The sequence below is a fragment of the Microbacterium trichothecenolyticum genome, from assembly GCF_041938625.1.
GTDB lineage: Bacteria > Actinomycetota > Actinomycetes > Actinomycetales > Microbacteriaceae > Microbacterium > Microbacterium trichothecenolyticum_D.
The window spans coordinates 969,524-1,027,194 of the sequence record NZ_CP169427.1; the positions used below are offsets into that span (position 1 = coordinate 969,524).

A 57,671-nucleotide genomic window follows, 5' to 3' on the forward strand; every position below is an offset into this window, starting at 1 on the left:
GACCATATAGAAGAGGAACAGGTCGTACAGGAACCAGAGGTGCTCGACCGGGTCGTACAGCGGCAGGAGCAGGTCCCACGGGGTGACGACGTGCGTGGTGACGCCGCCGACGACACCTTCACGGATGCCGAAGCCATAGAGGAGTGCGAGCGCGATGATCGACCACACGATGTAGGGCCAGAGTACGCGGCGCACCTTGCCGGTGACGTAGGCGCGCGGCCCGCGGCGGAGCGATCCGGCGACGAGCAGGCCCGACAGGAACACCATGAGCGGCATGCGCACGGGGGAGAAGATCGTGTTGAGCACCCACGCGATCTCGGGTGCGCCGAGCGGGGAGGAGCTCGCGAACAGGATGGCGTGGTTGAACACCACGAGGATGATCGACGTCCCGCGGAGGACGTCCATCCACTCGATGCGCGACTTCTCGACCGCTGCCATCTGGTGCCTTACGCGCCGGCCGCTCAGGTTCTCCGGCGCCGGCTCAGCGCGATCCCGCCGACGATGGCTGCCGCGGCGGCGATGGTCGCGGCGACCGTCCAGCCGACGGCTGCGCCGGTCGAGGCGAGCGCACCGTCGGCAGCGGCTGACGTGGGGGTCGCCGCTGCCGACGGCACTGGCGTCGCCGTGGCCGTCGGCACAGGGGTCGTCGGAGAGGGAGTCGGCGACGCCGTCGGGGTGGGAGTGGGGGTCGGTGTGGGTGTGGGGGTGGGCGTCGGAGTTGGCGTGGGGGTCGGAGTCGGGGTCGGGGTCGGAGTCGGGGTCGGGGTCGGAGTCGGGGTCGGGGTGGGCCCGCAGCCGATGACGGTGACGAGCGGGCTCGGGTAGGTGATGAGTCCGGTGGTCCACGAGGGCTCAGCATCGCCACGCGCGGCGTAGCCATAGGCGATCGCCGACGTGTCGTGGAGGTCCTCGCAGGGGTGTCCGGTGATGGTCACCTCGTGGGTGCGCACCTCGCCCGGCTCAAAGCGGGTCGGCCCAAAGGTGTAGACCCTGCCGTCGGGGCCGTTGACGCGCGCGGTGCCCCAGGCGGGAACCGAGGACGCGTTGCGGGTGGACACCAAGATCTCCGCCACCTTGGGCGAGGTGAACTCTATGACGACGCTGACGTCGCCGACCACGGCGCTGCCCTCCGCCGACGCCGCGACGGCGGCGAGTGCCCCGCCGCCGAGGCCGAGGGTGATCGCGGCCGCCAGGATTGTGATTCTTCTGCCTCTGTACATGTGCTGCCCCAAGCCCAAAGAGAACGCCCGGGGCCGTTTCCCTTCCGGCTCCGGGCGGCAGTGCCCCATCTGGGTGCCACGCTACGGTGATTCGACCTGCGGGGGGTTACCTCCGCGTTTCGTGTCGGTTAAGCCCGGTGTTCAGGCGTTTGGGGTGCCGGGGTGTCGCCGTAGTAGTGCCGGACGGACTCGCGGGAGTCGATGACGAGGAGCACGTAGAGGGTAACGGCCGCAGTGGCGACGAGGGCGAAGAGCGCGACGGCGACGGTGGTGAGGACTCGGATCACGGTGGGGGCGGGGCTCCGGCGACGAGGGGGGAGGGTGATGGCGTTCGTCAAGCTTAGGCTTCCGGCGGACGCTTGCGTGGCGCCGTGCAGGTGATCGGATGAGTGGATGCTGCGTCGCGGCGCCCCCGGTCGCGTCCTGCCTGCGCGGGTGGTGGTGTGGGGCGCGCGGTCGGTGGTGTGGGCGCGCGTGTGGGCGGCCCGGAGCGTTGTCGGGCGCCGCGCTGTCACGCGCCGCGGTCACGGGTCATGCGCCGCGGTCACGGGTCGCGCGTCGGCGTCACGGTCACGCGCCGGCGTCCGAATCCCGTGCCCGGCGTCGGCATCCCGCGCCGGCGCCGCGCCGATCAGGCGACGAGGTCGAACCGCGCCCGGCCGCCGAGTCGGGGTGTGCGATCAGGGTCGACGTGCGCGGGCGGCAGGAACCACACCTTCGCGCGTGTTCCCTTCCCTTCGATCCGAATGTCCCACCCGTTGTCGTGGATCCGGTGGTGGCAGGCTTCGCAGAGCAGCACCCCATTGTCGATGTCGGTGGGCCCGGCGTCTCTCGCCCACCATCTGATGTGGTGGGCCTTCGTGTGGGAGGGCGGGGCACCGCACTTGGCGCAGCCGCCGTCGCGTTCGACGAGAACGAGCTTCTGCGCTGTCGTGTAGAGGCGCTGGATGCGACCCCAGTCGAGAATCTCGCTGTCGGCTCCGAGAACGCAGGAGATGATTCCGCCGCCGGCAGCCATGCGCCGTGCGGTTGTGATGGAGACCGGGGCAGCGATGCCGTCGATGGTCGCGTACCCGGTGCCGGTGACGAGGTCTTCGTGGTCGATCCGCACCACGACCGTCGCGCCCCCGAGGGGGAGGTCCTTGTTCGCGCACCCGAGGGCGTGCTCGGCCAGGCGGGTCAGGGCGTCGGCCTGCATCTGCGGAACGCTGCGGCGCGCAGCATCCGTTCCGCCCTGCGCGGCATCGCGTTCGGCGCGAAGTTCTGCCCCGACCATCGTCTCGATCGCGAGCTTGACCGGAGCACCGTGCTCGGGATCGAGCCTGCCGTTGATGACGACCATGCCCCGGCGGTCTTCGTAGATGTGCAGCGCCCGCTCGGCTCGCAGTTCTTCTTCGCGGGCTTCGACGCCGGCCGGGTCGAGCTGGGCTTCGGCGCGCGTGATCAGTCGGGCGAGCTGATCGGATGCGAGCCCGGGCGCCTTCTCGACGAGCCGCTTCTCCATCTCGCCGGTAGCCTCACGCCCCGCGCGCAGCACGACCTTGTCGAGCATCGTGATGATCGCGCTCGCCGCAGCCGCTCCGATACGGCCGGCTGCGAGCGCGGCCGCCACGTGCGGGTGGCGCGCCGGCGCCGCCTCACCGCTCAATGTCATGCGGGGTGCCGTGGCCTCCCCGACCTTGACCAGCCGCGCCGCTTCGCCGGCACTCGTTCCGCCAACGGTGGCGATCAGCGCGGTCGGATTGCGGAACCCCTGCTGCTTGGCGAGCCCATCAGGCCCGAGCTCGGGCCGCGACTGCCGCGCGATCTCGGCGGCAACCCGTGCCCGCGCCGCGTCGAGAAGTCGTTGGCTGTCGGCGAGCTGTTCGTTGAGACGAATCAGCGCCCCCGGTGCCAGCGCTTCAATCGCTTCCTCGGCCCACAGCACCCGCGCGGAGTCGACCGCCGCAGCGAGGGGAGCGAGGTGATCGGTCATGGGTTCAGATTACCGCATGGAGGGTGATTTGTCGAACAAAATAACGAACATTCCTTGAGAATACCGCTCAAGGGATGAAGAGTATCAAGCAGCGCCTCGAATATTTGTTCGTAGACTCCAGATCAGAGGACGGCCTCGTAAGACGCGGTGAAGTGCTCGTCGGGCACGATCCAGCGCTCGCCGCCGGCGCCCTCGACGATCCAATCCCCGGCCGCCGCCATCGCGGTCCCCTCGAGCGTCTCGATACGCTCCGCCGTCTCGGCGCGGTGCGCGTGCACGATGCCGGTGCGACGCCAGCGTCCGTCGCCCGCGGCCTGGTAGCTCGCGGCGAACTCGGCGGGGCGCACCGACCACGTCCGCTCGCCGTCGCTGACCCGCCAGTCGCCGGCCTGCGCCTCCATGACGCTTCCGGATTGCGTGGTCCAGTGCCACGGCGTGCCCACCCGCTCAGCGGTGACCTCGCCGCGGCGACGGTAGCGCCCGCTCCTCGGCGCTCCTGCACCCGCGCCGACCCCGTTCCCCGGAGCCGCCGCCCCAGTCTCCGCCCCTGCCCCCGCGCCCACCCCGCCCCCCGCGCCCACCCCGGCCCCCGCGCCCACCCCGGCCCCCGCGCCCACCCCAACCCCTGCCCCCGCGCCCACCCCGCCTCCCGCGCCCGCCCCCGTCCCCTGCGGGCGCGACACGTACCCCAGCGCCCGAAGGAGTTCGAGCGCATCCCGCACCGAGCTCCGCGTCTGCGCCTTCCCGTCTTCGTCGAGCGCCGCCCACGGTACGAGCATCGGGTGCGTGCGCCGCACGTCGTCGCGGCGCACGCCCGGCCGCCACCCGGCGGCGACGAGCGCAGCCCGCCACGACTCGTGCTCGCGTTCGACCATGGCGTCGAACTGCTCCGGCGACGGGGTGACGTCCTCCGGGTCGGCGCCCGACGGCAGCCGCCCCCACGTCCTGCCGACGGCGACCGCGGAGGCAAGCGTCGTCCGCACCAGGCGGATGTTGCTCTCCTTGTAGAAGTCGGGCAGTCCCTCATCCCAGGGCCGCCGGGCCGGAATGGCGGGATCCTCGCCGTGATCGGCGAGGAAGTTCGCATGGGCGACGCGGGCGGCGCGCTCCCAGCGATCGATGACGCGCGCTTCCCCGAAGCTCAGCGCGAACGGGTACAGGCGTTCCATCACCGGCGAGCTCGGAAGTGTGCTGCCTTCCTTCACACAGGCGTAGACCGCCCAGTCCGGGTGCGCCGCGGCCAGCTCCGCCGCGCGGACTTCCCGCCGGTCACCCGGGCCCCCGATCGGCGCCATCATGAACGCGGGCGATCGCGCGCCGGCGAGCGCTGCGGCGAACTCCTCGACCACGTCCTCGCAGGTGTGTGCGCGGACCTCCGCGCCGACGTTGCCGAAGGCGCGCTGGTGGAGCTGGTACTGCCGGCGCAGGGTCGCAGCATCCGTCCCCACGATCACGATCTGCGGCGGCGGCACACCCGCGACACGGCTGGCCTCGCGTTCGCGCGCGCGTTGCGCGACCTCGGCCGCGATCGCCAGCACGAGGTCGGGGTCGCCGTGTACAGCCACCCTGTCGTGGCCGTCGTCCATCCACCGCGCGACCAGTCGCTCTGCCGTCGCCTCGAACACGCTGAGGGCGTCGAGCGCCCAGCCGGGCCGGTCGACGTTCTGACGCCGCCAGTATTCGGCGACCCAGACATCGTCGATGCGCACGAGGGCGCGGATGTCGTGAGGAGGGGCGGATGCTGCGGCCAAGTGTTCTGCGAGATGCTCGAAGCGGCTGAGATTCACGCCTGCTTCCGGCCCCAGCAGGTAGAGCGCCGTCAGGGCGACGCGTCCGCGCCGGAGCGAGAAGGCCCGGAGGGCCGCGTCGACAGGGTCGGGCCAGCGCAGCAGCACGATTCCCTGCTGGCGATGCGCGGGAGTCGGCGGATCGCTCGCGTCGGCGCGCACCACGACCAGCGTGCGGTGCCCCACTCGATCGCGGATGCGGGTGGCGGCGGGCAGCGTCACGTCGAGGGGGCCGTCGAGCACGATGCGCGACCGAGACCGCCGCATGCGCATCACGTCGAGCTGCGATCGGAACAGCACGGATGCCGCAGCGACGAAGCCGAGACCCACCGTGGCGACGGCGAGGTAGCGGGCGACGAGGAGTGCGAGCGGGGCCTCGGCCGGGCAGCCGGCCGTGGTGCCGAACGGGTCGCCGGCGTTTCCCACGAAGACGGCGAACCCCCAGCTGAGGGGCGTCCAGAACGGTACGCCGTCGCCGGTGCAGGGGAGGTAGGCCGTGAACCCCAGGCCCACCGCGACGGCGCCCATCAGCACGAGGGCGGCGAGCGGGCGCGCGGATTGCCGCGGTCGCCTGCCCACGAGGATGAACGCGGCGAGCAGTCCGCCCCACACGATGGCCAGCGTGACGATCTGCCACGACTGCGGATCCCAGAACTCGGCGAGCGGCGGCGGGAGCGGCTGATCGGGGCGCAGCGCGGCGATGGCCAGCAGCACGGCGAGAACGGTGCATGCTGCCGCCGACAGGACGATCCCCACCCATCGCGCCGTCGGCCACCACGACACCTCGCTCATGCCGGCTCCGCTTCACGCTCCGCCGTGGCCGGCGCCCCGGTGGCCGGCGATCCCGCTCCCACCGAACCCGCCCCCGCCCCCACCGACCCGGCCCCCTCGAGGTCGCCGTTGCCGATCGCGGTGAGCAGCGCCGCGGCGTACGCCCAGTCCCAGCGTCGGCGCGCTCCGTAGGCCGTCCACCCCTGTCCCGGCCGATGGGTCACGATGGTCGTCGCCGAGGGCACGGGCTGGTCGAGCAGCTGCCGGAACAGCGGCCACTGTCCGGCGCTCGCGAGGAATCCTCGCCACCGTGCTTCGCGAGTGGCCCGCGGCCACGGCGAGATCACCAGGATCACCGGTGGCGCCTCGGACCGCGAGGCGAGGTGTGCGATCTCCCACTCGAGTCCCGCGCGCACTTCGCTCGGGGTCGCCGACAGCACCACGGCGCGTGCGCCGCCGATCCACTTCTCGACCTCGTCGCGCCACTGGTCGCCGTCGAACGACATCTTCGCCGCGCCGAGATCTTGCATCCGGCGCTTCGTGCCCGAGATGGCGATGACGGGGCCCCATCCGCTCAGCTGCTCAGCCAGCACCTCCTCGAATCGAGGGCGGCCGAACGGCGAGAACACCTCGAGGAATCCGCGTCGCCCCAGTGACTCGTCGATGCGCAGCCGGTCCTCGTCGAACCCGCGCAGGTAGAGGAAGTACGGGCGATCGTCGTGCGCGAGGGTGTCGGTGAGGGAGCGGCGGGCGAGGCGCCGCCCGACCCGGTCGAGCAGGTACGCCAGGAAGATCGGGATCGCCACCATGACGAAGAAGAGCACCACGATCAGCCCAGTGCGCTGCAGGTCCTGCAGCCACAGCAGAGCGAGGGGCAGCAGCCGCGCGGCGCCCTCGGCCTGCGCGAGCAGCTCCTCGATCGTCGCCCGGAACGTCGCCGCGGTCTGCTGCCCGTTGAACCACATGAAGAGCACGGCCAGCAGATACAGCATGAGGGTCGACGCCGCGATCAGGGCGGCGAGGCCGCGCAGCAGCATCCCCACCAGTCCCTGCAGCGAGGGACGTCCGCGGCGGCGGGGCGGCCGAATGAGTCGGTGGGGCCGCCACACCAGGTCGAGCAGTGCGCCGACGGCGACGAAGACCAGTACCGGTGCGACGAAGAGGCCGAGCAGCTGCACGACGAACTGGCCACTGTACAGCCCGAGCACCGCCACCACGACCGCGGCGACGGTGCCGACCACGACGAGGATGATGCGGCGCACGGTGCGTCCGGTGCGGGCCCGGCGGATCAGCCGGTCGACCGACACGTAGGCGGCGGTCGCCGCCGGCTCGGTCGCCGGGTCGGCCTCGCGCTGGCGTCGCCGGGCGATCACGCGACGGGGGATGAGGATCACCAGATAGGTCGCGATGGGCACCCCCACCAGCACCACCACCGCCCAGAGGGCCTTGTTCCAGTCGGTCAGGGGCTGTACGGCCCCCGGCATCGCCGCCGTGATGGTGTGCAGGTATGCGGCGGTGCGCTCTGCGCACCGCGCTTCGTCGGCGTCGGCGCAGGATTGCTCGACCTGGATGTAGTGCGGTCCTTGGATCCACCACCGGAGGATGCGTGACCCGTTCGCCTCCTGCAGTCGCGTGACGCCGTCGTATCCCGCGATGTACACCAGGTTCAGTCCGGCGCTGTCGGTCACGCGCCAGTAGTCGGCCGAGAGCTCCTGGGCACGGGTCACCGTCGTGCAGTCGACCCAGAACACCTTGACCGTCTCGCCGGCCGGGTTCGCGAATTGCGTGGCTATGCCGTCGCCGCACCGGGCGTCAGCGGCGCCCTGCACGGTGGTATCGGCAGGGAGCGAGAACCGCAGCATCCACGGTCCGTCCTCGTCGGCCGGCGTGAAGTCGCGCAGCGGGTCGTCGGCGATCCGCTCCGGCAGCGCGGTCGCGCTCACCGGGGTCGGCGTCAGTGCCGCGAGGGCGCGCGCGTCCCGCGCGCTCGTGTCTTCGCAGGCGGCGTCGCCGGCTTCGCACGTGCGGCCCACGCCGATGACGTGCGTGCCCTGCGCCCACATCCGGAACAGCATCGGCGCGGTCTCGGGCGAGACGAATAGCGTGGTGAGCTCGAGCCCCTCGCCGAGAGCCGGGGACACCTCGGGGGCAGGCCGCAGGCTGTAGTCCGACCATTCGGTGCTGACGCGCTCGACCGCTCCGGCCGGCGTGCCGCACTCCATCCAGAACACGCGCACCGTGCCGCCCGACGCGAGCGGCAGGTCGCGTGACGCCCCGCTCTCGCAGCCCGCGAGCGACTCTTCGGTGAAGTCGATGGAGGGAATCCCGGATGCTGCGCCGTCGGCGTCCGGCGGAACCCACGCGGCCAGCGCTTCTTCGACGTCGTCGGTCGCGGCGTGGGCCATCGGGGCGCCGACGCCGAGCGCGGCGACCGACACGATCGTCGCGAGGAGCACCCGGATCCCACGTCGCATCCCGTCCCCCCAGTGGACTTGAGCGCGATGCTAGCAGCGGGCACCGGACTTCGACATGGGTCGGCGTCGCGGCGCGCGACGCCGACGCGTCCGACACGGGGGAGTCGGCACGTCTCCGACGTCGAACGACAGAACGGCCCCTCACACCTGGAGGGTGAGAGGGGCGTCCACCCGTCATTCGGAACGGGAGCAGGGGCTCTCGGCCCGGGGGAGGGAGGATCGAGAGCATGCGGCAACGTGCCTCACGGCAGGTCCCTGGAGTTGTTCGGAGAGGTGGCGGCTTCGGATTGCACCCGCTGCGGGCCGCACGCGGCAGGATGACCGTATGACCGAGAGAATCGTCGTGGGTGTGACGGATGCTGCGGCCAGCCGCCGTGCGGTGGATTGGGCGGCGCAGCGCGCGGCGCAGATGGGCGCGGTGCTCGTCCTGATCGCCGTGACGAAGGACGCGGAAGATTCCGAGGCGGTGTCGGCGGGCGACATCCTTCTCGAGGCCGAAACGGCGCGGCTGTCTGTCGCCATCGCCGACGCGGATCTCGTGGTCGAGGCGCACGCTGAGCATGGCGACGCCGTCGATGTGATGGTCGAGGCTTCGCGCGACGCTGCACTGCTGGTGCTCGGCGACCCGCACCCCGGGCATCACTGGGGCGATCACGGCCGCCGCATCTCGACCGCGGCGCACTGCGCGGTGGCGGTGGTGCCCGACGTCGACGTCGAGGGTCGTTCCGGTGTCGTGGTGGGCATCGATGGCTCCGAGGTGACTGAGGCGGCGGTCGCGTTCGCCGCCGCGGAGGCGGTGCGCCGTGGCGAGCGACTGGTCGCGGTCGCGGCGTGGTCTCCGGTGCTGGTCGGCGATGGCGTCATGTCCGGCGTTCCGGGGTTCGACTACGTCGAGCCGATAGACCTGCAGGAGCCGACCGAGCTGATGGTCGAGCGCGCCCTGGCCGCCGTGCGCGAGGCGTTCCCTGACCTCACGATCGAGACGCAGGTGCAGTCCGGCGACCCCGCCCCGCTTCTGCAGACGGTCGCGTCGAACGCAGCGCTGCTGGTGGTCGGCACGCACGGCCGCGGCCCGCTCGCCCGATTCTTCATCGGCTCGGTGAGCGACGCGGTGCTGACGCATGCTGTGACCCCGACGATCGCGGTCCGCTGACGTGAGCCGCACCCTCGTTGGGGGCGTGGGGCTGTAGCTCCGGCCGACCGCGCGCACCGGCGTGCTCGGAGCCCGGCCGTCTCGCGGCGTGAGGGACAGCATCAGAACGCCGGTGGCGGGTCGGTGCTCGGCACGAAGACGACGCGCGCGGGTGGATCTTCGCGGTACTGCGCGCCGGCCGGACTCGTCCGCTCGAGCGTGCCGCCGGGCAGCTGGCGGACGGTCCAGTCGGTGCCGTGCTTGAGGGTGTGGTGCCGTTTGCAGAAGCACCCGAGATTGCAGATCTCGGTCAGTCCGCCGAGCGCGAAGTCCTTCGTATGGTCGTGATCGCATGATCTGGCCGGTCTGCGGCAGCCGGGGAACCGGCAATGCTGGTCGCGGGCCCAGAGGAACCGCTTCTGCTGGGCGCTGGCCGGATACCGGTCGACGGCGAGAACCATGCCGGTGACGGGGTCGGTCATGACCCGATCCCACCCCGGTGCGTCGCCCGCAAGCCGCCGTGCGGTCTCTGGGTCGACCGGAGCGCGGCCGTCGAGCTCCGCGCCACCGGTCGTGACACCGGTCAGCGTGGTGACCGGAACGCTCACCTGCACGATGGCGCGGATCGCGCCGAGCCCACCCGGCGAAGCGTCGAGCGTGGGGTCGATCGCCGGCGATCCGGTGAGCAGCATGTCGACGACGAGGTCGGCGCGGATCTGGTCGATGCTGCGCTGATCGAACGCGCCGTCGTCGGCCGCAGCATCCGTCCCCGTTTCCGCTCCGCCCGACGCGCCCAACGCGCCCGACCCGCCCGACCCACTGTCGCGCCCGGCGGCGGTATTCGCCGCGTCGCGACGCGCGGCAGCGTCGACCCGCTTGATGAGCTTCGCCTGCCTGGTAGCGCGATCGTGGATGCCGTGCGCGAGCGCCGTCGATGTGAGAAGGGTGAGTTGCGACATGCCGTCGCTCAGGTCGGTGACCCAGATACGGCGCCCCTGGGCGGCGAGGTCGTGACGCTCCTGCATCGTGCGGGGGTTGTGGATGTCGGCTTGCTGCTGCGCGAAGGACCGCGTGCGAGCCGCGGTGGTGCCGTGCGCGTAGTCGAGTACGGCCTGCTCGTAGGCGGCGCGCGGGCCGGCGTCGTCGAGATCGGCGCCGGCGTCGAGGATCGCCGACGCGTGCGCGCGAGAGATATCGCCGTTGCCGAGTGCGTCGACCGTGGCCGCGAAGTCGGTGACGAGCCGGTGGGCGTCCGACATGTGCGACTGCATGGTGCGGTCGTTCATGCGCACCGCGAGGCCGAGTTCGGCGGCGAGAGACCGCAGCGGCATGTCGCGATCGCGTGACCGCATGGAGGGGATGCGGGCCTTCTGGGTCTCGGTGAGCTCGAACGCCTCGGCGAGCACGCGCAGCTTGCGGGCCTGCAAGGCCGCCTCTTCGGCGTGGATCGCGCGCAGTTCGTCGGCGAACGCGCCGGCGCGCTGCGCCTCGGCCCGATCACGTTCTGCGTCGTCCACGATGTGCCCTTCCGCCGCGCCGCGCGCGACTCTCACTCCCCGTCCGGGGAGATCATCGACCCGGCGAACCGGGGGGCACTCGATGACCTGCTGACACCATGATGACAGGGACCTCCGACATCGCTCCCCGCCCCCCGGCCACTCCGCCCGCCCCCTCGGCCGCCACCCTCCCCGCCCGCACCCGGCCACTCCGCCCGCCCCCCGCCACCCCGCCCGCCCCCTAGGCCGCCACCCTCCCCGCCCGCCCCCGGCCACTCCGCCCGCCCCCGGCCACCCCGCCCGCCCCGCCCCGCGTAACCGGCTACCGTGGACCCCGCCCGATGCCGGAAGGAATGAGATGACCGAAGCGCAGACGGTCGCGATCAGACCGTGGGAGCCCGGCGACGACGACGCCCTGCTGGCGGGCTTCGTCGACGCCTACAAAAGGCCGCCGTGGAACGACGCGTGGACCCTCGCGACGGCGTCGGTGTACCTGGGCGAGCTCCGTGGCATCCCCAGATCCGCCACCCTCGTCGCCGTGGCGGATTCCCAGTTCGTCGGCGCCACGACGTTCCACGCCCGCACCTGGCAGGACGAGTCCGAGATCTACATCGACGAGTTCTTCGTCGCCCCCGTTGCGCAACGCCGCGGTGTCGGCCGCGCGCTTATGGAGGGGATTCGCGCGTTTGCGGCCGCTGCCGGCGTCAGCGACCTGGTCCTCCTCACCGACCGCGACGTGCCGGCCTTCGACTTCTACCGCGCCCACGGGTTCCGCGAGGGCACGCGGCAGGTGTTCATGATCGGCTGACCCGCTCTCACCGGGTTGTGCCGGCGGGCGAACGAGTCGAGCTACGGATGCCGCGTCCTCGCGCGCTCCGAACGCTTGACGACGCCCCGTTGCACGGCCAATATGTGGCGAAGACCGGGTCATGGGAAGACTCGGGTGGGAGAGCGGGGGATCGCTCTTGGTTGCGCAGAACTGGGATCTTTCCGTCGAACTCGCGTCGGCGGTCGAAACCCTGCATACCGCCAGCAGCCGTGTGCCACTCAGCCTCCGCGACCATCGAGGCGCGTTCGCACACCGCGACATCACGGTGACCATTCTGGGCATGGCCGATGCCAAGGCTTTCGCACCGAGCGCCACGCAGCGGCTGATGCCGGTGGAGATTCCGCTCACCATGAGACCCGGAGCGCTGTACCGCCTGCAGCGAGTCGTGCGCAGGGCCCAGGAACGACCGAACGTCTCGAGTCTCTCGCTGTCGCAGCAGCTGCTGTCGTTGTTCGCGGAGGACGACAAGGCTCGCGCGCTTGCGCTGCAGACGGTTCTCGCGACGCGCGACCTGGGGGGCGAGCGCTTCTTCGAGACCGTCGATGACCATCTCGTCACCGCGGGCTCTTTCCAGGCCCGTCGTCCGCGCTACGGCTCACCGGATCGCCGCGCGGCGATCCATCTTGCCGGAAGCGACCTGGTGCAGTCGCCGATCGCTCGCCGTGTGCGGACGGTCGTCCGCGATCCCGTCGATAGGCGGGTCGCAATCAAGGCCCCCGCTGAGCGCCCCGGCGTCTCCACGGACAAGGGCGGGTGGATCGTTCTCGAAATCGAAGACCATGCGGTCGGCGACGCCATCCATCAGAACCAGTGGCATACCCTCGCGGTGTTCTCGGGGCAGCCGGATGCCGATTCGCTCGGCGCGAGTCCCCTCGGCGATCTGCTGCCCAGCGACGTCGACGAGGTGGATCTGGATGTGCACCTCATCGGGTGGGGCGTCGATCTCGACCCGGGGCGTCGCGTACTTCCCGTTCGTCGCGGCGAGGTGCGGTCCAAGACCGTCCGATTCGACTTCCGCCCGACGGAGCCGACGTGCCGACTCGAACTGGTCGTCACAAGGGGGCACAGCGTGTGTCTCACGGCATCCGTTGCGATCACCTGCGACGAGGTCGGCTCGACGCCGACGGTGACCTTCGCGTGGCGGAACTGGAGTGAGGTTGCACGCACTCCACCGCGGTCCATGAGCCTGATCGTTTCGCGCGACGGCGAGCAGATCCGTTGCGTGTACACCGGTGATGACGGCCCCTCGGAGACTGGCTTGCTCGGGGTGCGCACGAGCGCCCTCTCTCAGCTCTGCGACCCGCTCTTCGAGGCCGTAGATCACCTCATGAAGCTCATCAGCGATCCTTCGATCAACCCCGCCGCCGTCCCCGGCGGGGCGACATCGATCTTCGAGCTTCCGAGCACTGAGATCCCGCAAGCGCTCGTCAGCTCCACCGACGACGCCCGCAACAAGATGGCAGGCAGCGGAAAGCGACTGTTCGACAAGCTGTTCATGAACGGGGATGCCGGTGCGCAGCGCATCGGGGAGCGGCTGCGACACCGGGGCCTGGGCGAGGGCGGGCTCCGCATCCAAGTTCACGCTGACGACGATCTGCACCTTCCGTGGGGCATGTTGTATCTCGAGCCGCAGCTGGGGCTGGATGACCCCGGTCGATGGGAAGCGTTCCTGGGCACCAAGCACGTGATCGAGGAGTACCGGTCGGGCCTCCTCGGCAACGACGCCAGCACGTTTCCGTCGGCGGAGAAATTCCAACTGAGCTTCACGGGGTATCGGTCGGAGCCGCCCGATGACGTCGCAGCCGCGGCCGGCGTGCAGCGCGAGTACCTCGCCACTGCAGTCGCTAACCTCCGGAACGCCGAGTTCGAAGAGCGGCCGGGCCGGGAGGGTGCCCTCAGCTCACTGGGAGGCCAAGAGCCGGGTGACCTGGTCTATCTCTTCTGCCATGGCGAAGTCCGCGGGCCACTCGACATCGGCGGCGTCGGGTCGTCGAACGTGCGCTTTGGACCGGACGAGGAGAAGGATGCTCTGACGTTCGAGGACCTCTCCAACGCCGCCACGGGCGCCGAGTTTCTCGGCGGGCCACCTCTGATCATCCTGAATGCCTGCCAGATCGGCCGGCGGTCGCCCGTCAACGATGACGACTTCGCCTCTTACCTGGTGAGGCGAAAGGCACGCGGCGTCATCGCGGCGACCGCATATGTGCCGGTGAGCTTCGGCCGCAGTTGGGCGATGGGGTTCTTCGACAGGTTTCTAGCGGGCGCGGAGGTCGGACCGACGATCCTGGAGCTGTCTCAGGCCGCGAGGCGCGTCTGGGGCATGCCACTCGGACTTCTTTACACCGTGAACTGCGCACTCGAGACACGGATCTCGCCGGACTTCATCGGCGCGAACGAGTGACTCCCTGGAGAGGAAGGCAGACCGATGGTGCAGCGAGAGGTGCCCGGTACGACGATCACGTATGAACTCATCTCGATCGATGCGGACGGCGGAGTTCGCGATCAGAAAGAGGTGAAGGCTCTCTGTCAGCGACTGGCGCGCTCGGCCGACACCATCCGGCATGTCTATTTCCTCGTGCACGGGTGGAACAACGACCTCCGCGATTCGGAAGAGTCGTACGACCGGTGGCTCCGTGCGGTGGCCCAGGCGTTCCCCGAAGCGGAAGTGCCGTCGTCGGTTCGATTCGTCTGCCTCCATTGGCCGAGCAAGGCCTGGGGTAGTGAGACGGGCGTGGGTGCGGGACAGGTTCTCGGCGCAAGTGCGGGGCAGGCTGTCACAGCCGAGCAGGCGAAGGACACCTACGCGATGCTGCTGGGGGTGCCGGCGGATGCTCTCACCGAGATCATCGAGGCGGCAGCGCACGACTACAACAAGGCGACCCTTTCGCCTTCGCTTCGTCGCAGCTTCGAGGCGGTGCGAGACGCGATGGACCTCGACGGCATCGAGGACGGGTCGGGCGCGGGCGAGTGGGATCCCGGTGCAGCGTGGAAGGACATCTCCGAGCGGAGCCTCACCGACCTCGGCCTGGATGCCTCGGCCGGACCCGCCGCGGTGCTCGGCGGCGGAGGAGGCGGGCGCATACTCGGGTTGCTCCGTCAACTCTCCTTCTGGCGGATGAAGAAGCGAGCACGTGTCGTCGGCGAGAAGGGCGCGGCGAATGTCCTGAGTGACGTCATCCGATCAGTCCCCTCCGCCCGCGTCAGCCTGATGGGGCACAGTATGGGCGCGATCGTGGCGTGCGCCGCCGTCGACCGGTCGAGTGAGGTCTCGACCGCGAAACCCGTTCAATCGCTCTTCCTCGTCCAGGGGGCCTTCTCGATGTGGGCATTCGACGACAGCATTCCGGTTGCAGGTGGAGTTGCCGGATACTTTCGAGGAATCATCGACCAGCGGCTCGTGGCTGGCCCGATCCTCGTGACTCGATCCGAGCATGACCACGCCGTGGGCACGTACTACCCCATGGCGGCGAGACTTGCGCGATCGGTGATCCTCGCGGCGGGCGGCAAGTATGGTGCGATCGGCGCATACGGCGCGATAGGTCTGGATGGAGCGTCGCGAGACCTCGTCCTGCATCAAGGCGGCGGGGGCGACACCCTCGACGCGGGTTGCCTCTACAACGTCGAGGCGAGCAACGTGATACGCGAGCTGCGGCCCGTCGAGGGCGCACACAACGACATCGCTCGCGTCGAACTCGCGCGACTCGCCGTCGCTGCGGCGACAGCATGAGCGCGCCGGTACGCCCATGATCGCCGGTGGCAGGAGTTCCCCCTCATGGCCACCAGCCGGTTGGGTGCCGGACGAGTATGTCCATGGCGATCACGAGCACGCCTTCTACCGGGTGGGGTTCGAGCCGGGTCGCGAAAAGCCTCGCGTGCTGCTCCTCCACGAGCTTCCCGGCATCCGTTCCACGATCGAGAGTTTCGTACAACGGCTGTCGGCCCGATTCGTGGTCACGGTTCCCTCGATCGTGGGCAGAGACGGCACCGCCGACTGGGGTGAGACGTTGCGGCACATCTGCATCCGCCGCGAAGTGCATGCCATCGCAGCCGGATCAGTCTCTCGCGACGTCGAATGGCTGAAGGACTTCATCGAGAAGCATGTCGTCGAGGGTGACTCGCCGTTCGGCGTCATCGGGATGTGCTTCTCGGGCAACTTCGCGCTCGCGCTCGCGGTCGATCCAAGAGTCAAGGCGGCGGTGGTCGCCGAGCCCGTCCTCCCTCTCTGGCCACCGGCGCTCGGGTTGTCTCGGGACGACCAGCGGGCGCTGCGCGAGCGTGAGGACCTGCAGGTGCGGGGCTACCGGTTCGCCAAGGACTGCATATCGCCGGCGGTGAAGCTCATCTCCGCGCGCCGTCTTCTCGGCGCGCGGTTGCAGGTGACGACGCTGCCGGGAAGGGGGCACTCCACCCTCACCGCTGACGCGGACGAGAATGCGATCGACAGCGTCGAGGCCTTCCTGGCGGAGCGCCTCGCAGCCGCGACCGGGTGACGAGCAAGCTGACCGGGTCATACCGGGTGTGAACACCGCGCACCGGGGGAGGGTCACCTGGCCGGTACGCACACCAACGACGTCGGCAGCTGCTGACCCGCGCGTCGAGCCCCGTCCAGAACCCGCCTACGCCTCCACCCTCGCCCCCGCGAACGCCGCATCCCGCGGAGCGACCGCGATGACGATGGCCGCCTCGGTGCCGAGTGCGACAAGGCTGCCGTGCGGGTAGTACCCGAGCGCGACCGTGCCGACGAAGACGATGAGCAGCGTCAACCCGAGCAGGGTCTTCGCCCCGCTCGTCCATGCGCTGCCTGCCGAGAACGCGGCGAGCAGCCCGCTGAGTCCGATGGCGATGAGAACGAAGGCCTCGGCGCCCCACAGACAGTGCAGCGGCGCATCGACCGGGGTGTTGATGTTGCTGATGGCGGTGATCGGCGCGCCGGCGAGGATGAGCCAGGCCATCACGGTTCCGCCCCATCGCGCGCGTCGCAAGTCCGCGTAGAAGGCCGCTCCGATCGCCAGGAACGACACTGACGCGAGGGCGCCGAACACCACATAGGGGTCACCGGCCCACTCGCGTGCCGCGGCATACCCGGGAATGTCGTAGATGTCGTCGATCCACAGCCACGGCCCGGGGTTCCACACGCTGAGCGTCAGCGGCAGGGTGACCAGCGCCCACGCCGCGCCGAGCGCCGCCAGCACGATGCGCCACGGCCTCGACCGGTCGGTGACGGAGGGTCGCGCGCCGGCGTTCATGCGCTCATTGCACCACCACGAGCGAGTTGTCGAAAGGGTCCGGTGCCCTCGTCCGGAATCCTCGCCGAGAACAGCCCTCGTGCTCATCCGGAACGGATGCTGCGGATGAAGGGATGCCGCGGCCACGAGCTCGTCTGCCTTGCCCCGAACAAGAGAGGCTGGACCGCGGCATCCCGTCGCCCACCGCTGCCCCCCACGGCAACGCCCCGCTGGGGCGACTCCATGGCAGGATGCCGCACCGTCGGGGTGTGCCGCTCGCCGGAATCGTCCGGATCGGACAAACCGAGCATTTCTGTGCACCGGTCGGGTGCGACCGGTGCGCTGTCGGCGACTGCTATACAGGTCTGGTGCCCGAGGGGCCGGATGCCTGCCGGGGCGGCATCCGTCGGCACGGGCACGAGCGAAGATCATGCGGTGGGGGAGCAGATGACCAAGTCCGAGACGAGCGTGACGCCGGCGAACGATCGCGGCGACGACTCGGTGGAGCAGTTCGCCGCCGACCTGCGCCGCCTGCGGCTGCAGGCCGACAACCCCACCCTCGCGCGCCTGCAGGCCGAGACGGGCATCTCGCGCACCGTGCTGTCGGAGGCGTTCGGTGGTGCGAAGCTGCCCTCCGCGCGCACGGTCGACGGCATCGTCGGTGCGTGCGGCGAAGATCCGGGACCGTGGCTCGATCGGCGCGAGGCCCTCTTGCGGCCCACGGCCACGCCCGACGAGACCCCCACGTCTGGGCGCACGGGCATCTCGGTGCGAGGAGCGGTGCTGCTCGCGACGGGCACGTTCGTGGCCGGTGTCGCCGCGTCTGCGATCACGACCACGCTGATCCTCGGGAACGTGCCCGCCGACGGCCCGCGCATCGCCGTGTCGACCGGCGACGACCCTGCCGCGACGGCATGCGTCGACGACGCTGCCGTCGCCACCGGCGACACCCGCGCCGACAACTCGCTGCTCGAGATCGTCTGGTCAGACAACTGCCAGGCCGGATGGGGCCGCATCACGCGCTACGACGGCCTGGGTCAGGGCAACACGGTGACGATCGCGATCTACCCCGAGACGGCTCCCGACGGGCCTGACCGTCAAGAGGCGACCGAGCACGACGTGCAGGGCGCGTACACCACCCTCGTCGTGCGCCCCAGCCCTGACACGCTGCTGTGCGCCGAGGGCAGCTTCACGGTCGACGGAACGCGCATCGATCTCGGCGACCCGCTCTGCATTTGAGGTGCCGCTCGACCACATCGTTTGGGCTCCTGACCATCGACGGGTGCGTCGGCGACTTCATGGCCCTGTTCAAGAACTGCCACAAGGTGACCGTGCACGACGCGATCTGGAAGGGCAGCCTCGGCCACGGCGAGGACGGCCTCCACATCTACGGCGGCTCAAGCTACGCGATCTCTGACGTACAAATCGAGTCGGGCGACGACACGATCAGCATCACGACCGAGATCCTAGACAACGTGCCGTGGCCGACGTGCACGTCACGAACGCCACCCTCCGGTCCGCGTTCGCTTCCGAGATCAAGATCCACGCGAAGACGCACACCATCTCGGGTCTGCACTTCACGGACGTGTCGATCGACCACCCCGTCGACAACACCACATCGGCTATCCGACTGATCGACGAGTTCTCAGACCTCAGCGACGCTGGGGCGTGGGACGTACAGGTGTCGCAGTTCACGATGCGGATGAACCTGGCAGCGGCGTACGCGATCCGCGCGCAGATCGGTGGCGGCGCGGGGTGCACCGAGGGGCTCGTGCGCGACGGCGTGGTTATGGGAGGTCTTCAGTCCGGCATCCGCGTGACGAACTCGAGCACGTACATCCGGGTCCGCGGGAACCGGGTCGGCGGTGCGCAGGCGCAGGCGATCACCGAGTCGAGCGGCGCGGACAACAACACGATCGAATTGAACGACACCCGCGGTGCGACGTCGTCCGAAATCACGAAGGTCGGTGCCAACACGGTGGTCCGTCGAAACCAGGGATCCCGGACGGAGAACCAGGGGACCGGGACCATCGCGGACGGTTCGTCGTCCGTGGTGATCGCTGCACACGGAATCAGCACGACCCCGACCGTGGCAACCGCAACGGCGAAGGGAACCACACCAACCGCGCTGTCTGTGGTGATCGGTGCCGGCTCTCTCACTGTCTACCGCACCGGCACTACCGGCGCGCTGGACTTCTCCTGGAACGCAGCGGCGGAGCAGCCCCCTTATCTGCCTTCTCACGCCGGTACTCCACCAGCGCGAGAAGGCAGACGATCGCGACGACCGCGAGCTGGACACCCCGGTTACTCGACAACGGGGAGAACAGGACGTCCCACGCGGTCTTCACGGCCACAAGGGTAACGAGGGGTGCCCAGCGCCCCGTAGCGAGGAAGCCAGCCGCGAGGAAAAGCACAATCAGCGCGAGAGGGAAGATGGCGGCGAGCACGCCACCTTCAACCCAGTTGCCGAAGAATATCGAGTGGAGCGAGACGAAGCCGTCGCGGCGCACCCAGTAGCCCATGTAGTTGGACTGCTCGCCCATGCCGAGCGCCTGAGCGTACTGGACGCCCAACGAGAGAGCCTCGTTGTCGATTGCCTGCGCGCTGCCCCACCCGATCCACGGGCTGAGCCGGATCGCAGCGAGCGACAGTGGTGGCTCTGAGCGACCGCCAAGGATCGCGGGGCCGCTGTCCTCGGTCTGGCTGGCCGTTCGCATCGCGACGTCCTGTCCGAAGACGCCGGAGACGAGCGCCTGCTGGAGAGACCACGCAAGCACGACGAGCGCCACGAGGGAAACCACAATGGTTCGCCCACCATGCCGTCGCCCGACTGCCGCGCGAGCCGCGATGATGAATAGCGCCGTGAAGCACGCGAGCCCCAGCGCGCGGAAGCCGACGACGAACGACAGCGATCCGAACAGGAGCAGGGTGACACCTACCGCGCCCGGCTTCCCCCCGGCGCGGATCACGAGGTACACGGCGATGATGGCGAGCGGGGTGCCGACGCCGAACTTCCAGAATCCCTCGATTCCGAGGTTGTAGACGCGGGCGTCTGGCAGGAGCAGCAGCGCGTAGCCGAGGTAGCCGAGATAGAACCAGAACGTCAGTTGTGCGGCCTCAGCGTTGTCGCGGACGGTCACCCGGTAGGCGATGAGCGAGACAGCAAAGACGAGTGCGTGGCCGATGGCGGCGGTTGCGACGTTCGTGCCGTTGACGGCGGCGCTCAGCCATATAGCCCCAGCGCTAAGGAGGGCGGCGAAGATGAGTCTCGAGAGGAACCGTGGCCGCGGTGAGGTGCGCCTGAGCGGCACGACCAGCGCGGCGGGGATAAGCGACAGCGGGAATCCGACGCCGAGTTGAGGAAGCACCGGGACATTCGCTGTGAACCCGAGGATGCGCCGCATCCAGCCCCATCCGGGGCGCGTCTGATCGGCCGTCACGAGGTTATGTCGTCAGCCGGTGTGAGCTGGTTCGCGCGGGCGCGCGCGATGCGCTGCTTAGCCGCGCCGATGAACCACAGCGGGGTGCCGACGCAGAGGATGACGATCGAGAAGCCGTCCGGGTAGCCATTCGCGATCCACCCGAGGACGACCCACGCGAGGCCTATCGCCCCGATCGCCGCGCCGCCGAACCACAGCGCCCATCCGTCGCGACTCGCCCCGTCCGCATCACCCGCCATGGGCGCGAGTCTATCGGGGGCCGCGCTGCTCCATCTATCGCACGCATACTTCGTAACGAGGCTTGCGACATTGATGCTGGGCACCCTGCCGCGAAGGAGTAGCGTCGCGCGGGGACCTCTCCTGTGCCACCTTTGTAGAGCGAACGGTGGCGGAATCTGACGGGCGGAAGTCACCGTCGAAACCGCGGACGACCCGCGGTGCCCACGACCGCGCGGTGCGGCGGGGCAATACCGGGTGACGCAGCTCGGGAGGGCCGCCGGACGCCGGGATGGGGAGAGAAACGAAGGCAGCCTCCCGGGGTGGAGTTCACGTACGGGGCTGTCAGGAGGGTAAGCTCGCGCACAAGGTCCCCCTTACCGGGTAGGCGCTGATGCGGCCTGGAGGGGACACGTCTCACTCCACGCTGATTGTGTCCGACTATTACATCGAACCGATGACTTGGAGTTTCGTGGCAAGATCATCCGTCGGGATCGTCACCATTGTCGATCTCAAGAACTACGGAAATCGCCTTCAGAATTACGCGGTGCACCGGTTGTTCGACGACCGCGGCATCGAGCCGACGACGATCGAGCTCTCGCAGAACCCTGCCCGTTCCCGCATGCGCGACATCTATTATCGCTCTGCGAAGGACTTCAAAGACGCAGGGATCGTTCGCGGGCGCTTCCACGCGTTCGCGCAGTTCGCGCGGGAGATGACGCCCTACGTGGCCATGACTCCCGAGGCTTTCGAGGCGTCCCGACGTGACTTCGACTTCTTCGCCGTCGGCAGCGACCAGGTCTGGAATCCGAACGATCGTCGCCTTGGCGGAAGCTCGACCGGGATCCAGTGTCTCGCGTCCGTTGAGCGTGACAAGAAGATCAGCCTCGCACCGAGTTTCGGCCTTTCTCAGCTCCCGGAAGCGTGGCAAGCCAGGTACGCGGGGTGGCTTGCCGACTTCGAAAGACTTTCAGTTCGCGAAGCCGAGGGAGCATCGCTCATCCGTGACCTCACGGGCAAGGACGCAACTGTGCTGCCGGATCCCACAATGGCGGTTGACCCTGCTGACTGGCGCGCAATCGCGTCCCATCGGACGACCCCGAAGTCCCCTTACATTGTGACCCTATTTCTCGGTGGGACGACAGAGGAACGTCGTCAGCGGATTGCCCAACTTACTTCTTCAAGTCAGCTCGAACTCATAGACCTTTCCAACCCCCGCGGTCAGATTGCGCGACAGACCGGACCGCGCGAGTTCATCTCCTTGGTCGATAATGCCCGACTCGTGATGACCGACTCTTTTCACGCAAGCGTCTTTGCATTCATGCTGAACACAGCGCTGTCGATCTTCCCACGAGCGGACGGTGACGCGATGTCCTCCCGAATCACGACCTTCGCCGAGTCGTTTGGGCTGAAGGACCGGGTGCATAAGGACGAGGAAAAGCGCCTCGATCCGTCTGTGCTGGCGTTTGACTACGCCGAGGGACTCGACACATTGTCTGGTCGGAGGAGAACCTTCCTCGAGTATCTTGACTCGGAGATCGGCCGGGTAGCCAGCTGACTTCCGCATACCCAGGTGGGCTAAGCCCCGAAGAATGGAGCAAAATGGGTGCGCAGGCGGGAAGCGAACTCGCAAACCTTATTACGTCCGATCTTGTGGTGAACTCAGGGGCATACGAGGTCATCGTTGATGGTCTGAGCACCGTCCTCGATGAGCGTGGATTGCCGGCTTTGGTGGTGCCCGACCGAGGACTCACCGATGAGCAAGCTGCGCGCGTGCTAGCGGTTTCTGCCTTTGGTCGGGTAGGCGAGCCGGAGCATGTGATCGCTGAACGCCTCTTCGGAGACCAGGCAGGCGTGAGTTTCGACCCGGTCGCTGGCTACACAGTCGGCTCGTACGCCGGGGCGGTCGCGGACGAGGATGCGCGAGCCCTCAGCAGTTCTGGTGGCCTAACCACCTGGTTGCTCAAGGAACTCATCACACGACGGCTTGTGGACGGCGTGATACATCTCGCAGACAGCGATGACGAAGCATCGCCCTTGTATGCGTATCGAATTTCGCGAACGGTCGACGACGTCCAGCGTGGCGCGAAGACGCGCTACTTTCCGGGCCATCTCGGCGGTCAACTCCGTGAGATTCTGCAGGCGGGAGGGCGCTATGCAGTGGTGGGTATTCCGTCAGTCCTGTACGAGGTCAGGTTGGCAACGGTGCAAGAGCCTGCGCTCGCTGATCGCATTCCCTACTTCGTCGGCCTCATCTGCGGTCACCAGAAGAGCGCCAGGTATGCGGATAGCCTGGCCTGGCAAGTCGGCGTGGAGCCGGGAGCGGCCCGATCGATTGACTTTCGAGCCAAGCTCGATGGGCGTAAGGCGAACGCTTACGGGACACGAATCATCGGCACCGGAGCAGACGGCAGTCTCGTGGATGTTACGTTGCCCACATCCGACTTCTACGGCACTGACTGGGGTCTCGGGTTCTTTAAAGCGAACTTCTCTGACTTTTCAGACGATGTTCTGAACGAGACGGCTGACGTAGTCTTTGGCGACGCGTGGCTGCCCGAATACGTCGACGACCCTAGGGGTACCAACGTTGTCTTGAGCAGGTCGCGCGAGCTCGACGCGATTCTGCTCGCGGGCGCGCGGTCCGGCGAGCTTCACCTTGACCCCCTTCCGGTCGCTCGAGTGAGACAGTCTCAGGGCGGACTCATCCGCCATGGCAGGGAGTTGCTACCGGCCCGACTTGCGTACCTGCGCTCACGATCGGAATTCGTACCGTCAACGCGGTTCGCATCCACCGGAAAGCCGTCAATCGCCCGCCGGCATGTGCAACGGATGCGCGTTCAGATGGCACGCGCAAGTCATTCGGCGTTTCGCTCAGCAGTGGAGTCGGGCGAGTTCGCGCACTTCCCCGCGGCGATGAGGCCGCTCACCCGCGAATATGAGGCCGCATATCGTACGGCCGCTCTCATGTCCAAGATTAAGCGGCGATTCCGTTGACTCGCGTTTACGAGTTATGCATGAGAGAGGCAGCACGTGACTGACGCCACCATCGCTCGACAAGTCTGGATCGTGGCCAGATCAGTCTCTTTCAACGAAGGAGTGGGAGGCATGGAGCGTGCGGTCGCCGATCAGGCGACGGCGCTGGCCGCGCTTGGCTGGGAAGTCACAATCGTGACACCGGTGAGGCCCAGTGAGGTAGCGCCCCGGGGGATCAGCATCGAGAATGTTCCGTGGCCGTCGACCCGATCGGGGCCGGGGCGGCCACGTCTAGGCGTCAACTATTGGATCTGGGTTGCTCGCGCTCGGCGGGTGTTGCGCCGTAGATGCCCAGCTGACGCGAGCATCTACACTCATGGTGGGGCATCTGGAGTGCTCCGGGGCCTCCGTCGAGATGGTGCTGCCACGAGCGTTGCGAACCCTCACGGAATGGAAGAGTTTCACCGGGCGGGACTACTGCGCGCGGCTGCTCGGCTTATCGGGCGCCATCTAGCGCGAGGTGCGCGCTACGCCGACATAGTCATCGCCACCGACGAGGCCCTTGTTTCGCGGGTTCGGTCGAACATCGGTTGCGGGGATCATCAAGTGCGAATGATCCCAAATGCCGTAGATGTTACGCGTCTCGACAGAGTCGCTCGCGAAGGCTTCGAGAGTTCGCTGGACGCTGACCTGGTGAGCGTAGGGAGGCTGGTCCCGAACAAGGGCTACGACCTACTCCTGGAGGCCATACGCTCAATCGAACTCAGATCGGGGCGCCGGTTGAGGTGGGTCCACTTTGGTCGGGGCCACGCCAAGGGCGAGCTTGTTCGAGATGCAGCCGCTACACCGCCCGTGCAGCTGGTCGTGGTGGAAGGCGCGGACGATTCCGTCGTCCAGGCCACCATCGAGAGCGTCGGGCGGTTCGTGCAGCCCTCGCGTTACGAAGGAAGTAGCTTAACGACGCTTGAAGCGATGGCGCGCGGCGCGATTTGCGTGGGCACGCCGGTCGGGGGGATACCCGAGAAGATTATCGACGGCGAGACCGGCTTCTTGGCTGCCAGCGCGACAGTAGACGCCTTAGCCGATGCGATCGAGCGATCATTCGATGCCGACTACGCAATGGGATCGCGAGCGCGTGACCGTGTGCTTAGTACGTACGATCTCCCTGCGGTCGCGGAGCAACTCTCGGCCTGCCTTGAGGGGAGCAGTCGCCGCCGGGCTATCTTGCAGGTCGCGAGGCACATCGGCCCGGGGGCAGGCGTCGCGCAGGTCGTGCACTCGCTCGAGAAGTCGTTTGCCGGCCTCGGGGTCTCGACGAGTAGATTCACATTGCGTGACACCGGGATGCGGTGGCGGACGCAGGTGAGTGGGAATGTGCTGAAGAAAATCGCACTCCTGATCGAAGTTGTCTGGTTTTCGATCGCGGGAACTATCGCAGTGCAGCACATTCGGCGACGGTTCCCCACCCTGAGGATCCTTGTCCACGGCGATCCAATCGGCGGTGACGTGTATGTGAACCACGGGCTGCTTAAAGAGGTGATGCGCGGTCGAAGTGCGGAAAGGAAATGGCGATTCCCGCTAAATCCCATGCATTGGTTCACCCTTGCCCGTGACGAGATCCGTTATCGCGGGACGCGCCAGCGGGCAATAGTCTGCCTGACAGATGGGGACCGAGCAACGCTGGTCGATCTTTACCCCGCGGTGCAAGTTCCCATCCACGTGGTGCCGAACGGCGTCGATCTCGATGCCTATGCGTCGCTGGACGAGGAGCTGCGCGAACAAACTCGGCTGGAACTGGGACTCCGTGCTGGCGCGACGGCGCTGCTATTCGTCGGACACGAGTATGACCGAAAAGGGCTTTACATCGCGATCGACTCATTGAGTCAACTCAGTAGCGACTTCATCCTCGTTGTGGTCGGCGGATCACAGGAGATGGTCGCGAAGGGGCAGCTATACTCCGCCGCCCGTGGCGTTGATCGACGTGTCAAGTTCGTCGGGGCGACATCCGATCCGCGACCCTACTACGCGGCCACAGACATCGTCGTTCTCCCCAGCGCCTACGAGACAGGTCCGCTCGTCCTGCTTGAGGCCCTAGCCTCGGGCCGCATGGTGGTCATGACTCGCACCGGGCTTGCGCCTCAGGTGATAGTTGAGGGTCGCAATGGCGAGATCGTTGACCGTGTGCCCGCGTCAGTTGCTCGTGGAATCAACCAGTCGGCTCAGCTACTGGCTCGAGATAGAAAGGCCGTGGTCGAGGATTGCCGCCGATCAGTCGAGACTTTCGGGTGGGACGCGATCGCGATGCGCTACCTACAGGTGATCGAGGAATCCCGGTGACCGATCGGCGGTGGTGGCGCGACACTTGCGCCGCAACGGTCGAAGCAGGAGGCTCCCCACAAAGAGGGGTGGAGAGGGCACCAGTATGACGGCTGAATCACCGGAGAGTAAGGACCTAGCTACATCCGCCGCCCGAGGGGCGTCCGTCACACTCGCGGGTCAAGTCGCGAGATTGTTGATTCAGCTCGTTGGCGTCATTGTCTTGTCCAGGCTTCTATTGCCTTCTGACTTCGGAATCGTCGCGATGGTGGCCGCGTTTATCGGACTGGGCGAGATTCTCCGTGACTTTGGGCTCGGCAGCGCCGCAGTTCAGGCGCGCACGCTAACGCATCAGCAACGCGACAACCTCTTCTGGATCAACACCGCGCTGGGCCTCCTTATGGGAATCCTGATCGCGGTCGCAGCACCGTACATCGCGGAGTTTTACAGCGAGCCGCGACTCGTGGCGGTCACCCAAGTGCTGGCGGTCGGTTTGCTGCTCAATGGCATGACTGCGCAATACCGAGCGAACCTGTCTCGCCATCTCAAATTCGCCCATGTCACGATCTCGGACGTCGCGCCTGCGTTCCTGGCGCTCGTAACCGCGGCCGTACTGTCATTCATGGGATGGGGCTACTGGGCACTTGTGGGACAACAGCTCACACAAGCGCTACTGGGCTTGATTCTCGCGGCGGCATTCGGTCGATGGGTACCAGGCCTACCGCGGCGCACACCCGGGATGCGAGAGCTCATTACCTACGGTGTGAACCTCTTCGGTGTCGCCATCCTCAACTACGTCACTCGCAACGTCGACTCAGTCGTTGTCGGAGCGCGGTTCGGTGCAACAAACCTAGGCCTATACAACCGAGCGTATGAACTCGTCACACACTCGATTAACCGAATCAACATGCCGTTGACTCGGGTCGCAGTATCAGTGCTGTCGCGACTGCAGGATCAACCGGCGAGGCATGGCGACTTTCTGCTCCTGGGACAAAAGGTACTTCTGCATATCACCTTGCCGTTGCTGGGTATCGGTGCAGCGCTGGCCTACCAACTTGTGATCGTCGTACTAGGCGTCAACTGGATAGGGAGCGCTCCGATCGTCCAGATCCTTGTCGTCGGTGCGGCAGCGGATGTTGCCGGTTATGCAACTTACTGGTTTGCCTTGTCCAAAGGAAGAACAGCGGCCTATCTTCACATCAACCTCGTGACAGCGCCGGTCAAGATCAGTCTCATCCTCGTCGGGTCCATTTGGGGAACAATGGGCGTCGCGGCTGGGTTCGCAACGGGCTCAATCGTCCTGTGGATTGTGGCGCTGCTATGGCTCGGTAAGTCTGCCGCAGCGCCGAGCATGAAACTGTTTACATCCGCTCTGCGCGCACTATCTGTCAACGTAATCGCAGCTGTCGGTGCATTCTCCGCGACGCTGCTCGTTGTGCCGGGTGGAGAATGGGCGCAGATCGCTGTCGGTCTCGCGGCCTACCTGGTGCTCTGGGCGACCGGGGTCGGTTGTCTTCGGCCGGTCAGACGAGACGTCCTCGAAGTCGTCGGTGCTCGACGATACTTTCGAAACTCTTCAGAATCACGATCGTAGCCGGGCTCGCGCTGAGGTGGCCGGGTAGGCGTCGAGACCCCCCGAGGCTGATGGTTCCGCACGTCTACGGATCCGCGAATGCATGCTCGGACCTGGATCGTGTCACTTCGGCCGCATTTCGGGGGTTGAGGCTCGTTGAGCCTTGATGTTCCGGGGGTGTTGGTGCGTGGGTTACGCACTAACGGCGGCTGTCTAGACTGCTTCGGTGGGCCTGTTCGTGCGGAAGGTGCGCACCGGGTCGGGAGCGACGGCGGTGCAGATCGCGCGCACGAGGCGGGGTGTACAGACCATTCTCGAGAACCTCGGGTCCGCTCACGACGACGCGCAGCTGGCCGCGTTGGTCGCGATCGCGCGGGAGCGGATCGCGGAGATGAACGGGCAGGAGCAGCTCGATCTCGACGCGTTGGCGCCGGCGTCGCCGCCGCAGTCTTCGGGACCGATCGTGACCGGGTCGAGGTCGCGGGTGCTGTGGGAGGTCCTCGAGGACGCGTATAAGCGTCTCGGGTTCGACGCTGTCGGGAACGACACGTTCAAGAAGCTGGTCCTCGCCCGCGTCGTCGAGCCGACCAGCAAGGCCGACACGTTACGGGTGTGGGACGAGCTCGGCGTCCCGGCCGCCCCGTCGCTGTCGACGGTGTGGCGGACGCTCGCCCGCAGTGTCGAGCAGGACTGGCGGTCGAAGATCGCCGCCGCCGCGTACGCGCATGCGACCGCGGACGGTCCACTGACCGTCGTGCTCTACGACGTCACCACCCTCTACTTCGAGGCGGAGCGTGAAGACACGCTCCGCAAGGTCGGGATGAGCAAGGAACGGCGCGTGGACCCGCAGATCCTCGTCGGCCTCCTCGTGGACCAGGGCGGGTTCCCGCTCGAGGTGCACGAGTTCGCCGGCAACAAGGGCGAGACCCTCACCCTCCTCCCCGTCCTGGATCAGTTCCGTGAACGTCACTCCGCGACCGAGGTGGTGGTCGTCGCCGACGCGGGCATGCTGTCGGCAGCGAACCTGAACAAGCTGGAAGACGCCGGGTTCGGGTTCATCGTCGGCTCCCGCACCTCCAGCGCGCCTTACGACCTTGCTGAGCACTACGCGACCGTGGGGAACATCGTGATCGACGGGCAGACGATCGAGACCACCCGCACCATGGGGTCGGGGGTGAATGCGCGCGAGCGGCGGGTGGTGTGGCAGTACTCCCACAAGCGGAAGATCCGCGACAACATCACGCTGAACAAGCAGATCGAACGCGCCGAGCAGATCGCCGCCGGCACCCGCCCGGCCAAGAAGGACCGATTCGTGACCCTCGGCGCCAAGCCCGGCGTGAACTGGGCGAGAGTCGAGAAGGCCCGCGAGTACATCGGCCTGAAGGGCTACGTCACCAACCTCAGCACCATCACGGTCACCGCAAACGAGATCGTGGCGGCGTATCACGACCTGTTCCAGGTCGAGACGACGTTCCGGATGGCCAAGACCGACCTCCGCGCCCGGCCCATGTTCGCGTCGACCGCGGACTCGATCCACGCCCACCTCACTGTCGTGTTCACCGCTCTCGCGATCAGCCGGCACCTCTACAAGACCACCGGCGTCACCGTCCGCCGCATCGTCCGCGCGCTCCGGCCACTACGCGACGTCACCATCAGCATCGACGGACACGAACTCACCGCGCCAACACCACCCCAAGGAGAAGCGGCCGAGATCCTCGCCAAGCTCTACCCGTGAGCGTCACGCACTAAATTGACATGATCCAGGTCGGAGCCGGCGGATTCAGGGTCCGCCTACACCCTTGAGTTGGGAGAGCCACTTTCGAGCCTGACCATCGAGCTATCTCCTGGATCCGACGGCGAACCTTCAGACGATACGTATCGGCGACGGGCTATGAGATCTTCTGCTGTCTGCCTTGCAACCTCGCCGCGGTGTGACCAGCTGTTTGCACGAGCGATCGCGATGCGTCGGTCCTGCTGGTCGGGGGAAACGGCCGTGGAGTTTACGGCGTCGACGAACTCCTTAGTCGTTGTCGTCGTCAGTACGTCGCCGTCGCGAGGGACCACCGCGGGGATGGCGGTAGTGACGACGGGCAAACCCGCGGCGAGATACTCGTACGTCTTCAAGGGGTTGACACCGCGCGTGTAGTCATTGATGACGTATGGGATCAGCCCCACGCTGCACCGCCAGTACAGCGCGCCCAGTTCAGCCAGCGAAAGCAATCCGTGGTACGTCGCTCCTGCGTTGACCAGATCTTGAACTAGCGCCGCCGCATCGCCGCCACCTTCGGAGATGGGGCCTGCGAGGTGAATGTGCCATCCGGCGTTCTGCAATTCACGAAGGCACGTGAAGTCGACCTTGGTTGCACTGAGATTTCCCGCGAAGACTGCCGACCGCGGGATTCGGTTGTCTTTGGCGGGGCGAGTGGACTCGATCGTCACGACATCCGCGACGTTCAACCACGAATGAACTTCTTGGAAGCCGACCCTGCGCAAGTGCTCGACAACGACCTCACTGCTACCAGCAGCTGGCACTCCATCGCTCGCAAGTCGCGATTCTTCGGCTGCAATCAGTTCCTTGGAAATACCAGGGACATCTCCTAGCAGATCTACACAGTGGTAAAACGACGCGCTTGCGGATGTCTCCAGCGAGTAAGTCGCAGGGGTATACGCCCACAGAATCGTTGTGCCGGCGGAATCTCGCCACTCACGCAGCTGACGGTTCAACAACTTGCGGTTCAACGTCCGCACCCAGCCGACGTGGAGCGGGACGACAAATGGGCTAAGCACCTCTAGATTGGGCGGGATTGGGCGGCTCGCTGCCCGCGGAGCCTCGGATCCACGCGTTCTAGACGAGATAATTCGCCCGAGTCGCTGAACGATCCTCCGAAGGTCGCGGGGCCGTAGCTCCGGGCGTCGAAGACCCATGGACTCCACAAATGTCACGCGGTTCGAGCGGGCGAGTTCCTGGGCCATGTAGTGCTGATTGGTGGCGATTGCCGAGTCCCACTCTGCAGTGCCCAGCACGAGAATCCAGGGGAAGGCTTCTGATGGCTTCTGCGCGACGATCTCAGTCACGTGTGGGTCTCCAGCCAGGTGTTCAGGTTCGTGTGGAAAGTCGCGCGTGAGAACTCTGATGCTCGCGCTGCGATGCGTCCCGGATCGAGCGCTCCGACGGCATCGACAGCCTGGCGGAGCGTCGTGAGATCTGCCCAGTCATGTACCGTGACGCCGGTTGCGCCGTCGATGACAGACTCGGCCACGCCGCCGGTCGGCCCAGAAATGACGGGCGTGCCGACTGCCATAGCCTCGACAGGCATGATTCCGAAGTCTTCAACAGCAGCGAACACGTACGCTCTCGCGCGCTGATACAAGGCATAGAGCATCTCATCCGAAGGGTTGTCGACGAATATCGCTTCCGCTCCGACGGTGGTCGCATATGTTGCCAGCGCCGCGCGCTCCGGCCCTCGACCTGCTAGGACGACCGGTACATCGGCAGCAGCGGCGACGTCAATCGCGAGGTCCAGCCTCTTGTAGCTCACGAAGCGGGAAGCGCCGAGGATGAACGTCTCGGGGAGGTTGCCGAGCGCTTCGGCTTCATGGTCGGTGAGCCGCATCGCCCAGTCATTGATCGATTGAATTGTCTCGACGTCTACCGGAGGATAGATCACCTCGGCGTCCCGGTTCCAGGCCATTCGGATGCGTTCTCTAGTGAACCGGCTGTTGGCAGCGATGGACGTAGCCTCTTGCGCCCTGCGTCTATCAATCGGCTTGAAGGCCGCGGACGCGGCGCGAGCGAGCGGCCTTTTGCCGCGTTGGTCTAGCTCCGGTACCCAGATGTATCGTGCCGGCGTGTGTGCGTACACCAGCTTCGGCGGCTGCGTCGCGCCTCGCAGCTTTGCGTGGTGCGCGAAAAGATGACTGCTTACCAGCATCCACTCGTAGCGTTGTCTCGCGCGCATTGAGCGCCAGACGATCGGCATCGTCGGGAGTGCGAGAACTTTGCTGCGACGCAGCGGCGTGGTCGCAAGCCAGCTCTCGCTCGGCTGCGCAGCGAAGCGGCCTGGGGCGTCGTTCCAAAGCACATGAAGGTCAGCGTCGGGAAACGCCTGGAGAATCTCATCGAGGACCTTCTCGGACCCGCCCAGCTTTTCTACCCACTCGTGGACAACCAGTCCCGTCATTTTCCTGCTTTCCCCTGTCGCGCGCCTTCATGACCACAGAGTGGCCTCCGAGCCGGGCACGAGTTGATCAATGGGCTGAGTCTCCAGGAGCCACAACGGCACGAGCGGTCTTGGCAAGGATTGCAAAGTCGCCGATGAGGGACCAGTTCTCGACGTAGTAGAGGTCCAAACGGACTGCTTCTTCCCAAGTCGTGGATGAACGGCCGCTAACCTGCCACAGCCCAGTAATGCCCGGGCGCGCAAGTAGACGACGTCGAGCCGCGTCGGTGTAGAGAGCCACTTCCGCGGCAATCTGTGGGCGAGGGCCCACTAGGCTCATCGTTCCCCCGATTACGTTGAAGAGCTGGGGCAACTCGTCCAGTGAGTATTTGCGGAGCACCTTACCTATCGGTGTGATGCGCGGATCGTTCTTGACCTTGAAGAGCGGTTGTTCGCTTGTACCCTGCGAACGAAGCAGCGCCTGTAGTTCTTTGTCCGCGCCGACGCGCATCGATCGGAACTTGAGCATGTGGAACGGCTCGCCTCTGCGACCAATGCGTTCCTGTCTGTACAGGACAGGCCCATCGCTAGTGACGCGCACGGCGATCGCGAGGACGGCGAGCACGGGGCTAATCAAGATCACGCCGAGCATCGCGAGCGTCAGATCGACCGACCGCTTCAGCAGTGCCTGGCCTCGCGTGAAGCGCGGTGTCTCGACATGTATCAACGGCAGCCCGGCGACCGGGCGAGTATGAATTCGCGGTCCAGCGATGTCTATGATGTTGGGCGCCAGCACGAGATGCTGCCGGCCGGCCTCTAGGGCCCACGAGATCTGCTTGACCTTCATGGTCGGAAGGTCATCGGTGCTTGTAACCGCGACCGTGTCGGCATCCGTCGCGGCGATGGCGAGTTCGACGTTGTCGACGGTGCCCATCACCGGCACCGATGTGCCGGGAATCATGTCGGCGATCCTGCCCGAAGGCACGCACGCGCCGACGACCTTGTAGCCCGCGGTTGGTGAGCGGTGGAGTTCGCGGGCGATTGCGGCAACCGAATCTTCGGAACCAACCAGGAGAACCTTTGCCGAGTACTGCCCGACCCAGCGCTGCGCTACGAGCCACTGGCGCCAGAGGGACCGTTCGAGCAGAAGGACGAAGATGCCGAGTGGGAGCGTAATCAGGAGGTAGCCTCGGGCGACGTCAACCCGGAGGAGGAAGGCGAGAATCGCGATTGCTCCGAATAAGGTGAAGCTTGCGCGAGCTACCCGAACGTACTCGGTGGGGCCGGCTCCGATGATGCGGTGGTCGCGGGAGTCGATCAGCGACAAGGCCCACATCCAGGCGATGACAAGTGCGGCCGAGAAGACCCAGTAGGACAGCTCGTTGAAACGGGCGTCCTCGCGGATGGAGACCTGAGCGTTGCCCCAGCCGAACCAAAGGAGCTGGGTGCCGTAGACGGCCCAGATGAGGACGAAGGCGTCGCTCAGCCAGAGGCGGGTGGCGTAGTTACGGCGCCACGAGGAGCGGCGGGAAGACGGCTGCTCGGATGCCGTGGGCGTTTCGACTCGCTCGTTCCTCGCTCGCTCAACGAGCGGGGGAGACGCCGGCGACGAGCCCGAGGGAGAAAACGGGTCGACGGGCGATTCAGGGGTCACCGAAGGAGCGGCTGCCCGTGCCTGGGGATGGGCTGGCGACTCCGTTGGCGCGTCGATCTGGGGATTCGACGTCACAGTGCCTTCTCGCTTTGTGGTGGATTACCCGGCCACCAGGGGAAGAGTAGCAGTAGGCGGGCGTGGGGGAATGTACAGGTCGGCACACAATTCCTTGGGGGAGGGGAACGCCATCCCATTATGAGAGACGTCTCATGATGCCCATGACAGTGTTTCGGTCTGTGGCGCGCAACCTCAAGATTCCCTCAAGGGCATATGGGGTTGGGGCGCTCAGACCGGCTGAGGTCGCTCAACGAGCAGGCAGGCCGGGGGTGGGGCTGGTGTTGATGGTGGGAGTTGGCGCGGGGTTGATCGGAGGTGCGGCGCGTTTCGACTCGCTCGTTCCTCGCTCGCTCAACGAGCGAGATTGAGGGCGGAATATGATGGCGCGAACGGGGCGGGCGTCAGCGCGGGACCCGGCGGCGGGCCGAGAAGATGACGTACGCGACGGCCAACACGGTGGCGCCGCCTAGGCCCAAGGACCAATACGGGAAGCCGGGGATGTCGGGGGTGTGGCCCGCAGCATCCATGTCCCGAATAGGAGTGGGCAGGATGCGCTCGCCTGTTACCAGGATGCGGTGGGTGTTGATGCCCAGGGGAGTGCAGGTGACGAGAGTCACGAGGTCGGCGCCGCGCTGCGGGTAGAGGGTCTCGGTCTGCTCGGGGGAGACGACCTTCGTGTCGGTCACCTGGTAGGTGAGCACCTCGCCGAAGACCTCGATCGTGAAGGTGTCGCCGACGGCGACCTTGTCGAGGTTGGTGAAGAGCTCGGCGTCGGCGAGGCCGCGATGCCCCGTCAGCACCGAGTGCGTGCTGGGACCGCCGACCGGGAGGCCCGTGCCCTCGAGGTGACCGATGCCTTGCTTGAGGGTCTCGTCGCTCGTGCCGTGGTAGATCGGCAGATCGAGGGCGATCGACGGAATCTTGATGCGGGCCATCAGGCCGGTGTCGTCGGCGTGCAGGAGCTGGGCGTAGTCCGAGTCGGCCTCGGCCTCGGCGAGGGGTTTGTTCTCGCCGGCGGCGACCACGGACGTGCCACCGATGAGAGCGGAGTTATAGGCGACAGCATCCTGAATCGCATCATGACGCGACTCGGCCGTGAGGTCTTGCACCGTCGACGAGTACTCGTCGATGCGCTGGGACTGCGCGTACTGCGTGAGCCACGCCGCCGTGGACGGGTACAGCAGCACGCCGACGCCCAACACGAAGCCGAGTGCGAGGGCGGCGGCGCCCCACGGAAAGCGGCGGCGGACACGCCGACGCGACCGGTCGCGCAAAGGTGCGTCCGGTCGCGTCGGCTGCTGTGCGGTGAGGGTCATGCGCTCTCATCTGCAGGAGTGGTGCGGAGGGTGGCAGGCGGTCGGGGCGACCCGCCACCCTCCGGTGGGAAGTCCGTCACAGGGAGGGGGCGTGACGGATAGCGGGGCGTCAGGCCGTGGCGGCTGCGCGCCGACGAGCGGCGAGGAGCGCGATGCCCACGGTCATGACGACGAGCGCGGCACCGCCGACGCCGAACCAGAGGGCGCCGTCACCACCGGTGAGAGGCAGTGCCCACGCCGGAACCTGCGAGTTCTCGACCTTGACGAAGTTGGTGCTCGTCGTGGACTGACCGGCGACGACCTCGACCTTGGTCGGCGTCGCGTCGAGCTGGTAGCCCGCGGGGGCAGCCGTCTCGACGAGCCAGTACGAACCCGGGCGCAGCGCCGGAATGGTGAGCGTGCCGTTCGTGGCGGTGGTCCACTCGTTCGCGCCCGCGACGGTGACGGGCTTGGTGCCGGCCTCATCGAGGAAGAGCTTGAACTTCGCGCCGTTCAGCGGCATTTCGGGGTTGCTGTCGGTCTTCGCGTACTTCAGCACCTTCAGCTGGCCGACCGAGGTGGTCGTCGACGCCGTCAGCTCGCTGTCGTTCACGACGCTGATCGCGTCGTTCTCGATGACGCCGTTGGCCGGGATCGCCTTGACCTGCGTGAGCACCGACACGACGACGGTGCCACCCTGGGCCTGGTTCTGCAGCTTGAGCAGACCGGCCTCGGTGAAGTTCACGACGAGCGACGACGCCGACGGCGTGATCGTGTAGTCGCCCGCGACGAGCGTGACAGCGGCGCCGCCGGCGGCCTTCGCGACGACCGAGGTCGGCGCGACGCCGAGCGTGGTGGCCTGCGCGTCGGTGACGAACGCGAGCTGCGCCGGGTCGACCTGGTCGGTGACGGTGAACTCGGTGAGGTCGTCACCCGACAGGAACGGCACGTCGGCCGTGATCTGCCAGCGCACGAGGTCGCCGTACTTCAGCTCGGACTCCGACGGCACGACGACCGTCTTCTCAAGGCCCGTCACGGCGTTCTTCGGGTACACGTGGACGTTGTAGATCCACTCGTTCGGGTTCTCGGCGTCGGGGCCGGTCGGGAACGGGATCGTGACCAGGAACGGCGCGGCCGGGTCGGTCACGGTCGACGGCGATGCCGTCTCGGTCACCAGGTACAGCGCGTACGGCAGGTTCGCAGCGGTAGCGAGGCCCGTGCTGTTCGTCGTCACGACGGTCTGCGGCGAAAGGCCGGCGGTCGTCGCAGCGGCGATCGGGTTGGCGGCCTCGGCGATCGCCTCGACGGCGTCCCAGCCGGCCGAGGTGGTCAGTGACGGCGTGTTCACCTTCTGGATGGTGAACTGCACACCCTCGAGGCCGACGCCGGTGAAGCCCGGGATCTCTTCACCCGTGCCGGGGTCGAGCGGGCTTGTGGCATCGCGCTCGTACTTGTGGATGGTCAGCGAGCCGGCCTCGCCGGTGATGTTGCCGACGTTGTCGGGCGTCACGGGCGTGGCGGAGGCCGGCGCGGCCACCGCGACGGCGCTCAGGATCCCCAGAGCGAGGGCGCCGACGGCGGCGGTGAGCCGCTTCGAAATGGACGTGGTCATGTTGATCTACTTCCCCAGAAAGTTGGTCAATGTTGCTTCGGTCTTGATGGATCGGGTTGTTCAGTTATCGGCTCATGGTCGGGTCAAGCGGTTCCTCGCTTCATGCGGCGGGCGGCGCGCCACGCGGCCACGGCGACGATCGCCGAGACGATGGCTCCGCCCAGGAGCAGGTAGGCGTCCGACGCGGTGCCGCCGGTCAGCGGCAGCACGACCGCGGGCACCTTGTCGTTGACGAATCGGTAGACCGCGCTCTCGCCGGCGGCGACCTGCACGTCAGCGGAGCCGACGTTCTCCCAGTTGGCGTCGACCGCGGGGTCGGTGCCCGGCTTGAGCTTCTGCAGCGCGAGGTTGCGGTACGCGATGGTGCCGTCGCTCGTCGTCTCGGCCAGCGTGTACGTGTGCGCGGGTCGCACCTCGAACGTGTTGCCGGCGTTCGCGGTGGTCGCCCCGGCCGTCTGCAGCGTCGCGAGCGTGAAGCCCGACGCCGGTGTACCGGTCAGCGTGAAGTCGGCGGGCACGAGGCCCGAGCCGTCAGCTGTCTTCTTGAGCAGCGTCAGCTTCGCGGTCGTGTTCGTGACGGTGCAGGTGACCTTCTGGCCGAGCGGCACCGTGACCTTGGCGTTCGTCACCGCGACCGTGGTGGTCGTGCCGGTGAGCACGCACTGCCAGCCGGAGGAGGCCGGCACGTAGGTGTCGGGGCCACCCGATTCCTTCAGGGTGTACGCCTTGTCGGCCGAGACGCTCGCGGTGACCGGGGCGCTCGTGCTGTAGTTGCCGTTCGGGCCGGCGAGGGCCCCCGAGGGCGCCTGCGCCTCGAGCAGCCACGCCGACGTCGCCGCGGTGCCGGGGGCGGCGACGACCTTCACGAGGTCGAGCGTCTGCGTGCACGTCACGGTGTTGGTGATCTCGAACGTGTTCGCACCACCGACCAGCGTTGCCGTGTAGTCGCCGGTCTTCAGGTCGAACGGCAGACCGGTCGACAGGCTGTTGCCCGCCGTCAGCTTCTGCGACGTGAGCACGCAGCCCGGCAGCAGCTGGGCGTCGATCGACGCCGTCTCGCCCACCGCCAGCTGCTGGCCGATCGCGAAGCCCGTGTACGGCGTGCCCCACTTCGGCGACGGCGTGGTGCCGATCTTGGGCGTGGCCACCAGCCCTGCCGGAACCGCCGGGTCGGCGGCGTTGCCGCGCTGGTAGTACGTACCGACGGTGGTGCCGGCCGAGTCCTTCACGACCCACGTCTTGTTCGCCTGCACGGTGGCTGCCTGGCCGTTGATCACCGTGCACACCACGGCGTCGCCCGTCTTCAGCCCCGTCAGCGAGAACGTCGCCGCGTTCGGGATGCCCGAGATCGGGGCGCCGTTCTTCGTGCACGTCACGCTCTCGACCGACCAGCCGGGTTTCGCCGTCTCGGTGATCGAGACGTTCGCGGTCTGCGTGGTGTTCGTGAACGCGATGCGCCACGGCTGGGGCAGGTAGCCGCCCGTCACGGTCGTCTGCGCACCTGCCGGCGACATCGTGCCCGAACCGGTCTTGGTGGGCGTGAACGTCCAGCCCGCAGCATCCGTCAGTGTTCCGTTGCCCGCCCGCTCCTGCTTGCGCACCTGCACCGTCGCCTCGCACGTGAGCGACGAGGCCAGGTTGCCGAGCTGGGTGGCCACGACGTCCCAGCTGGTCGGGATCGCGAAGTCGGCCTGGCCGATCTGGATGCCGCCGTTCTCGGTCCACTGCACGGGGCCGGTCACCGAGGCGAGGTTGTACGGCGTGTTCGGGTTGAGGTAGTCGCCGACGCCGAACGTGATCATCTGTGTGCCCTCGGCCTTGACGAGGTTGGCCGAGAGGATGGCCTCTTCGATGCCGCGCAGATCGGTCCACGAGCCGTTGCCCGAGCCGCTGCGGTAGCGGGTGGGGTTGCCGTCGGTCAGCATGACGGCGATGTCGTAGTCGGCGCCGGCGACCTGCTCGATGCCGCGATCCCAGTTGGTGTACTGGGTGCCCGACACGGAGATGCCGTTGATCGTGGAGTTGATCGACGAGAGGTTGGCGCTCGTGACCACGGTCGGGTTCATGACGGTGGCCGCGTTGTTGCCGAACTGGAAGATGCCCAGCGACACACCCTTGTCGGCGAACGCGGCCGCGAAGGCCTTCGAGGCGGTGCGAGCGCCGTTCAGGCCCTCGTTGTTGTTGTAGGTCATCGAGGTCGAGGTGTCGACGATGAGCGCGACCTTCAGCCCGGGCGTGCACGTCGGGGCGAAGCGCGGGTTGTCGATCGTGGCGACCATGTCGGCGCCGTAGTGGGCCCAGCGGTTGGTGGTCGACACGGTGCGGGACAGCGGCAGGCCGGGGTTGCCGACGCGGGAGTTGCCGGGCATGTCGCCGAGGCCGGTCGTGGGCACCTGGTACGGCGTCTGCGAGCGGTTGATCACCGGCGTGCGGAACGCGTACGGCGTCGCAGCGAAGCGGTTGGCGTTGCTCGACGAGTCGGTGTTCTCGCCGGTGACCAGGTACTGGCTGAGGAACGCGTCGGGGCCGGCGGTCGCGGTCGGGACCACCCAGTATCGCGAGCCGTTCGAGGTCGGGACGTTGTTCAGCACGAAGCTGCAGTCGCCGTCGGCGTCGGTCGTGCAGGTCGCGACGACCGTGCTGCCGTACGTCGCGCCGTTGTCGACCGTCGTCTCGTTGCGCAGCTCGAGTGTGATGCCCGCGGTGGCCGAGGTCGTCGTCTGGGTGCCCGCGGCGGCGCGGAGGGCGCGCAGGTTGACCGTGACGGCTGCGCCGGTGGACGGGATCGACGCCGGCGCGGCGAGCGGTGCGATTGCCTGCGCCGCGCTCGCGGCGGCGGTGTCGAGCGACGCGGCCGGTGCGACCGACGGCACGGCGAGAGCGGGTGCCAGCCCGCCGAGCACGAGGCCGGCCGACAGCACGGTGGCGGCGATGGCGCCTGCCGAGCGCCGGGTGTGGCGGCGGTTTCGGGCACGCTGGCGCATTTTCCGGCGCGATGAAGCGTCGATGTTCATTCGGTGCCCCCCAGAGGCATCGCTACAGAAGGCAGCCCCAGACCCGACGCGCCCCCACGGCGCACGGGCTCTGCCCTCAGATGTGCCGCACTTCGCGAGGACCGCCGGAGAACTTCGGGTACCCGGCGCCGCGACGAAGCGCAACGTTCATGAACCTAGGGGTCTCATTCGCCTGCATCCAAGTTCCATTACGCGACTTGAGGAGAAACCGCGGGGATCTTGAGGTTTGCGGGAGGGTGTGGGCGCGTTTCGACTCGCTCGTTCCTCGCTCGCTCAACGAGCGAGGGGGAGGCGGTTCCTCGCTCGCTCAACGAGCGGGGGAGGAGAGCGGGGGGAGCGGGTGTGGAGCGACCGTGGAACCGGCCGGGAGCGAGCGGGAAAGGGGCCGGGGGAACCGGACAAAGGAGCCCGCCGCGGCTCTCGGGAAGTCGCGGCGGACTCGGTATGGGCCTGCTACTCGAGGGCGATCACCAGGAGGCTCGCGCCCGTCCCCCTGAGCGGGGCGATGCCCACGCGCTCAGCGCGACCCGCAATCGGTGTCGCTGTCTCGGCATATCGACCTCGGCTTTCGTCCTGCGCCTCGGGTGACGCGAACCGGACGGCCCCGTCCGACAGCCCCAGTGTGCCGGACCCGAGAAATGTTCCTCGCCCACGACGGTTTCGTCAAGAGCATGCGGGCGCCGGGGTTGCTCGGAGGCCCGGGGCGTTTCGACTCGCTCGTTCCTCGCTCGCTCAACGAGCGGGGAGCGGGGAGCGGGGGACGGGGAGCAGGGGACGGGGAGCGTGGGACGGGGAGCGGGGAGCGGCGTGAGGGGTGAGCGGTGAGCGGGGAGCGTGTCAGGGGATGCCGACGAGAGCGTCGCCGATCCACGCCACGACGCCATCACCGCGTGGGGCGATCGCGACCGGGGACGCAGCATCCGTTCCCTCCGCGCAGCCCACCGGCGACGCGACATCCGGAGTGGCGGCGGCCACGCGCGCGATCGCCACACCGGCGCAGTCGTCGGTGCGATGTGCGACGAGGACGTCCGGACCGTCGACGGTCACCGCCAGCGCGTTCTCAGGGGCCAGTGTGACCCACTCATCGCCCGACCACGACCACGCGCGGTCGTCGCAGACCAGGGCCACGACGTCGCCGAAGGCGTGCAGGCCGAGGGCCGTGGCGCACGGTGCGGGCACTGGGCCCCAGGGGAAGTGCACCGAGCCCGGGTCGCTCGGCTCGATGTAGCGCGAGGCGGCGAGCACGTCGGGGTATGAGTCCCAGAACTCGCCGCGCGTGTACGTGCGCAGCGCCTGCGGCTCGCAGCCGGCCACGGCCGCGACGATCTCGGCGTCGCGCGCCGAGAACGCCTCGAGCGTCTGCACCTGCGTGATGCCCCGGTAGACGGGGGTCACGTCGGTCCAGGTCGCTCCCTGGTCGTACGAGCGCTCGATCAGCGGCGCCGGGCCGGCGCAGGAGCCCGCGGTGGCGCGCCACCACACCTCGGAGCCGAGCCCGAGCAAGCGGGTCTGCTCGAGGATCGGGGCGGTCGCCGTGGCGGTTGGGGTCGGCGTCGGGGTCGGGGTCTGCACGCCGAGCGTGAACTCCGGCACCGGCTCGGCCTCGCCGCCCGTGGACTCAGGGCGCGTGTGCTGGAGCGCGGCGAAGACGAGCACGGCGACGGCGGCCACGAGCACGGCGATTCCCGCTACCGCGACCCATTTCGCGGCGCCCAGACGTTGCATGACGGCGGTCAGGGAAGAGGGTCGTTGCGACCGGGCGCGTTCGACGCACCACCGGCCTGGCGGATGATGTCGTCGAGCGTCAGGTTCGGGTCGGGAGCGGCCTGAGCCTGATCGGCCTGATCGGTTGCGGGGATCGAGCGCACCGCGGAGACCCGGGGCGTTTCGACTCGCTCGTTCCTCGCTCGCTCAACGACCGGCTGGGGAGCGGAGACCCGGGGCGTTTCGACTCGCTCGTTCCTCGCTCGCTCAACGACCGGCTGGGCGACCGGTTGTGCGGCGGGCTGTGCGGGGGTGCGGGGCGTTTCGACTCGCTCGTTCCTCGCTCGCTCAACGACCGGTTGTGCGACCGGTGCCTTGGGCGGTGCGGGCTTGGCCTTCTTCGCCTTCTTGCCCCTCGCCGGCTGATCCTGGACGTACCCGTAGCCGTACCCGCCGTAGCCGTACCCGTAGCCGTAGGCGTACGAGTCCGGGCCGCGCGTCGGCACCATCGTCATAGCCACACCGGCGATACGCGCACCGGCGGTGTTCAGCGCGTCCACCGCGCCCGTGAGCTGGTGGCGGTTGGTGTGACCGGCGCGCACCACGAGGATCGCCCCGCTGGTCGCGTTCGCGAGGATCGCAGCATCCGTCACCGGAAGCAGGGGAGGCGCGTCGCACAGCACGACGTCGAAGTCGCGCTCGAGAGCCTCGAGCAGCTGGTGCATGCTCTTCGACCCCAGCAGCTCGCTCGGGTTCGGCGGGATCTTGCCTGCGGGCAGCACGTAGAGGCTGCGGTTGCCCCACGGGAGCATCACGTCGGCCAGGCGCGCGCGGCCGATCAGCACGTCGGTCAGGCCGGCGCCGCCCTCGATGCCGAGATACTCGGCCACCTTCGGCTTGCGCAGGTCGGTGTCGAGCAGCGCGACGCGCTTGCCGGCATCGGCCAGAGCGATGGCCAGGTTGATGGTCGAGGTCGACTTGCCCTCGCTCGGCACGCTCGAGGTGATCACGTACGACGCGTGCCCGTCGGTGTCGAGGAACTGCAGGTTCGTGCGCATCGCGCGGAACGACTCGGCCCGCGGGCTGAGCGGGTCGGCGTGCACGATGAGCGGGCGCTCCTTGGCCTTCGGGTCGAAGGCGATGGCACCGAGCAGCGGCCGGTCGGTGACCTGCTCCACATCCCGCGGGGTGCGGATGCGCGTGTCGAGCACGGCCCGCAGCACCGCGACGCCGATGCCGAGCGCGAGACCCACCAGCGCGCCCAGCGCGAGGTTGAGCGGAACGTTGGGGCTCGACGGCTTGAGCGGCGGCAGCGCATCCTTCACGCGCTCGACGCGCACGGGGCTCGTGTCGGTGCCGTTCGGCGTCTCGAGCCGCTCGACGACCGACTTCAGCGACGCACCGAGGGCGTTCGCGACGTCGGCCGCCTGCACCGGGTCGGAGCCGGTCACCGTGATCGTGATCAGGGTCGTGTTGAGAGCAGCGGATGCCTCGACGGTCGCCGAGAGCTCGTTCGCGGTCATGCCGAGATCGAGCTCGGCGATCACCGGATTCATCACGATCGGCGTCGACACGAGGTTCGTGTACGTCTGCACGCGGGACTGCGTGAAGTTCGATCCCTGCTGCAGATCCTGGATGGTCGAACCCGACTGGGTCGACACGAAGACCGTGCTCTGCGCCTCGTACTGAGGGGTGCGGGTGAGCGACCATGCGGCCGCCACCCCGATCCCTACCAGGGTGGCGACGACGATGATCACCCAGTTCTTGCGCAGGATCCGGATGTAGTCGGTGAGCTCCATGTCGCCTCTCGTGGGGGTTGGGCGTGTGCTCCGTGAATTGTCGCACAGGGCCCGGTCGAGCCCAGGAAAGCGTTACGCCGTGGCCAGCCGCACCAGCGCGGCGGTCGCCGTCACGGCGGGCTCGAGCTGCCGCGCCGAGAGCAGGTACGTCTCCCACGGCTGCCGGTACGGGTCGATCACATCGTCGTCGTCCGGATCCTCCGGCGGCGGCACGAGACCGCGATAAGACGCGACAACGGATGCTGCGGCCCTGAGCTTCTCGGACGGGGAGGTGGAAGCATCCGTCGCGGCTCTGATCTCGTCTTCGGGCACCGCGGCGGCGATGCGCGCGAACTCGCGGATCGTGAACGTCGAGCGCAGCCGCGAGGGCGCCAGCTCGGCGATCGCGCGGCGGTGCACGCGGGTCATCGCGAGGATGAGGTCGGGCGACACGAGGTGCTGCTCGGTCAGGAACCGCGACCGGTGCTCGGCCGTCTCGGACGCCGGAACGCCGAGCGCCTGGGCGATGTGCGCGGCCTCGGGAGTCATCGGTGCGGCGGGCAGGCCCCGCGTGCCAGCGCTCGAGACATGCGGCGCGAGGTCGGCGAGACGGTCGCGCAGCAGCTGCTCGGCGAGGGGCGATCGGCAGATGTTGCCCGTGCACACCGTGAGGATGTCGAACACGAAAGGGCCTCCACGGGGCGGGGTAACGTTGGCGCGTGCCCGATCAGCCTAGCGACGCCGCACCCGTGGTCGATCTGTGGTCGCTGCAGCCGCCGGCGGCTGCTCCTGCGGCTGGTTTCAAGGACGAGGCGCCCGTCTCCGCTGAGGAGCCGGCGCCGAGGCGGTCGCGGCGCGCCGCGCACGAGGCCCGCACGGACTGGCGGCTCGGCGGGCGCACGGTGTACCGCTGGCGCGAAGGCCTGCTGGCGATCGCGCTGATCTCGCTCGGCGCGGGTGTGCTGCTCGGCGCGCTCGTCGCCGCGGTCTGGGATTCGCCATGGGCCGCAGCATCCGCCACCGTCATCGTCTGGATCGGGATGCTGCTGCCCATCGTGTGGGCCTTCACCCGGTCGCGCCCGATCGGTCTGCTGCGCGTGCGCGCGCTGGATCTGCTCTACGGGGTCGTGCTCGGTGCGCTGCTGCGGACGACGCAGGGGTGGCTCGAGGGGCTCGGCGGCACGCCGGCCGAGTGGCCGGTGCTCGTGCAGGTGGATGGGTCGGTGCCGTTCTCGACGGTGATCTTGGATGTCGTCGGGCCGATCGTGGTGGCGCCCGTGGTGGAGGAATTCTTCTTCCGCGGCGTGCTGCTCGTCGCGCTGTACACGGTGCTGCGGCGGCCGTTCGGCAAGCTCACGGCGGGGCTGGCGGCCGCGCTCGGATCGACCGCGCTGTTCGTCGTGATGCACGGGATCTCGGGTGCTGCGGACGTGAGCGGAGTGGTGTCGCTCTCGCTCCTGGGGATGGTGTGCGCGCTGCTCGTGCTGCTGACCGGACGCATCTGGGGAGCCGTGCTCGTGCACGCGGTGTACAACGCCTCGTACGTGGGGTTGTCGCTGCTCGCGGGCGCAATGACCTAGGTCTTTGGGCATTCTGCGCTCTTTTGTCCCCCAAAGGGGGGACAGGTACGACAATTTGTTACCTTCCGGAAACCTCAGGCCTCTCATCGAACTCTCAGAATGCGATAGCGTGTCTCGAGTCGGGCAACCGGGGAGCGCTTGCCCGACACAAATCCCCCCAGCCGATGACGTGCAAGTACCTCGGGAGATCTCTGCCATGTTCAAGAAGACCTTCGCCGCGATTGCTGTCGCAGGCCTGCTGGTTCTCGGCGGTGCCGGCGCGGCATCCGCTGACTACACCCCTGACCCCCCGACCGTCGTGGTGAGTGACACCACGCCCGCCGTGGGTCAGACCATCACCATCACGTTCAACAACCTGAACGTCCCCTTCGTTCGCATCACCGTCACCCCCGGCCAGGGCGTCACGCTCGCGTCGCTGGTCCACGCAGCGGGCACCGGCGGAGTGGAGAAGCAGGTCGTCGACGGCTCGGCTTCGGTCCAGTTCACCGCCAGCCAGACCGGCACCTACGCGATCACCGCTGTGGACGGCGAGGGCAACGTGGTCGGCACCCAGACCGTCACGGTCGGCACGGCCGCTTCCACCGGTGGCTCGGGCACGCTGCCCGCCACGGGTGGCGAGGTTCCCGGCGCGATCATCTGGCTCGGCGTCGGCGCCATCGGCCTCGGCGGCATCGCCGTCGCGGCAGCGGTCGCCCGTCGTCGCGCAGCGGCCAACCGCTGATCCACAGCATCACGAAGACCCCGGGCTCCGGCCCGGGGTCTTTGGCTTATCCAGGGGTCGGGGGGCCTATGGTGAACAACGGGGCCGAGGGGTCGGCACATTCGATGGTTCGCGGGCGCGCGTGGCGGCATCCGTGGGTGGCGCTGGCGGTCGCGGCCGTGGGCGCGCTGCTCGCCGCGGCGGTGATCCTCTGGCTGCCGTCGGTGCATTTCGCGCTCGCTCGCTGGCCGGCGGTGGTGGTCGCGCTCGTCGACCTGGTGCTGCTGTCGGCTCCACTGCTCGGCGCAGTCTTCGTCGCCGTGCGGGTGACGCAGGAGCGGTTCGCGGCGGCGACCGGGCTGCGCGGGTTCTCGTGGATCGACGCCGTCGCCGGACTCGGCGTCGGGCTCATCGCGCGAGCGCTGGTGGAGCTCGTCGCACCGACCGCCGGCGGACTCGGGGGCGGGCTCGTTTCGGATGACTCGAGCGTGCTGGCGGCGACGATCGTAGCCCTCGCCGGGGCCGTGCTCGTCACCCCCGTGATCGAGGAGCTGTTCTTCCGCGGATTGCTCCAGCGCACCCTCGGCGACGCGCTCGCCGGCGCGGGGCGGTGGGTCGCCGGCGCCGTCGCGGTGCTGGTGGCGACCGCGATCTTCACCGGACTTCACGTGCTGGCCTACGGTGCCTTCGTGCCCGTCGGACTGCTCGTGGGAACCGTGGCCGTGGGGCTCGGCTGCGGTGTGCTGACGCTGCTCACCGGAAGGCTCGCCGGAGCGTTGATCGCGCATGTCGTCTTCAACGCGATCGGGGTGGCGCTGCTGATCTGGTGAGGCGGCGGGTCGCAGCATCCGTTCCTCTTATATAGGCATCGTGAGCCGCGGGTGCGGCGGGTAGCGTTTTCGTATGGATTCGCCGTTCGACGACCCGGAGTTTCTCGCACAGTTGGCCGCGATGGGCGTGGTGTATTCACCCGGATCCGGCAAACGGGTGCTCGATGAGATGGCGCCGCTGCTGGCTGCCGAGGGCATCGACCTCGATGACCTCGGTGACGTCGACCTCGATGAGGTGAACGCGGCCCTCGCGCGGGCGACCGAGCGGCACAACCTCGCACTCTTCACGCCGGTGGGAGCGCAGCGCGAAGACGCGCTCGCCGTGCTGCGCGAGTTCGCGGTGAGACTGGCCGACGAGCAGGACTCCGACCCCTTCGCCGTGCTCGCTGCGGTCGAGACCGATCCCGCCGACGACTCGGCGGCGATCTCGCACGTCATCGGGGTCGCGCTCGGGCTGCTCGACGACTGGCACACCAACCCGGCGTGGAATGCGGCGCTCGCCGGAACCCGGCTGCGCCGCGGGCCGCGGCCCGGTCAGGCTGCAGCGAAGGATCTGCTCGCGCTCGCACGAAAGGGCCGCGCGTTCGCGTCGCTCGACCGGATGCACCGGGGACACAGCGGACTCGCGATCTTCCAGGGCTCGGCGCTGCTCGTCGCGGATGCGATGGGGCGCCGGGCCGCAGCGGAGGGCATGGACGTGCCGGCCGTTGCGGAACGCGAGCTCACCGGAGCGCCGCGGTTGAGGGTGGTGCGGGGCGAGGGTGGGGCGGGTTCGGGCTCGGGTGGCTCGGGTTCGGGCTCGGGCTCGGGTGCGGGTAGGCGCGGTTCGGGCTCGGGCTCGGGTTCGGGTGCGGGCTCGGCGTTCGGCGCGGGTGCGGGTGCGGGTGCGGGTGCGGGTAGGCGCGGTTCGGGTTCGGGTGCGGGCTCGGCGTTTGGTGCGGGTGCGGGTGCGGGTGCTCGAGGTGGTGCGAATGCGCCGGGGAGCAGCTTCGTTCGCCCCGCTGCGCCGGAGCCGCCGACCCCGATCTTCGGGCGGGCGTCGGGCGGTAGCATCCGTTCTCGCGATCAGCGTCTCGTGCGCGACTTCGGGACCTGGCTGCGGAGGCAGGAGGCGATCGCGGCGGCCGATCCCGCGCAGGAGCTGACGATGTTCGAGGCGCTGATCTCGCTCGCGCGGGAGGAGGAGCTCGACCTGCAAGAACCGGAAGACGTCGAACTGATGATCGACGTCGTTCTCGACGACGACCACGACGAGCCAGAGGCTGATGAGGCTGCGGAGCAGGCGCTGGACACGCTGCACGACTACGTGCATTTCCGCATCGAGACGTCCGCCGACCCCGAAGAGTGGGATCTCGTCCACGAGGAGATCGAGCTCGCGCTCGACGAGGTCGACCCCGGGCGGGCGCTCGTCGTCGAGGCGGTCGCCGCGACGCTGGCACTCGATCCCACCGAGCGGTGGGCGGGGCTGGTCGCGACTCCGGTGATCGCCGGCGTCGCGGAGCTGCTGGAGTGGATCGGCGCGGGTCAGCCCGTCACGTCGACGGGAGGCGTGCGACGGGCGGACATCGAACGCGTCGCGGGCATGATCGGCATCGCGGCGGTCGGGGTGAGCAAGCGCACGGCGTCGGAGCCGGGCGACCCCGTGCAGGCGTCGTCGATGTACGACGTGCCGATGCTGGCGACGTGGTGGGAGGCGCTGCAGGTCGCCGAGATCATCAGCATCTCGCCGACGCGCGTGCGCCGCGGTGCAGCGGCAGAACGGTGGGGGATCGAAGGCGGAGCGGAGACTCCGGGGGGTCGGGGCTCGTCGGGTGCTCGAGGTGGGGCGGGGGCTCGGAGTGGGGCGGCGGTTCGGGGTGGTGCGGGTCTGCAGGGTCTGTCGGTGTCGGGGGAGGGCGTCGCGCCTGCCGGGATCGAGCTCGCGGAGCAGCTGATCGGGTTGGTCGTGGCGGATCTCGTGACCGGCGCCGGGATGCCGGCGGGCGGCGGAATCGACGAGGAGCTCATCGAGGCTCGCGTCGAGGCGGTGCTCATGACGGTCGATCCGAGCCGGGAGGGGCCCGACATCAGCGGCCTCCCGATGTGGCAGCAGTATCTGGTGGCCGGGCTGATCGTCGACCTGGCGCGGCTGGGCCTCGTGGATCCTCAGGGCGAGTCCGGACCCGAGACGCCGGTCGCGCTGAAGGCTGCCGTGGCCAAGGGGGCGGTGCTCGCGATGGCGTACTTCGCGGCGATGAACGGACTTCTGGAGTAAGGGTTGCCGCGCTGGACCCGGAGCGAATGGGGAACAGAGATTCGAATGTCTGAGGTTGGTGAGATGCTTCAGATATGAACATCCTCACCGATCTGCGGGGCCGGCTCGACCGGCTCGCGGCATGGTCGGAGCTGGATGTCGATGCTGAGACGCTCCCGTCGAGTGCAACGCGGTTGAGCGATGCGTCGGTGCTCGAGATCCTCGCAGAGGTCGGCGCGATCGCGAACGACGCGGATCGGCTGCAGGCGGTGATCGCCGGAGTCGCGGCCACGAGGTCGTCGCGCGACCGCGGCCAGGGCGGCCTCGCGGCCGGGCAGGGATTCTCGACGCCCGAGAAGCTGATCCAGTCGATCACCGGCGGCACGAGGGCCGACGCCGTGCGCCAGGTCCGCGTCGGCACGTCGTTGATAGCGGGGACGGATGCTGCGCCCCCGCCGCTCGAGCCAGGGGCCGGGGTGTCAGGTGGAACGGGGCTGCCGGGGTTCGGTGACGACGGGATCGGTGCCAGCTCGGGCGGTGGACTTCCGGGGGTCGGTGCTGACGACGAGGCCGGCGCGGTGGGCGACGCCTCGGCGCGGGTGGTGCCGTGGGACGAGCCGTTGCGTCGAGGGCTCCTCGAGGGATGGCTGACAACGGCGCAGCATGACGCGATCCGGCGCGGGCTCGGCGAACCGCGGGTGGCGACCGCTGAGCGCGGCGCGGATGCAGGGTCTGGTGCGGGTGATACGCCTGCGGGGGAGGGCGAGGCCGGCGGGAGTGGTGCCGAGCCCGGCGTGGATGGAGCTGATCTGCCCGGCGGCGAGGGGGATCCGGGGGAGTCGATGCTGTTCCCGCTGACGGCCCCCGCCGAGGCGGCGGCCCGCGAAGCGATGGTGCGTGAGGCGTGGATGCTTGCGGCCGAAGCGCTCGCGGTCGAGGCGTCGAGCCTCCCGGTCGAAGAGCTGGCGAAGCGCGCGCGCACGATGCGGGACATGCTCGACCCGGTCGGGGCCGAGGAGCGTTACGGTCGACGGTTCGAGAACCGTGGATTCCGCACGTGGACCGACGCCGACGGGCAGGAGCGCGGAACGATCGTCTTCGACGATGAGATGGGGGCGTTCGTCCGGTCCATGCTTGCCGCGGGACTGCGTCCGCGTCGCGGCGGTCCTCGTTTCATGACCGATGAAGAGCGCGCGGCCGCGGAGAACCTTATCGACGACCCGCGCACGAACGACCAGCTCGCCTATGACCTGCTGATGGATGTCATCCGCGCGGGCGCGCTCGCCGAGGCGAAGAGCGTGTTCGGGTCGCGGCAGCCGGGCGTGCGGATGGTCGTCGTGAAAGACGCCGGTCCTCGCGATGCGTTCGGAAGGCTTCTCGCCGTCGGGCACGACATGGACGGCGGATGCGCCCTCCCGGGCTCGGTGATCGACCGCAATGCGTGCGCCAACGGGTTCATCGAGGTCATCGTCGACCCCGAAGGCAACCCCTTCGACCTGGGGCGCGAAGCCCGCATGTACTCCGCGTCGCAGCGACTCGTGCTCGCCGTCCGCGACGGCGGCTGCGTGTGGCCGGGCTGTGACCGGCCGCCGTCGTACTGCGAAGCGCACCACATCGACCACTTCGCCGAGGGTGGCAACACCGACGTGGATCGCGGCGTGCTGCTCTGCCGCTTCCACCATATGAAGCTGCACAACACCGGGTGGCGTATCACGAGGGACGGGAAGGGACCGTTCGTGCTGCGCCCGCCCGCCGGGGAAGGCGCCCCGATCGTGCTGGTGTCGAAGTCGGCCTGGAGTTGGGCGTGGGATCCGCCCCGACCGCCCGACCGAGCCGAATGGCGACAACCGCCGGACCTTCCGCCGAGACCCGCAAGTCCGGGTCCGCGGACCCCCGAGGGGTCTCGCACTCCGGTCATCGCGCGCGTGGCGGACTGAGTTCGGGCACGCCATCCAGACCCTGAACCCGGGGGCTGGCTCGGGCGGGGACGGATGCCTCGGGTCGCGGCATCCGTCCATGCTCGCCGCGTCCTGCTCAGCCGAGTTGAGGTGCGAGTTCCTTGATCCAGCTGGCCAGTTCGGGGCCGAGGTCGTCCCGGTCGAGGGCGAGTCGGATGGTCGACTTCAAGTAGTCGAGGCGATCGCCGGTGTCATAGCGGCGACCTCCGAACACGACACCCAGCACAGGTCCGGCGATCTGCTCGTCGTCGGCGAGCACCTCGAGCGCGTCCGTCAGCTGGATCTCGCCGCCCTTACCGGGCTCGGTGCGCTCGAGCACGTCGAAGATCTCAGGCTTCAGCACATAGCGACCGATGATCGCCAGGTTGCTCGGTGCCTCATCAGCCGACGGCTTCTCGACCAGAGCCTTGATCTTGACGATGTCGGACTCATCGGTGGTCTCGACATCTGCGCACCCGTAGAGGTGGATCTGGCTCGGGTCGACCTCCATGAGGGCAACGACGGTCGCCGACTGCCCCTGCGAGACCTCGATCATGCGCGAGAGCAGCGGGTCGCGGGCGTCGATGAGGTCATCGCCGAGGAGAACGGCGAACGTCTCGTTGCCGACGTGCTTGCGGGCGCGCAGCACCGCATGACCAAGACCGCGCGGATCGCCCTGGCGGACGAAGTGCACGTCGGCGAGTGAGCTGGAATGCATGACCCGCTCGAGCTTGGTCATGTCACCCTTGCGGTGAAGCGTGTCTTCGAGCTCGGTGACCCGGTCGAAGTGGTTGGCGAGCGCGTTCTTGTTGCGTCCGATGATGACGAGCACATCATCGATGCCCGCAGCCACCGCCTCTTCGACCACGTATTGGATGGCGGGCTTGTCGACGACGGGGAGCATCTCCTTCGGCATCGCCTTGGTGGCCGGAAGGAAGCGCGTGCCCAAACCGGCGGCGGGGATCACTGCTTTGATCGACGGTGCGTTCATGAGAGCCAGGTTAGAGACATCCTGTGAACGGGGTGTGACAGATGTCGCACGTTGTGTCGCGTGCGAGGTTGCGCGTGACGTGAACGGCGTGGCGCGCCGGATGCGATGAGATCAGCAGGTAGAGAGCCGGTTTGGCCGCAGCATCCGTGTCGCGTACTATTGATCTTTGGTGTCCGGCTCAGCTGACCCGGCACCGCGAACGTGAGCCCTCCACTGGCGTGTTCTGCGTTTCGACTCGCGTCGCTCGCTCAACGAGCGGGTGATGCATGCGAACCGATCAAGACAGAACCACCCCGGAGTGGGATTCACGAACCTCTCCGTTCGAATCAAGAAAGCAGCACTACTGTGACGCGCACTTACACCCCCAAGGCTGGCGAAGCCCAGCGCGAGTGGCTGGTCATCGACGCGACTGACGTCGTCCTCGGCCGCCTCGCCTCGCACGCTGCCGCGCTCCTGCGTGGCAAGCACAAGGCGACCTTCGCCCCCCACGTCGACATGGGCGACTTCGTCATCATCATCAACGCCGACAAGGTCGCGCTGACGGGCCAGAAGCTCGAGCAGAAGAAGGCCTACCGTCACTCGGGCTACCCGGGCGGCCTCAAGTCGGTCACCTACGCGGAGCTCCTCGAGAAGAACCCGGTCCGCGCCGTGGAGAAGGCCGTCCGCGGCATGCTCCCGAAGAACACCCTCGGCGCCAACCAGCTGTCGAAGCTCAAGGTGTACCGCGGTGCCGAGCACCCGCACGCCGCGCAGAAGCCCACCGCGTACGTTTTCGACCAGGTCGCCCAGTAAGCGCCGCACAGAACAGGACACACTGATGGCGAACATCGAAGAAACCCCCACGAGCTACTCCACTGAGACCACCGTCGACGAGACCGTCGTCGCCGCCGAGCGCCCCGTGCTCTCGGTCTCGGGCGCCGCAGTCGGTCGCCGCAAGCAGGCCATCGCCCGCGTGCGCGTCGTCCCGGGCTCCGGCACCATCACGGTCAACGGCCGTGCGTTCGAGGACTACTTCCCGAACAAGCTCCACCAGCAGCTCATCACCGACCCGTTCACGGTCCTCAACCTCACGGGTGCGTACGACGTCATCGTCCGCATCTCGGGTGGCGGCCCCTCGGGCCAGGCCGGCGCGCTCCGCCTCGGCATCGCCCGTGCGCTGAACGAGATCGACGTCGAGAACAACCGCCCGACCCTCAAGAAGGCCGGCTTCCTCTCGCGCGACGCCCGCGTCATCGAGCGCAAGAAGGCCGGTCTCAAGAAGGCCCGCAAGGCGCCGCAGTACTCGAAGCGCTGATCGGCTTCCATTCCGTATGCCGATCTTTGGCACGGACGGGGTGAGGGGGCTGGCCAACGGCCCCCTCACCGCCGATCTCGCACTGTCCCTGGCCCAGGCGACCGCCGTCGTCCTGGGCCAGGGCCGTTCCGCCGAGGCGCGTCGCGCCGCGGGCAAGCGACTCACCGCCGTCGTCGCCCGCGACCCGCGCGTCTCCGGTGAGTTCCTCTCCGCCGCGGTCGAAGCGGGCCTGGCCTCGTCGGGCGTCGACGTCTTCGACGCCGGCGTGCTGCCGACCCCCGCAGCGGCGTTCCTGATCGCCGACATGGATGCCGACTTCGGCGTCATGGTCTCGGCATCCCACAATCCCGCACCCGACAACGGGATCAAGATCTTCGCCCGCGGCGGCGTGAAGCTGCCCGACGTCGTCGAACAGCGCATCGAAGCGGCGATGTCCGGCCCCAAGCTGCAGCCCACGGGCGCCGCGGTCGGTCGCATCCGCCGGTTCGCCGACGCCGAGGACCGCTACGTCATCCACCTGCTCGGCTCGCTGCCGCACCGCCTCGACGGGATCCACGTCGTGCTCGACTGCGCTCACGGCGCGGCATCCGGCGTCTCGCCCGAGACGTTCGCCGACGCCGGCGCCAAGGTCACCGTCATCGGCGCCGACCCCGACGGCTGGAACATCAATGACGGCGTCGGCTCGACCCATCTCGACCAGCTCGCCGAGCACGTGGTGCGCGTCGGCGCCGACGTGGGCATCGCGCACGACGGCGACGCCGACCGCTGCCTCGCGGTCGACGCGAACGGCACGGTCGTCGACGGCGACCAGATCATGGCGATCCTCGCGGTGTCGATGAAGAACCGCGGCGAGCTCAAGGACGACACGCTCGTCGCCACCGTGATGAGCAACCTCGGACTGCACCGCGCCATGTCGGCGCACGGCATCCACGTCGAGACCACCGCGGTCGGCGACCGCTACGTGCTCGAGCGCATGAACGAGCAGGGCTTCTCGCTCGGCGGCGAGCAGTCCGGTCACGTCATCATGAGCGACTACGCCACGACGGGCGACGGACTCCTCACCGGCCTGCACCTGGTCGCCGAGATGGCGCGCACCGGCAAGACGCTCGAAGAGCTCGCGTCGATCATGACCGTATACCCGCAGGTGCTCGTCAACGTGAAGGACGTCGACCGTACCCGCGCCGCCACCGACGAGGGCGTCCAGGATGCCGTCGCCCGCGCCTCGGCACAGCTCGGCCTCTCAGGACGCGTGCTGCTGCGCCCGTCGGGCACCGAGCAGCTCGTGCGCGTGATGGTCGAGGCGTCCTCCGAGGACGAAGCCCGCCGCCACGCCGACGAACTCGCCGGCGTCGTGCGCGAGCGCCTCTCGCTGTAGTCCTCGCCGGGTCCCGGTCTTGGCCCGCGACCTCGAAGGGTGGATCCCCGCACGCCGGTCGTGCGGGGATCCACCCTTCTGCGGTTGCGGGAACAGCGGTCGGAATCGGTCGGATGCCGCGACTCCGCGTGTCGCGACCCCCGATGCCCGGGTCGCCGGCGTCCCAGCTGTTCGGCGGTCCGTTGTAGCGGGCGTGCACGCGGATAACGCGCCCAAGGCGACTGCCGAACCGCGCGATGCGGTCGTGACAGGCTGGTTCCGCAGTCCCCTGTCGCGGGTGCCGAGACGGATCATGCACCAGAAGTGACTGCGGAACAGAAGGGGCCCGCTGCGACCCCGGTCGCCGCCCGATCCCAACGCCTTCGCGGCGCTCGGAGCTCCGGTTCGGCGCGCAAACCGTTCCGCCGTCGGTCAGCGCCGGGGTTTCTTTTCCTGATCCGGGCTTATCGCCGATGTCGGCGCTGCTGGACCCGTCGCCCGCCGAGTCTCGTAGACCCCTATCGTCCGGTCGGGGTTTCCGGGGAAAACCCCCATGCACGTGTGGTGGCGCCGACATACACTGGCGTCCTTCTCAGCGATGAGGAGGGGGGATCGACATGGGCGTTCGCAGCAAGCCCCGCACGCCGCACGGCGATCGATCGCGGGATGCCGCGGATCAGAGCGACCTCGAGGCGGAGCGCGCGCGCGAAGCGGCGCTGGCCGGTTTGTTCGGTCCGCTCGCAGAGGGTGAGCGGCAGCAGCCGATCGCGATGGCGGCTGCCAGTGCTCGCCTGATGGCCCGCCACGGGGCGGCGGCTGTGGCACTGCCTCTGTCGGCGCCGACCGTCGGCGGGTTGGTCGACGTCCCCTCTGGGGCGGTCGCCGTGCACACGAGTGTGCCGGCCGTCCCCGTCGCGCCCCCGGCAGTCGCATCCGGGGTTGCGGATCCGACGCTCGAGCCCGCTCGGCTCGACATCGCTGTTCACACTGCGGCGGTCGGGCCTGGGGACCCGGCCGCCGCGCCGTCGACGGCGCCCGAGGCGCCTGCATGGGGCGGGGCTGGGGCGCTGGCTGCTGCGTTGCGGTCGGTGCCCGTCGCGCCTGCGGTGGTCGGCACTGGGGACCTGACCGAGCCGTCGACGGCACCTGAGGTGCCTGCAGGGGACAGGGCTGGGGCCGCGGAGTTGGATGCTGCGTCGGGGACGGCGCCCGAGGTGCCTGCGGTGGTCGAGGCTGGGGATCCGGCCGCTGCGTGGGGGACGGCGCCCGGGATGCCGGCGGCCGTGGAGGCTGGGGATCCGGCCGCTGCGTGGGGGACGGCGCCCGGGATGCCGGCGGCCGTGGAGGCTGGGGATCCGGCCGCTGCGTGGGGGACGGCGCCCGGGATGCCCGCGGTGGTCGAGACGGGAGATCCAGCCGCTGCGTGGGGGACGGCGCCCGAGGTGCCCGCGGTGGTCGGACCTGGGGATCCGGCCGCCGCGTCGGGGACGGTGGCCGCGGTGCTTGCGGTGGTCGGACCGGGGGCTCCGGCCGCCGCGTCGGGGACGGCGGCTGAGGTGCTGCCGACGGCGCCGGTGACGTCGACGCAGGGGACGGCTGCGCCGGTCGCGGACTCGGAGAAGCCGGTCACCCCTCTCGCGACGCCGCGATCCGCGGACTCGCCCACGGTTGCGGCCGCGCCCCGCATCGCTCGCCCGGCGCGCCGCAGCGCAGCGGTGAAGTGGGGGCTGGCTGCAGCATCCGTCATCATCGTCGCCGCGGTCGCCATCACCGGAACTCTTGCCGTGCAGTCGGCGCAGGCTCGCGATCGCCTCGTGGCGGCGGTCGCTCAATGGGACACGGCGGAGCAGGCGGCGGCCGCCGCGCAGGCCGACTTGGACGCCGCGATCGGCGAGTACAGCGCGCTCGGTGCGGAGGGTGCCGAAGCCGTGGCCGCGGCCGGTCCGGTGCTTGCGCAACTCGCGGGCGTGAGTGACGAAACCGCACGGCTCGCAGCCCAGACAGCGCTCGACGCATTGGCGGCGCAGGGGACCGCCGGGCCTGTCGTCGAGGCGGCCGCGTACGCGCCGGCCGAGACAGACACCACCGATCTCGAGGCGGTCACGGCCGCGGCGGCGGCCGCCGACGTGCAGGGTGGAAAGCTCGCCGCCGCCGCGGCGGATATGCGCGCTGCCGCGGCGACATTCCAAGGCCGCATCGACGACGCGCGTGCCGCGCTGTTCGCCCTCGGCGGCACGCTGCCGTCGTGGGCCGAACGGATCGTCGCAGAGAACCCCCTGCCGCCCGCGCCGTTGCACGACGCCGTCCGTGCCGCAGCCGGCGCTGCGGCAGCGGCCACGGATCAGGCGGGTGCGTTGGGGGCGATGGGATCATATGCCGGCGCCGTCGCGGCACTTCGGGACGAGCAGGTCAGGATCGCCGCGGAGCAGCTGCGGGCGCGCGAGCTGCAGGAGCAGCGCTCGCAGACTCCCCGCGCCCCTCGGACGGAAGACGCCGTACCCGCACCCGCGCCGCAGCCGGCGCCGGGGGCAGACGAGTCCACGGTTCCTGAACCGGCGCCACAGCCGGAACCGCAACCGCAACCCGAACCCGAACCCGAACCTCAACCGGAACCGGGCCCGGACCCCGGAGGCGAGTGGCCGTGGCCCTGGCCGTGGCCCGACAATTCCTGATCGACGCGCGAATTTCTCACGGTCCGACATCCAACGCGGCAGCGTCCTGGCGAGCTAACGTGGGGGCATCCGAGAGGAGCCAACGTGGGTGAACCGATCGTCGTAGGAATCACAGACGGCCCTGCCGCGCAGCGCGCCATCGAGTGGGCGGTGAAGCGCGCGTCCGCGCATCGCCTGCCGCTCAAGCTCATCGAGGTCGTCGGCGGAGCCGTCGGCGCGGTGGGTGAGAACGAGGTGCTGGAGGCCGCCGTCGCCGCGGCCCGGGAGCGGGTCCAGGCCACCGCAGCCGCCCTTCCTCGTCTCGGGCTCAAGGTGTTCATGCGCGTCGATCGCGGCAATCCGGTCGCGGTGCTGACGGAGGCCTCCGCTCATGCGTCACTCCTCGTCATCGGCAGTGATCACACCGGCAGCGCGTCGCGCCGACGTGGCGCGCACGGGTTGCGCATCGCGGCGGGAGCGCACTGCCCCGTGGTGGTCGTGCCCGACGTGGACGTGTCCGGCCGCACCGGCGTCGTCGTCGGTGTCGACGGGTCGCCGGTGTCGGAGAAGGCCGTCGCGTTCGCCGCGGCCGAGGCCGATCGCCTCGGCGAGCCGCTCATCGCCGTGGCGGTGTGGACGCCGCTCGAGGTGCCGCGCAACATGGGCGCGTACCCGGTGGAGTACCTCGAGAACATGGAGAAGCTCACCGCCGAGGCCCTCGGACTGTCGCTCGCGGGACTCGCCTCGCAATACCCCGACCTCGAGATCGTGCGCCGCGTCGAGCGCGGCTATCCGTCGCACATCATCAACGAGCTCGCGGCTTCCGCGCGGCTCGCCGTCGTCGGGTCGCACGGCCGCGGCGCGCTGGCGCGCTTCCTCCTCGGCTCGATCAGCCAGGAGGTGCTCGCGCGGCTCGCCACCGTGACCGCCGTCGTGCGCTGAGGGGTCGGCCTGCGCTGGGGGCGCAGCATCCGTCCCTCCCACGCCCGGTCTGATCGCCGAGGATCCGGGATTTCGGACTTGTGAGCGTGCTCCGGAGCTTCCGCGCGCCGCTCCGGAGCACGCGCACATCTCCGAAATCCGGACCGCGCCGTCACGCGCCATAGGCTGGACATATGTCTGGGAAGGCTGGGGGGCGCGCGCGCGTCAGCGATGTGGCCGCGGCCGCGGGCGTCTCGGCGACGACGGTCTCGCACGCGCTGAGCGGCGCGCGGGCGGTCAACGCCGATACTCGCGAACGCATCCTCGCCGTTGCGCGTGAACTGGGATACGTGCCCGACCGCGTGGCCAGCGGGCTGCGTCGCCGCCGCACCGGCGTCATCGGCCTCATCGGCGACGACCTTGCGGCGACCCCGTTCGCGGGTCGGATCATCGAGGGCGCCCGTCGAGCCGGACTCGAG

The 57,671-nt window shown here is 68.5% G+C and carries 43 protein-coding genes (2 of these 43 running past the window's edge); 22 read left to right on the top strand and 21 right to left on the bottom strand.

Annotated features, from left to right (window positions below):
• The 6 genes from ACEYYH_RS04410 to ACEYYH_RS04435 all read right to left on the bottom strand — a co-directional run.
• On the bottom strand, window positions 1-438 hold the 5' end (the start) of the coding sequence (locus ACEYYH_RS04410) for an acyltransferase family protein (RefSeq protein WP_374977053.1). The gene continues 612 nt to the left of window position 1, outside the view; only the first 438 of its 1,050 coding nucleotides appear in the window; its start codon is at window positions 436-438; the stop codon falls past the left edge of the window.
• Window positions 439-461: 23 nt separating this feature from the next.
• Window positions 462-1,220 (bottom strand): hypothetical protein, encoded by a 759-nt coding sequence (locus ACEYYH_RS04415; RefSeq protein WP_374977054.1) that lies wholly within the window; start codon window positions 1,218-1,220, stop codon window positions 462-464.
• Between the two features lie 128 nt (window positions 1,221-1,348).
• On the bottom strand, window positions 1,349-1,558 hold the full coding sequence (locus tag ACEYYH_RS04420) for a hypothetical protein (RefSeq protein ID WP_374977055.1): 210 nt from the start codon (window positions 1,556-1,558) through the stop codon (window positions 1,349-1,351).
• 293 nt (window positions 1,559-1,851) lie between these two features.
• Complete coding sequence (locus tag ACEYYH_RS04425) at window positions 1,852-3,195, bottom strand: DUF222 domain-containing protein (protein ID WP_374977056.1); 1,344 nt, start codon at window positions 3,193-3,195, stop codon at window positions 1,852-1,854.
• 122 nt (window positions 3,196-3,317) lie between these two features.
• Complete coding sequence (locus ACEYYH_RS04430) at window positions 3,318-5,774, bottom strand: RyR domain-containing protein (protein ID WP_374977057.1); 2,457 nt, start codon at window positions 5,772-5,774, stop codon at window positions 3,318-3,320.
• On the bottom strand, window positions 5,771-8,227 hold the full coding sequence (locus tag ACEYYH_RS04435; RefSeq protein WP_374977058.1) for a hypothetical protein: 2,457 nt from the start codon (window positions 8,225-8,227) through the stop codon (window positions 5,771-5,773). Before ACEYYH_RS04435 ends, ACEYYH_RS04430 begins: the two co-directional genes overlap by 4 nt.
• A 325-nt stretch (window positions 8,228-8,552) precedes the next feature.
• Between ACEYYH_RS04435 and ACEYYH_RS04440 the strand changes: the two genes are divergently transcribed.
• Window positions 8,553-9,380 (top strand): universal stress protein, encoded by an 828-nt coding sequence (locus tag ACEYYH_RS04440; protein WP_374977059.1) that lies wholly within the window; start codon window positions 8,553-8,555, stop codon window positions 9,378-9,380.
• A gap of 101 nt (window positions 9,381-9,481) precedes the next feature.
• On the opposite strand, the gene ACEYYH_RS04445 is transcribed toward ACEYYH_RS04440, so the two are convergent.
• Window positions 9,482-10,876 carry a DUF222 domain-containing protein gene (locus ACEYYH_RS04445; protein ID WP_374977060.1) on the bottom strand — a complete coding sequence of 465 codons (1,395 nt, stop codon included), beginning with the start codon at window positions 10,874-10,876 and terminating at the stop codon, window positions 9,482-9,484.
• A gap of 337 nt (window positions 10,877-11,213) precedes the next feature.
• Here ACEYYH_RS04445 and ACEYYH_RS04450 point away from each other — a divergent pair, with 337 nt between their 5' ends.
• The 4 genes from ACEYYH_RS04450 (at window position 11,214) to ACEYYH_RS04465 (ending at window position 16,174) form a co-directional block, all read left to right on the top strand.
• Window positions 11,214-11,663, top strand: coding sequence for a GNAT family N-acetyltransferase (locus tag ACEYYH_RS04450; protein WP_374977061.1), 450 nt, complete (start codon window positions 11,214-11,216; stop codon window positions 11,661-11,663).
• A gap of 301 nt (window positions 11,664-11,964) precedes the next feature.
• Entirely contained in the window at window positions 11,965-14,085 is a 2,121-nt protein-coding gene (locus ACEYYH_RS04455; RefSeq protein WP_374977062.1) for a hypothetical protein, read from the top strand.
• Window positions 14,086-14,109: 24 nt separating this feature from the next.
• Window positions 14,110-15,411, top strand: a complete 1,302-nt coding sequence (locus tag ACEYYH_RS04460) for a hypothetical protein (RefSeq protein WP_374977063.1) — start codon at window positions 14,110-14,112, stop codon at window positions 15,409-15,411.
• Window positions 15,412-15,475: 64 nt separating this feature from the next.
• Complete coding sequence (locus ACEYYH_RS04465; RefSeq protein ID WP_374977064.1) at window positions 15,476-16,174, top strand: dienelactone hydrolase family protein; 699 nt, start codon at window positions 15,476-15,478, stop codon at window positions 16,172-16,174.
• A 126-nt stretch (window positions 16,175-16,300) separates the two neighbouring features.
• Here the strand turns inward: ACEYYH_RS04465 and ACEYYH_RS04470 are convergent, their stop codons facing one another.
• Window positions 16,301-16,930, bottom strand: coding sequence for a hypothetical protein (locus ACEYYH_RS04470; protein ID WP_374977065.1), 630 nt, complete (start codon window positions 16,928-16,930; stop codon window positions 16,301-16,303).
• A gap of 363 nt (window positions 16,931-17,293) precedes the next feature.
• On the opposite strand from ACEYYH_RS04470, the gene ACEYYH_RS04475 reads away from it, so the two are divergent.
• The gene (locus ACEYYH_RS04475; RefSeq protein ID WP_374977066.1) at window positions 17,294-18,148 is read left to right on the top strand and encodes a DUF2690 domain-containing protein; all 855 of its coding nucleotides are present in this window, start codon (window positions 17,294-17,296) and stop codon (window positions 18,146-18,148) included.
• A gap of 561 nt (window positions 18,149-18,709) precedes the next feature.
• Here the strand turns inward: ACEYYH_RS04475 and ACEYYH_RS04480 are convergent.
• Genes ACEYYH_RS04480 through ACEYYH_RS04490 form a run of 3 tightly spaced genes read right to left on the bottom strand, consistent with a single transcriptional unit; the run spans window position 18,710 to window position 20,588 of the window.
• Entirely contained in the window at window positions 18,710-19,027 is a 318-nt protein-coding gene (locus tag ACEYYH_RS04480) for a hypothetical protein (protein WP_374977067.1), read from the bottom strand.
• A 59-nt stretch (window positions 19,028-19,086) separates the two neighbouring features.
• Entirely contained in the window at window positions 19,087-20,313 is a 1,227-nt protein-coding gene (locus tag ACEYYH_RS04485) for a hypothetical protein (RefSeq protein ID WP_374977068.1), read from the bottom strand.
• Between the two features lie 32 nt (window positions 20,314-20,345).
• Window positions 20,346-20,588: a hypothetical protein gene (locus ACEYYH_RS04490; protein ID WP_374977069.1), complete on the bottom strand. Its 243-nt coding sequence runs from the start codon at window positions 20,586-20,588 to the stop codon at window positions 20,346-20,348.
• 410 nt (window positions 20,589-20,998) lie between these two features.
• Between ACEYYH_RS04490 and ACEYYH_RS04495 the strand changes: the two genes are divergently transcribed.
• The 5 genes from ACEYYH_RS04495 (at window position 20,999) to ACEYYH_RS04515 (ending at window position 29,162) form a co-directional block, all read left to right on the top strand.
• Entirely contained in the window at window positions 20,999-22,123 is a 1,125-nt protein-coding gene (locus ACEYYH_RS04495; protein ID WP_374977070.1) for a polysaccharide pyruvyl transferase family protein, read from the top strand.
• A 44-nt stretch (window positions 22,124-22,167) separates the two neighbouring features.
• A complete protein-coding gene (locus ACEYYH_RS04500; protein ID WP_374977071.1) occupies window positions 22,168-23,559 on the top strand; it encodes a Coenzyme F420 hydrogenase/dehydrogenase, beta subunit C-terminal domain in 1,392 nt (463 codons plus the stop codon).
• A gap of 111 nt (window positions 23,560-23,670) precedes the next feature.
• Window positions 23,671-25,875, top strand: a complete 2,205-nt coding sequence (locus tag ACEYYH_RS04505) for a glycosyltransferase family 4 protein (protein ID WP_374978157.1) — start codon at window positions 23,671-23,673, stop codon at window positions 25,873-25,875.
• 85 nt (window positions 25,876-25,960) lie between these two features.
• Window positions 25,961-27,448: a lipopolysaccharide biosynthesis protein gene (locus ACEYYH_RS04510; RefSeq protein ID WP_374977072.1), complete on the top strand. Its 1,488-nt coding sequence runs from the start codon at window positions 25,961-25,963 to the stop codon at window positions 27,446-27,448.
• Between the two features lie 205 nt (window positions 27,449-27,653).
• Window positions 27,654-29,162, top strand: a complete 1,509-nt coding sequence (locus ACEYYH_RS04515) for an IS1634 family transposase (protein WP_374977073.1) — start codon at window positions 27,654-27,656, stop codon at window positions 29,160-29,162.
• Between the two features lie 56 nt (window positions 29,163-29,218).
• On the opposite strand, the gene ACEYYH_RS04520 is transcribed toward ACEYYH_RS04515, so the two are convergent.
• From ACEYYH_RS04520 to ACEYYH_RS04560, 9 genes are all read right to left on the bottom strand, one after another.
• A complete protein-coding gene (locus tag ACEYYH_RS04520) occupies window positions 29,219-30,502 on the bottom strand; it encodes a glycosyltransferase (RefSeq protein WP_374977074.1) in 1,284 nt (427 codons plus the stop codon).
• The gene (locus ACEYYH_RS04525) at window positions 30,499-31,608 is read right to left on the bottom strand and encodes a glycosyltransferase (protein ID WP_374977075.1); all 1,110 of its coding nucleotides are present in this window, start codon (window positions 31,606-31,608) and stop codon (window positions 30,499-30,501) included. Before ACEYYH_RS04525 ends, ACEYYH_RS04520 begins: the two co-directional genes overlap by 4 nt.
• A 67-nt stretch (window positions 31,609-31,675) precedes the next feature.
• On the bottom strand, window positions 31,676-33,316 hold the full coding sequence (locus ACEYYH_RS04530) for a sugar transferase (protein WP_374977076.1): 1,641 nt from the start codon (window positions 33,314-33,316) through the stop codon (window positions 31,676-31,678).
• A 383-nt stretch (window positions 33,317-33,699) separates the two neighbouring features.
• Window positions 33,700-34,614, bottom strand: a complete 915-nt coding sequence (locus tag ACEYYH_RS04535; protein WP_374977077.1) for a class C sortase — start codon at window positions 34,612-34,614, stop codon at window positions 33,700-33,702.
• Window positions 34,615-34,723: 109 nt separating this feature from the next.
• On the bottom strand, window positions 34,724-36,205 hold the full coding sequence (locus ACEYYH_RS04540) for a SpaH/EbpB family LPXTG-anchored major pilin (protein WP_374977078.1): 1,482 nt from the start codon (window positions 36,203-36,205) through the stop codon (window positions 34,724-34,726).
• Between the two features lie 83 nt (window positions 36,206-36,288).
• Window positions 36,289-39,189, bottom strand: coding sequence for a VWA domain-containing protein (locus tag ACEYYH_RS04545; protein WP_374977079.1), 2,901 nt, complete (start codon window positions 39,187-39,189; stop codon window positions 36,289-36,291).
• Between the two features lie 867 nt (window positions 39,190-40,056).
• Window positions 40,057-40,944, bottom strand: coding sequence for a hypothetical protein (locus tag ACEYYH_RS04550; protein ID WP_374977080.1), 888 nt, complete (start codon window positions 40,942-40,944; stop codon window positions 40,057-40,059).
• Window positions 40,945-40,952: 8 nt separating this feature from the next.
• Window positions 40,953-42,722 carry a polysaccharide biosynthesis tyrosine autokinase gene (locus tag ACEYYH_RS04555; protein ID WP_374977081.1) on the bottom strand — a complete coding sequence of 590 codons (1,770 nt, stop codon included), beginning with the start codon at window positions 42,720-42,722 and terminating at the stop codon, window positions 40,953-40,955.
• Between the two features lie 72 nt (window positions 42,723-42,794).
• On the bottom strand, window positions 42,795-43,385 hold the full coding sequence (locus ACEYYH_RS04560) for a low molecular weight phosphatase family protein (protein ID WP_374977082.1): 591 nt from the start codon (window positions 43,383-43,385) through the stop codon (window positions 42,795-42,797).
• A gap of 35 nt (window positions 43,386-43,420) precedes the next feature.
• Between ACEYYH_RS04560 and ACEYYH_RS04565 the strand changes: the two genes are divergently transcribed.
• From ACEYYH_RS04565 to ACEYYH_RS04585, 5 genes are all read left to right on the top strand, one after another.
• Window positions 43,421-44,281 (top strand): lysostaphin resistance A-like protein, encoded by an 861-nt coding sequence (locus tag ACEYYH_RS04565; RefSeq protein WP_374977083.1) that lies wholly within the window; start codon window positions 43,421-43,423, stop codon window positions 44,279-44,281.
• A 196-nt stretch (window positions 44,282-44,477) separates the two neighbouring features.
• A complete protein-coding gene (locus tag ACEYYH_RS04570; protein ID WP_374977084.1) occupies window positions 44,478-45,002 on the top strand; it encodes an LPXTG cell wall anchor domain-containing protein in 525 nt (174 codons plus the stop codon).
• Window positions 45,003-45,106: 104 nt separating this feature from the next.
• Window positions 45,107-45,811 carry a lysostaphin resistance A-like protein gene (locus ACEYYH_RS04575; protein WP_374977085.1) on the top strand — a complete coding sequence of 235 codons (705 nt, stop codon included), beginning with the start codon at window positions 45,107-45,109 and terminating at the stop codon, window positions 45,809-45,811.
• A 73-nt stretch (window positions 45,812-45,884) separates the two neighbouring features.
• Window positions 45,885-48,065, top strand: a complete 2,181-nt coding sequence (locus ACEYYH_RS04580) for a hypothetical protein (protein WP_374977086.1) — start codon at window positions 45,885-45,887, stop codon at window positions 48,063-48,065.
• 74 nt (window positions 48,066-48,139) lie between these two features.
• A complete protein-coding gene (locus ACEYYH_RS04585; RefSeq protein WP_374977087.1) occupies window positions 48,140-49,981 on the top strand; it encodes a DUF222 domain-containing protein in 1,842 nt (613 codons plus the stop codon).
• A 97-nt stretch (window positions 49,982-50,078) separates the two neighbouring features.
• On the opposite strand, the gene galU is transcribed toward ACEYYH_RS04585, so the two are convergent.
• Window positions 50,079-50,972 (bottom strand): UTP--glucose-1-phosphate uridylyltransferase GalU, encoded by an 894-nt coding sequence (gene galU / locus ACEYYH_RS04590; protein WP_374977088.1) that lies wholly within the window; start codon window positions 50,970-50,972, stop codon window positions 50,079-50,081.
• A gap of 345 nt (window positions 50,973-51,317) precedes the next feature.
• Between galU and rplM the strand changes: the two genes are divergently transcribed.
• The 6 genes from rplM to ACEYYH_RS04620 form a co-directional block, all read left to right on the top strand.
• The gene (gene rplM / locus ACEYYH_RS04595; protein WP_116194399.1) at window positions 51,318-51,764 is read left to right on the top strand and encodes a 50S ribosomal protein L13; all 447 of its coding nucleotides are present in this window, start codon (window positions 51,318-51,320) and stop codon (window positions 51,762-51,764) included.
• A gap of 25 nt (window positions 51,765-51,789) precedes the next feature.
• The gene (rpsI, locus tag ACEYYH_RS04600) at window positions 51,790-52,266 is read left to right on the top strand and encodes a 30S ribosomal protein S9 (RefSeq protein ID WP_116194398.1); all 477 of its coding nucleotides are present in this window, start codon (window positions 51,790-51,792) and stop codon (window positions 52,264-52,266) included.
• Between the two features lie 16 nt (window positions 52,267-52,282).
• Window positions 52,283-53,641 (top strand): phosphoglucosamine mutase, encoded by a 1,359-nt coding sequence (gene glmM, locus ACEYYH_RS04605; RefSeq protein WP_374977089.1) that lies wholly within the window; start codon window positions 52,283-52,285, stop codon window positions 53,639-53,641.
• A gap of 596 nt (window positions 53,642-54,237) precedes the next feature.
• The gene (locus ACEYYH_RS04610) at window positions 54,238-56,292 is read left to right on the top strand and encodes a hypothetical protein (RefSeq protein WP_374977090.1); all 2,055 of its coding nucleotides are present in this window, start codon (window positions 54,238-54,240) and stop codon (window positions 56,290-56,292) included.
• A gap of 84 nt (window positions 56,293-56,376) precedes the next feature.
• Window positions 56,377-57,213 (top strand): universal stress protein, encoded by an 837-nt coding sequence (locus ACEYYH_RS04615; RefSeq protein WP_374977091.1) that lies wholly within the window; start codon window positions 56,377-56,379, stop codon window positions 57,211-57,213.
• A gap of 173 nt (window positions 57,214-57,386) precedes the next feature.
• A protein-coding gene (locus tag ACEYYH_RS04620) for a LacI family DNA-binding transcriptional regulator (protein WP_374977092.1) crosses the window boundary here: on the top strand, window positions 57,387-57,671 show its 5' end (the start). Its footprint extends 756 nt past the window's final position; the window shows 285 of its 1,041 coding nt (coding positions 1-285); the start codon lies at window positions 57,387-57,389; the stop codon falls past the right edge of the window.

Coding starts and splice junctions, on each gene's coding strand:
- ACEYYH_RS04415 (WP_374977054.1), bottom strand. CDS start 1,220: ATGTACAGAGGCAGAAGAATCACAATCCTGGCGGCCGCGATCACCCTC.
- ACEYYH_RS04425 (WP_374977056.1), bottom strand. CDS start 3,195: ATGACCGATCACCTCGCTCCCCTCGCTGCGGCGGTCGACTCCGCGCGG.
- ACEYYH_RS04430 (WP_374977057.1), bottom strand. CDS start 5,774: ATGAGCGAGGTGTCGTGGTGGCCGACGGCGCGATGGGTGGGGATCGTC.
- ACEYYH_RS04435 (WP_374977058.1), bottom strand. CDS start 8,227: ATGCGACGTGGGATCCGGGTGCTCCTCGCGACGATCGTGTCGGTCGCC.
- ACEYYH_RS04440 (WP_374977059.1), top strand. CDS start 8,553: ATGACCGAGAGAATCGTCGTGGGTGTGACGGATGCTGCGGCCAGCCGC.
- ACEYYH_RS04450 (WP_374977061.1), top strand. CDS start 11,214: ATGACCGAAGCGCAGACGGTCGCGATCAGACCGTGGGAGCCCGGCGAC.
- ACEYYH_RS04455 (WP_374977062.1), top strand. CDS start 11,965: ATGGCCGATGCCAAGGCTTTCGCACCGAGCGCCACGCAGCGGCTGATG.
- ACEYYH_RS04460 (WP_374977063.1), top strand. CDS start 14,110: ATGGTGCAGCGAGAGGTGCCCGGTACGACGATCACGTATGAACTCATC.
- ACEYYH_RS04470 (WP_374977065.1), bottom strand. CDS start 16,930: ATGAACGCCGGCGCGCGACCCTCCGTCACCGACCGGTCGAGGCCGTGG.
- ACEYYH_RS04475 (WP_374977066.1), top strand. CDS start 17,294: ATGCCTGCCGGGGCGGCATCCGTCGGCACGGGCACGAGCGAAGATCAT.
- ACEYYH_RS04485 (WP_374977068.1), bottom strand. CDS start 20,313: ATGCGGCGCATCCTCGGGTTCACAGCGAATGTCCCGGTGCTTCCTCAA.
- ACEYYH_RS04490 (WP_374977069.1), bottom strand. CDS start 20,588: ATGGCGGGTGATGCGGACGGGGCGAGTCGCGACGGATGGGCGCTGTGG.
- ACEYYH_RS04500 (WP_374977071.1), top strand. CDS start 22,168: ATGGGTGCGCAGGCGGGAAGCGAACTCGCAAACCTTATTACGTCCGAT.
- ACEYYH_RS04505 (WP_374978157.1), top strand. CDS start 23,671: ATGGAGCGTGCGGTCGCCGATCAGGCGACGGCGCTGGCCGCGCTTGGC.
- ACEYYH_RS04510 (WP_374977072.1), top strand. CDS start 25,961: ATGACGGCTGAATCACCGGAGAGTAAGGACCTAGCTACATCCGCCGCC.
- ACEYYH_RS04525 (WP_374977075.1), bottom strand. CDS start 31,608: ATGACGGGACTGGTTGTCCACGAGTGGGTAGAAAAGCTGGGCGGGTCC.
- ACEYYH_RS04535 (WP_374977077.1), bottom strand. CDS start 34,614: ATGACCCTCACCGCACAGCAGCCGACGCGACCGGACGCACCTTTGCGC.
- ACEYYH_RS04540 (WP_374977078.1), bottom strand. CDS start 36,205: ATGACCACGTCCATTTCGAAGCGGCTCACCGCCGCCGTCGGCGCCCTC.
- ACEYYH_RS04545 (WP_374977079.1), bottom strand. CDS start 39,189: ATGCGCCAGCGTGCCCGAAACCGCCGCCACACCCGGCGCTCGGCAGGC.
- ACEYYH_RS04550 (WP_374977080.1), bottom strand. CDS start 40,944: ATGCAACGTCTGGGCGCCGCGAAATGGGTCGCGGTAGCGGGAATCGCC.
- ACEYYH_RS04555 (WP_374977081.1), bottom strand. CDS start 42,722: ATGGAGCTCACCGACTACATCCGGATCCTGCGCAAGAACTGGGTGATC.
- ACEYYH_RS04570 (WP_374977084.1), top strand. CDS start 44,478: ATGTTCAAGAAGACCTTCGCCGCGATTGCTGTCGCAGGCCTGCTGGTT.
- ACEYYH_RS04575 (WP_374977085.1), top strand. CDS start 45,107: ATGGTTCGCGGGCGCGCGTGGCGGCATCCGTGGGTGGCGCTGGCGGTC.
- ACEYYH_RS04580 (WP_374977086.1), top strand. CDS start 45,885: ATGGATTCGCCGTTCGACGACCCGGAGTTTCTCGCACAGTTGGCCGCG.
- ACEYYH_RS04585 (WP_374977087.1), top strand. CDS start 48,140: ATGAACATCCTCACCGATCTGCGGGGCCGGCTCGACCGGCTCGCGGCA.
- galU (WP_374977088.1), bottom strand. CDS start 50,972: ATGAACGCACCGTCGATCAAAGCAGTGATCCCCGCCGCCGGTTTGGGC.
- rpsI (WP_116194398.1), top strand. CDS start 51,790: ATGGCGAACATCGAAGAAACCCCCACGAGCTACTCCACTGAGACCACC.
- glmM (WP_374977089.1), top strand. CDS start 52,283: ATGCCGATCTTTGGCACGGACGGGGTGAGGGGGCTGGCCAACGGCCCC.
- ACEYYH_RS04610 (WP_374977090.1), top strand. CDS start 54,238: ATGGGCGTTCGCAGCAAGCCCCGCACGCCGCACGGCGATCGATCGCGG.